This is a genomic window from Desulfomicrobium macestii, from assembly GCF_014873765.1.
Taxonomy (GTDB): Bacteria; Desulfobacterota; Desulfovibrionia; order Desulfovibrionales; family Desulfomicrobiaceae; genus Desulfomicrobium; species Desulfomicrobium macestii.
Window position 1 is genome coordinate 1 of the sequence record NZ_JADBGG010000022.1, and the last position, 57,671, is coordinate 57,671.

Consider the following 57,671-nt stretch of genomic DNA (forward strand, 5'->3'; position numbering starts at 1 on the left):
TCCGAACTCGGAAGTTAAGACCTCCAGCGCCGATGATACTGCAAGTTCACTTGTGGGAAAGTAGGTCGTCGCCAGGACTTTTTTATTCTCTTCTCCACACAATGAGTATCACTCTCGCCATCCTCACCTTTCTTCTGCTTGTCCTCGCTTTCTTCACCCATATTTTTTCTTTTCCGGCAAACTGGTTCATCATCCTGATTTTGGGTGCCTGGTCCTGGATTACTCCTGAATCTCCCCTTACATTGACCACTTTTTTGGTTTTCGTTGCTGTTGCCTTTCTTGGCGAGTGCATCGAGTTTGCCTTGCAAGCCGTCGGCGCTCGCAAATATGGTGCGTCTTCCTCGGGGAACTGGGGTGCCTTTGCCGGTGCCATCTTTGGAGCGATTCTTGGAGCCCCTTTTTTTCTTGGCCTTGGCGCCCTTTTAGGCGCGGTAGGCGGGGCTTATTTGGGTTGTCTTGGAGTTGAGCTGATGAACCATCGCCCGTTTGTCGAGGCCAAGAAAGCGGCTTTGGGCGCCATGATTGGCAAGGTTCTTGGCTTGGCTGTCAAAATAGGGATAGGCATCGCGTTTCTTGTCCACGCATTCGAACTGCTCTTCCGGGTTTGAAAATTTCGGAGTGGTCTCTAAAAAGTTCGTTTTTTTTTAGAGTTTTGCAGTGACGATTAGGGATGGACATGTCATATATTCCCGGAATATCCTTCATCAATTTCGCGATCATAAGCTTTGGCCGCATTCTTGGCCAATTCGTCACAGCGTTCGTTTTCCGGGTTTCCATCGTGAGCTTTCACCCAGTGGAATATCACCTTGTGTTTTTTTAACAAAGCCAGGAGCTGCTCCCAAAGGTCCCTGTTCTTGACAGGTTTTTTGGCCGAGGTCAGCCAGCCGTTCTTTATCCAGGACTGAATCCATTTTTTGGATATGGCGTCGCACACATAGCGCGAATCTGAATGGATATGCACGGTGCACGGCCTTTTTAGGTGCTCCAGGGCATGAATAACTCCCCGGATTTCCATGCGATTGTTCGTGGTTTCAATGTACCCTCGGCTCAGTTCCTTTCTCGAATCGGCCCACAGGAGCACTGCGCCCCAGCCACCCGGACCAGGGTTGCCCAGGCTTGAGCCGTCGGTATAGATAGTAATCAATGTATCGCTCACGTTATCCTCATTTTTATTGTTTGGCAGGTTGATGCGATTATCCAGGCGTTGTCCACGATTCCTTGACCTTGCGGTGGGAGTCTTTTACGAAGGAGCACTATGAATTGGGACTGGGAAAAACTACAAGAAAAACGACAGAGGCAGTCTGGCCCCATGCCTGGGCCGGATCTTGGTGATTTAAACGAAAAAGTCAAACAGTTTAAACAGATGAATTTGCCAGGTTGGCGAATCATCTTGCTTGTGGCCCTTTTGTTCTGGCTCGGGAGCGGTATCTATATCGTTCAGCCGGATGAAGTTGGCGTTGTCAAACGCTTTGGTGCCTATGAACGCACCACTGAACCTGGACCGCATTATCGGCTGCCTTTTCCGTTTGAATCCGTGCTGACTCCTCAAGTCACCAAGATTCAGCGGCTTGAAGTTGGATTTCGTGGGAGCACCGCCTTTACCGTAGGTTCAGGTGTCCAGGTACGGCAGGTCCCAGAGGAATCCCTGATGCTCACCGGCGACGAAAATATCGTCGACGTCCAGTTCATCGTTCAGTTCCTGATCGATAACGCACAGGACTATCTGTTCAACGTCGCCAATCAGGATAAAACTGTCAAGGATGCTGCCGAAGCGGCCATGCGTGAAGTCATCGGCTATAACAAGATCGATGCCGCCCTCACCGATGACAAGCTGACCATCCAGAATGACACGCGTGATCTGCTGCAAAAAATCCTGGACAGCTACAAGATCGGCATCAGGGTTGTCGCCGTTCAGTTGCAGGATGTTCATCCTCCTCGCCAGGTCATTGACGCCTTCAAGGATGTCGCCAGCGCCAAAGAGGACAAGAGCCGTTTCATCAATGAGGCGGAAGCCTACGAGAATGATCTGGTTCCACGCACGCGAGGTGAGGCCGCAGCCATCATGAACCAAGCGCAGGCTTACAAGGAAACCAAGATCCTGCAGTCCAAGGGTGACAGCGATCGTTTTCTTTTTGTCCTTGAAGAATACCGGAAAGCAAAGGACATCACCAAAAAGCGCATTTATCTTGAAACAATGGAAGAGATCCTTTCCAGGCCCGAAGTGGAGAAAATTATTATCTCTAATGATTCCATGCAGCGGGTATTCCCCTATTTGCCTTTGCAGCGCTCCGGAAAGGCTGCCGTGAACGGCCAGGGTAAAGACGGAGGAGTGAACTGATGAGATCAATTCAATTTGCAATAGCCGGAATAGGCATAGCTGTTTTCATTCTGCTGCAATGTGTTTTTGTGGTTGATCAGACTGAGCGAGCTATCGTCTTGCAGCTGGGTAAACCTGTCGGCAATGCTGACTATGAACCTGGCCTGCATTTCAAGCTTCCTTTTGTTCAGAATGTCATATTTTTTGATTCCAGGGTTCTCGAATACGATGCACCTGCTGCAGAAATTCTTACCCAGGATAAGAAAAACATGGTTGTTGACAACTTTTCCAGATGGAGGATTGTCAATCCCCTTTTGTTTTATCAAAAAGTTCGAAGTGTACAAAATGGCTTGTCCCGCATTGATGATATTGTTTACTCACAGTTGCGCGAAGCCTTGGGCCGTTATACGCTCACCGAAATCGTGGCCGTTGAGCGATCCACAATCATGGACGAAGTGACAACAAAATCTAACGTACTGTTGGGTGAATACGGGATTCACATCATTGATGTGCGCATCAAGCGGACGGATTTGCCCCAGGAAAACCAGCTTGCGATCTATGGCCGCATGAAGGCCGAACGTGAACGCCAAGCCAAGCAGTATCGCTCCGAAGGCCGGGAAGAGGCCACCAAGATCACGACCCTGGCGGATCGCCAGCGGGCTGTCATTCTGGCCGATGCTCGCCGTGCCGCCGAGGCTACCCGAGGCGAGGGCGAAGCCGCCGCAACGGCCATCTATGCACAGGCCCTGTCCCAGGACCCTGACTTCTATGAATTCGTGCGAACCATGGATGCTTACAAGAAGACCATGAAGGATCAGACCCAGTTTGTCCTGACACCGCAGAGCGAGTTCTTCAAGTACCTCCAATAAGATAATAAATAAGCACAAAAAAAGGCGGCCCGCAGGTCGCCTTTTTTTGTGCTTTTGATCTTACAGGGTTTTTGCGTCTTCTTCCACCTGCTCGATCATCTTACGCCGTTCCTCAAGTATCCGTTTCGTAAGCTCAGGATCGTGGAGGGCCAGAATCTGGGCTGCAAGCCAGGCCGCGTTGCGTGCTCCGACCTTGTCCAGAGCCAGTGTGCCAACAGGAAATCCGGGGGGCATCTGAACGGTGGCCAGCAGCGCATCCCAGCCTCCCAGCGATGACGCGGAAATTGGTATCCCAAGGACCGGACGCACCGTTTTGGCCGCAACAGCACCTGCCAGATGAGCGGCAAGGCCGGCAGCGCAGATAAAGACCTGAACCCCGTCTTCCTCCAGCTCCTTGATCAGGCGGGAGGTGCGCTCCGGTGTACGATGAGCTGACGTGATGGTGAAGGTGCAGGAAATTCCCAGTTTTTCCAGGACATCCGCGCAAGGGCGTACTGTGCTCTCGTCGGATTTGCTTCCCATGAAGATTGCTACCTGTGGCATCATGACCTCCTTAATCCCTTGTTAGCGATATCTTTGCGATAATAGCTGTTTTCAAAATGGATTTTGTCCACCGCCTGGTAAGCCCGCTCACGCGCTTGACGTAGGTTCGTGCCCAGGGCTGTGACGCCCAGGACCCGGCCGCCGCTGCTGACGGGAATGCCGTCTTGCAACTGTGTGCCGGCCTGGAAGACTTTGACGGATTCGATCTGCTCCGCGGCTTCGATGCCGTTGATGGCCATTCCCTTGGGATAACTTTGCGGGTAGCCCAGAGCGGCCATCACGACACAGCAGCTGGTCTCCTCGTGGAACTCCACCAGCTCTGGAGCAAGGGTGCCGTTCACGCAAGCAAGCATGATTTCTACCAGATCAGATTTGAGCCTGGCCATGAGCGGCTGACATTCGGGATCACCGAAGCGGACATTATACTCCAGCACCATAGTGCCCTGCTCGGTGATCATCAAGCCGGCATAGAGAACGCCTTTGAAGGGCTGGCCAATGGACGCCAGATGTCTGGTAATAGGACGGATGGCCAGATCGGCCATGGCCTGGTAACGCTCCTGCGGCAGAATGGGGGCGGGGCTGTAGGCTCCCATGCCGCCGGTGTTGAGGCCGGTGTCGTCGTCCCCGATGCGCTTGTGGTCCTGCAACGAAGGCATGGGCACGATCGTGGTTCCGTCGCAAAAAGCCATGAAAGAAGCTTCCTCGCCGATCAAGGCCTCTTCGACCACGACTGTTTGTCCGGCCTCTCCGAACACCTGCGTGACCATCATGTCCCTTAGGGCCTCTTCTGCTTCGTCCATGCTTTGGGCGATGACCACGCCTTTTCCGGCAGCCAGGCCGTCAGCCTTGATGACCATGGGCAGGGAGTGCCCGCGCACATATTCCAGAGCCCGCTCATGACTATCGAAGACTTGGAAGTCTGCTGTCGGTACTCCGGTTTCCCGCATCATGTTTTTGGCGAATGCCTTGGAGCCTTCCAATTGAGCGTCAAAAGTGCACGGGCCGAAACAAGGGATATTTACCGCTTTCAGGGCCTCGTTCAGCCCAAGGACAAGGGGTAGTTCCGGTCCGGCGACGACAAGCCCTATTTGGTTGTCGCGGGCAAAAGCGACAATGCCTTCCACGTCGTTATCCTTGAGTGGGACGTTGGTGCCCAGAAGGGCGGTTCCACCATTGCCCGGCGCTATGAACAATTTGTCCAGAAGCGGACTTTGACTGATCTTCCATGCCAGGGCGTGTTCCCGTCCACCGGCTCCAACTATAAGAATATTCAAACAATCCTCCTGTGGTCCAATTCTGATGGAAATGAGCGCTCTAGGAGCGGCGTTTAAACAATTTTTCCAGATCGCTTACACCCCACCGCAGCGCAACCGGGCGGCCATGCGGGCAGTAATTTTTTTCCGGCAGTTTTTGCCATGATTCGACAAGCGCCATCGCCTCGTCCGGCGTGAGGGTGTCTCCGGCCTTGATAGCGGCTTTGCAGGCCATCATCGCCCAGAGATCTTCCATGGAGGTGGCCTTCTCGGTCAGGATGTCCTGCAGAAATTCCTTGGCCTTGGATGGTGTCAGGAGCGTCGGAATGGAATGCAGCATCAGGAGTCCCGGGGCCAGTTCAAGAGAAAACCCCAGCTCGTCGAGTTTTGTCCAGATTTCCTGCGCCAGGATCGCCTGCGCGGGATGAAGAGAAATTTCGAGGGGAAGGAGAAGCGGCCGTCTGTCGCCGCGCGTGCCTTGGGCGCGCAGCATGTTGAAGAGGACACGTTCGTGGGCCGCGTGCTGGTCGATAAGCGTGATTTCGTTGCGTGCGGCAAGGATCAGGTATGTTTGGGAAAATTGTCCCAGATATCGCACTTCCGACGTTACGGGAGCTTTTGGATCGCTCGCCGGGCCTGAAGGTGGCTGGATCGCGGGTGCGAGTCGACTTGGCTGGTCGGCTTCAGGGAAAGCGCCGTCCGGGGTTTCGAAGAGTTTTTGCGCTGCAGCCGAGGATGCGAATTTTGTGGGCCAATCCTGGTCATAGAGGGGGAGATCCGGTCCCGTTTCAACCTGCGCCTGGGCGGATGCGGAAAAACGAGGCTCCATCACGGGCAAAGTCGTATGCACCTGGCTTATGGAAAGCGCCTGGGGGTGATCAACGGTCTGCGTCTGATGGGAATTGCGTTCCAAGGTCAGAAGGACGGCTCTGCGAACGATCCGGAAAATGGAGCCGTCGTCCTGAAAACGAACTTCGGTTTTGGCCGGATGCACGTTCACATCGACCTCCTCCGGGGGGATGCACAGAAAAATGACCGCCTGCGGATACTCCTTGCCAAGAATTCTTCCCCGGTACGCTTCGCGGATGGCGCTCAGGATCGTCTTGTCCTGAACAGGGCGGCCGTTGACGTAGATAAGAATGCGGTCCGGGCGGGCCTGGGCCATGGCGGGGTCGCCGACAAGTCCGTGAATGGACAGCGGCTCATCCTCATGGCTGACTGCATGCATGGATTCGACAACTTCTCTTGGCCAGATGGCCGCAAGTCGCTGCGCGACTTCCTGGCCTGCCAGGAAGCGGTGTACGCTGCGTTCAGCATTCAGGAATTCAAAATCTACATGGGGGTTGGCAAGTGCGATGCGAGCTACAAGTTCGGCGCATTTGCGTGTCTCGGTGCCTGGTTTTTTCAGGAATTTGAGGCGGGCCGGGACGTTGGAGAAAAGATCGCTGACCTCTATTTCCGTCCCTTGGGGCATGGCGGTTTTGTCCTGACGCACAATGCGCCCATGCAAAACTTCCAGGACCCCGCCATCGCCATCCTGGCGGGCGGAGGCAATGCGAAAGCGGGAGACCGAAGCTATGCTTGGCAAGGCTTCTCCGCGAAATCCGAAGCTTTTTATGTCCTGTAGGTCCTGAAGGTTTTCCAATTTGCTGGTGGCGTGGCGCGTCACGGCAAGTTCAAGCTGCTCTTCCGGGATGCCGAATCCGTTGTCACTGACTTTGATGGATGATTGTCCACCGTCCCGGATTTGAATGCGGATTCGGGTCGCGCCCGCATCCAGGGAGTTCTCGACAAGTTCCTTCAGGACGCTGGAGGGCCGTTCGACGACTTCGCCGGCAGCGATCTGGTTCTGTAACTCGGGAGGCAGGAGGCGGATCTGTTTTTTCGGATGCATGTCTTAACGGCCCAATGATCCCAATTGTGCGAGGATGACACGAAATTCGAAGCGGGAGTCCTCGTCGGTTTGGCTCCATGATGTTTCAGCGGAGAAGCACTGGTGGTCATAGCGCAATGTCAGTCTTTTTTCCAGATCGGTGCTGGCTTCCCAATCGACGCGGTACAAAAAAGCGGCGCTCCATTGATTGTTTATGGCAATCCCGCCGCCGAAAGAGGCGATGCGCTGGCGCTCTTGTTCCTGCCGCAGATATTCGTCGATCTCTTCAAGAAAATCCAGGCCGAACGAGGCGTACAAAACATCGTCGTAGTAGGCTGAAAGGGAGTGTTCATGCTCGCTGATCCGGCTTTCGTACGTGGAGAACCAGGTCTTGTTGTTCAGGTAAAGCCAAGGATTGATTCTGGTGGTCAAATCCGTCAACACGTCCGAAAAGGGACGGTTGGGGTACTCGTCCGTGTCGTCGTTCCGTCTTTCTTCCCGGAGGCTGTAGGACTGTTCAAATCGCAGTCTCGCCATTTCAAAGAAGTCCATTTGCAGACCAGGCTGTCCCTGTTCTTCAGGACTTGGCTGCCATTTTCCTGTTTTGCAGGTGAAAATATTCGTAATGGAGTATTTGAGCTCGTTTTTTGCGTCGATCCGATCAGTTTCATCAAAATAGGGATATTTTTCCTGCTCGGAATAGGGGATATAATTGTATTCCAGACGCGGCTGAAGAGCATGTTTCAATTTCAGCCATGTCGGAGTTTGTGCATCTTTATCGATGCTGCTTTCTTCATTAATGGTAAAAATTTTAGAAAATTCGGTGTAGGCCGTTGTGGAAAAATCAGGAAGAAATCTTGTCTGAGTACTCTTGTCCGTGTCGACATTGTCATCATCACCTTCAAATCGCTGTATGAAATAGCTTGTACTGCGCATGCCTGCTTTTGGAATTATGGATCCATATTCAAAGTGCATCGGCATGCCGATTATCGGATGAATATCAAAACGGTTGCCTGTAGTCCCGTATTCTCTCCAAAATGAGGCCAGCTGTGAACTTCCTTCAACGGTCAGTGGCGTGTCAAACAGCTGCGTCTGATATAAATGAAGGTTGAGTTCAGGGAGCCTCTGCAGCGTGGGGTCGGAGGCTCTTTGTTTTTCGGTGAGGTTATTATTGCTGCCGTATTCAAGATTCTGCGTGTATTCCAGAAGTCCTTGGAAGCCTATGTCGCCCCAGTTGCGGCTCAGGAGGGCACGGTTGGTCCGCAGATTGCTGTCGCTGTCTTCGATGTCGCGACCAAAATATTGAAGAAAATCACGACGGCTTTTGTTGAAACCGGAGTATCCGCGCGAAAATTCACGCAGGTAATCCTGATCAGAAACCATATCCAGATCGAATTTGATATTCCAGTCAGGCTCGCCGAGGTAGCCGTCGAATTTGCCGCGAGCCCACCAGCGATTGCGGTTTTCACGCGCCATGTCGGCGTTGTCGCTGTAAAGCGACTCGCTTTCGGTCTGCTGGTCATAGAGATAATCGAGCTTCCAGATTCCCTTGCTGTGGATGTCGGGCACCATGCGGTATTCGGCGCCGAGCATGAGGCCCTTGCTGGTCATGAGGTGCGAATAGAGCGTGACGTCCTGCTCTTCGTCGATGACCTGATAATAGGGCTGGTCGTAGGTGATGCCGAGGCGGTCGCTGGTGCCGATTTCCGGGAGGAGAAAGCCGCTTTGTCTTTTGGTCTTGACGGGTATCACCGCGTAGGGCGCGGCAAGAACGGGCTGATCGAGAATCTGAAAACGGGGCGTCCAGAGGTGTGCATAGCCGTCCACCGTGATGTCGCCTCGTGACGACTTGATCGACCAGGCCGGCCGGTCTCCATCGCAGACCGTGATGGTGGCTTCGCGAAATTCGTACGTGTCTTGGCCTGTTTTTTTGAGAACCGCGCCTTCAAAATACATATGCGGGTCTTGCATGAAGATCCGGCCGTTCTTGAGCCATCCGGTATTCGTGTTGAGATCGAACTCCGCTTCCTCGGCCTTCAGGAAATCGCCTTGAAATCTGGCGTCGACATTGCCCTTGAGAAAGACCCATTTCGTGGACTGATAATAACGCGCATAATCGGCACGGATGTAGTCGCTACCCCTGTCCAGCACGACGTTTCCAAATGCTTCAAGGTACTGGTTGTCGTGGCTTGCGGCCGTCTTGTCGGCCAGCAGGCGCCAGGACTGGGGAGCCTCGTCCTGCGCGGCGGCCGGGGCAAGAACGGACAAGGCCAGCAAGGAGGTGACGCAAAGCAGGGAAATGAAAAGAATTCGCAGCTTCATGGATACGCCGTTGAATGGTCGAAAGTTGGTGTGGATGTGGCGGCACAGGTAGCATAGGCGACGCTGGATGCCTAGTCCGAAGTGTGCATGCACCCCACTGGGGGAGTTGACTAATCGCATCATTTGATGGTTGAGACCCGGCAGCAGCAAGGTCGATTAACGTATTGGATTCATGACCAAGTTTGGGGCGCCTCCTTGTCTCATTTTTCACAAACAGCTTGACCTTGATGGGGAGGTGATTTAAGAACCCCGCAAATCTGTCCTGTTCTTCCAACGCGTTGCGCGGTCAACCGGCAAATAGTATAACACGCTGTGATTTAAGGTATTTATGGAACTACACAAATTTTTGGCCGACAACCATCACGTCATTTGTGCTCTATGGTCAGAGGCTATCATCAAGACCTATCCTGAAGAGGGCGCCAAGTTTTTTTCCGGATCTTCCAACCAGTTCGCCAATCCCGTGGGACATACTTTTCGCAACAACGTCGAGCGCATATATAAGGTACTGCTCAGCGATGCGGACGTTGATGAGTGCTCCACCGATCTCGACGGAATCTTGCGCATCAGAGCTGTGCAAGGCTTCGCTCCGTCTGTTGCGCTGTGTTTTCTTCCTGCCCTCAAGGAGATAGTTCTCCGTCAGCTTGAGAAGACTTGTCCTGCCCTAGAAGCTAGCGCCATGCTGCATGACTGGAACACTCGTGTCGATAGACTGACAATGCTCGGATTTGATCTTTACATGAATTGCAGAGAGCTTCTTTGGAAGCAAAAAGCGAATCAGTTATATAGTAGAACTCATAAATTGCTTGAGAGGGCTAATTTATTGAAAGACGAGGAGGTAGCGGGGTAGTGTCCGTTAAGTATATTTTTTGTGTTAACCCTTTAGCGAGGTAAAAGGTACATGAAAGCTCTTTACTCCCTTTTCCTGGTCTTTGCCCTCGCGGCATTAGCCCTAGTGGGCGCCGGGGCGTTGGGTATGGAAAAAGCCTTTGGGCTGTACATACCCTTCCTGGCAGTCGCGGTTTTTGTGGTGGGATTCTGTATGAGAGTTGTGGATTGGGGGAAATCGGCTGTGCCGTTTTGTATCCCCACTACATGCGGCCAGCAGGAGTCCCTGCCATGGATCAAGCAGAGCACCATCGAAAATCCATCCACCACGGGCGGCGTCGTGATGCGGATGCTTTTGGAAGTGTTGTTGTTCAGGTCGCTGTTTCGCAATACCAAGGTTGATCTGCATGAAGGTACAAGGGTTACCTACAGCTCAAGCAAATGGTTGTGGCTTGGCGCCTTGGCTTTCCACTATTCCTTTTTGACCATTGTCCTGCGGCATATGCGCTTTTTCACAGAGCCGGTGCCAGGCATTATCGCCGGCATTGAAGCCATGGACAGCATGCTGCAGATCGGCGCTCCGACGCTCTATCTTACCGACGTCGTGTTTGTCGCCGCCGTGACCTATCTTTTTGTGCGCCGCGTAGTGGTTCCCCAGATCCGTTACATATCTTTGGTGCAGGATTACTTTCCGCTGTTCCTGATTCTCGGCATCGCCTTTTCGGGAATTTTCATGCGGTATTTCGCCAAGGTCGACATCATTTCCGTCAAGCAGCTGGCCATGGGGCTGGTGACATTTTCCTGGGTCGTTCCGGAAGGGATCGGGGTGATGTTCTACATCCACATGTTCCTGGTTTCCGTCCTGCTGGCCTATTTTCCGCTCAGCAAACTCATGCATATGGGCGGCGTGTTCCTTTCGCCCACGCGCAACATGAACTGTGCTTCCAGAAAGTTCAGGCACATCAACCCCTGGAAGTTCGAGAACGTTCATTATCACACATATGAAGAATACGAGGACGAATTCCGTGAGAAGATGGTCGACAAGGATCTTCCCGTGGACAAGCCTCTAGCAGAAGGAGCCGAGTAATGTCTGATCTGCCACGCCCTGAAGCGCTTTTTGCGAATATCGACTACACTCCGCCCAAGGCGGACTGGATGGACGTGCCGGTGGAGATCAAACCCGGCCGGTACTGTTACGCAGCCAACCCGGACAGCGTGAACTACGTGGGTCTGCCTCATGCCCGCAAGTGGAATCCTCTCGACGACGACTGGAAACTCCCGGAGAACTGGCAGGAAATCATCTTTAACGGTCTGCGCGAGCGTCTGCAGAAGTACCGCTCGTTCAAGATTTTCATGGACATCTGCGTGCGTTGCGGCGCTTGCGCGGACAAATGTCATTTCTTCATCGGGTCCGGTGATCCGAAGAACATGCCTGTGCTGCGCGCAGAGCTGCTGCGTTCCGTCTATCGCGGCGAATTCACGACCTTCGGCAAGATCCTTGGCCGGTTTGCCGGTGGGCGCAAGCTGACTCCCGAGGTCCTCAAGGAATGGTGGTACTATTTCTTCCAGTGTTCCGAGTGCCGCCGCTGTTCCGTCTTCTGTCCTTACGGCATTGATACCGCCGAGGTGACAATCATCGGCCGCGAACTCCTGAACCTGCTGGGCCTCAACATCGACTGGATCGCCACTCCGGTGGCCAATTGCTACCGCACGGGCAACCATCTTGGCATCCAGCCGCACGCTTTCTTCGACATGATCGACTTTTTCTGTGACGACATCGAAGATATCACCGGTATCCGTCCAGAGCCTTCGTTCAACAAGAAGGGCGCCGACATTCTCTTCATCACCCCCTCCGGAGACGTTTTCGCCGATCCGGGTACCTATACCTGCATGGGCTACCTCATGCTGTTCGAGTACCTGAAGCGCGAATACGGCCTGGACGTGACCTGGTCCACCTACGCTTCCGAGGGCGGAAACTTTGGTTTCTTCACCTCCCATGAGACCATGAAACGCCTCAACTCCAAGATGTACATGGAAGCCGACCGCTTGGGCGTGAAATGGATTCTTGGCGGTGAATGCGGTCACATGTGGCGCGTCATCCATCAGTACATGGACACGTTGAACGGGCCCGAATTCCAGCATTCGCGCATGGAAGTGCCCTCCAATCCGATTACCGGAACGGTGTTCAAGAATGCGGCCAGCACCAAGATGGTCCACATCGCCGAATTCACGGCGGACCTGATCAAGCACGGCAAGCTTAATCTGAACAAGAAGCGCAACGCCAACATTCACCTGACTTGGCATGACTCCTGTAACCCCGCTCGCGGCATGGGGCTTCTCGACGAACCCCGTTTCGTCGCCAAGAGCGTTGTCGAGAAGTTCACCGAAATGCCTGAGGGCACCATCCGCGAGCAGACCTTCTGCTGCGGTGGCGGCGCCGGTCTGAATGCCGGTGAGAACGACGAATTGCGCATGATGGGCGGACTGCCCCGCGCCAATGCCGTCAAGTATGTCCATGACAAATACGGCGTGAACATGCTCGGATGCGTCTGCGCCATCGACCGGGCTGTACTGCCCAATTCCATGCAGTACTGGGTACCGGAAGTCGATGTTTGCGGCTTGCATGAACTTGTTGCCAATGCCCTGGTCTTTCCTGGTGAAAAGGAACGCGAAACCGATCTGCGCGGTGAAGACCTGCCCGGGATGGAGGATGAATAATGTACGACAAGAATAAAATTCTGATCGGTCTTGCCGTGTTCGTGGTCTTCATGACCTATCCGTTTTGGAACAACATCGGCAGCGCCGCATATCAAAGACCCGAGTTGGAAAAGCCCAAGAACGCCAAGGACTGTGTGGAAAGCGTGGAATTCATGCGCGCCGAGCACATGGCCATGCTCAACAACTGGCGCGATGAAGTCGTCCGCAGTGGGGAGCATGAATACCACTCCACGGCCAACCATCAGGTTTTCCAGAAGAGTCTGACCAAGACTTGCATGAAGTGCCATGAGAACAAGGATCAGTTCTGCGACAAATGCCATGCGACCGTTTCGGTGAACCCCTACTGCTGGGATTGTCATGTTGATCCGAAGGGGGAGAAGAAATGAAAACACAGCGTAGAAACTTTCTGAAGATCGCCGCCATGGCTGTTCTGGGATGGGGCGTGCGCCCTGCTTCGGAACTCATGGCCGCAGGCGGCGGAACCGCGAGCGAAGGCCTTCTCTTTGCTTCCCGGCACAAGGTTCATGCCGGGCCCAACACGCTTACGGCTTCGCGCTGGGCCATGGTCATCGATACCGCCAAACTCAACGAAAAGGTGATGGAAGACATCGTGCACACGTGTCACTCCATTCACAACGTCCCGACCATTCCGGGAAATCAGAACATCAAGTGGATTTGGGAAACGCACATGGATCATCTTTTCCTTGAAGATCTCCATGAGTATCAGCCCGAAGCGGGAGCCAAATCCGCGTTGGCCCTGTGCAACCATTGCGACAATCCTCCCTGTGTGCGCGTGTGCCCGACAAAGGCCACATTCCAGCGCGAAGACGGCATCGTCATGATGGACTTTCACCGCTGCATCGGATGCCGTTATTGCATGGCCGGCTGTCCCTACGGTTCACGGAGCTTCAACTTCATGGATCCGCGCAAGCATTTGGAAACGACAAATCCCGACTTTCCCACGCGGACCAAGGGCGTTGTTGAAAAATGCGAGTTCTGTGCTGAACGTTTGGCTGAAGGCAAGATGCCCGCCTGTGTCGAGGTTTCCGAAGGCGCGTTGGCCTTCGGCGATTTGGCCGACCCTGAATCCGAAGTGCGCAAGCTTCTTGCAGAGCGTTTTTCCATCAGGCGTAGTCCGACCCTTGGAACCAAACCTTGTGTTTACTATCTCGTGTAAGGGGTGAGCCATGCTTGAAAAAGCCATAAATGGATCAAAAATTTATTGGGGTTGGATCGCCTTTTTGCTCCTGCTTATGAGCATCGGGGCTGCGTGTTACTGGCAACAGCTCTCGCACGGCCTGACAATCACGGGTATGAGCCGTGATGTCACCTGGGGTTTTTACATCGCGCAGTTCACCTTCCTGGTCGGCGTGGCCGCATCGGCCGTCATGCTGGTGATTCCGAAATACCTTCACAACTACCAGAAGTTCGGCAAGATTCTCATCCTTGGTGAGTTCAACGCCGTGGCCATGGTCATTTTGTGCCTGCTATTCATTGTCGCCGACCTCGGTTCTCCGCAGCGCCTGATGAACGTTCTCCTTCATCCCACACCCAACTCCGTGCTGTTTTGGGACATGGTGGTTCTGAACGGCTACCTGCTCATCAACATACTTGTGGGCTGGGTTACCCTTGAGGCCGAACGCAAACAGGTCGCGCCCCCCAAGTGGATCAAGTTCTTCATTTATCTGTCGATTCCGTGGGCTGTTTCCATCCATACGGTCACGGCCTTCCTGTATTGCGGTCTGCCCGGCCGCGGTTACTGGCTGACCGCCGTTCTGGCCGCGCGCTTCCTGGCATCAGCCTTCGCCGCAGGCCCCGCATTCCTGATTCTGGTGACGTATATCGCCAAGATCTTTACCGGCTTTGATCCCGGTAAGGGCGTACTGTCCACGCTTGGAAAGACAGTGGTCTACGCCATGTGCGTGAACCTCTTTCTGCTCCTGTGCGAAGTGTTCACGGTTTTCTACAGCCAGATTCCCTCGCACATGGCTCACCTTCAGTACCTGTTCGTCGGCTATCACGGACACGGAGTGCTGGTGCCCTGGATGTGGTCGGCCATGATCATGGCCGTTGTCGGTATCCTTATCCTGATCGATCCCAAGAACAGGGAGCAGGACAACCTGCTGATCATCGGCTGCCTGCTTATCTTCATCGGCGCCTGGATCGACAAGGGCCTGGGAATGATCGGTGGCGGCTTTGTGCCGAACCCGCTGCATGAGATCACCGAATATGTGCCCAGCCAGCTGGAGCTTGGCGTATCGTTGGGTATCTACGCCACGGGCTTCCTGGTTTTGACCATCCTCTACAAGGTCGCGATCGGCGTTAAGCAGGAAATCGAATAACAAGATAATCGCGGGCGTTATTTTTAGCGTCCGCGTTTCTTATTCCTTGAAATTAAAGGGTTAATTCCCTTTGTTATCAAGGCCGCTATTTAGGTTTACAGCCTTTTTGAAGGTGTGTAAGGGTCCCTTATTCAACCCGCATAAGCGGGAATTAAAAAGAATTTTGGAGGTTGATCATGGGTTATTCGGTTATCGTCGACAGCGACAAGTGCATCGGTTGTGGCGAATGTGTGGATGTTTGCCCTGTTGAAGTGTATGAGCTTCAGAATGGCAAGGCCGTCCCTGTGAACGAAGAGGAATGTCTTGGTTGCGAATCCTGCATCGAAGTTTGCGAGCAGAACGCCATCGTCATCGAAGAAAACTAGGTCTTTTTTTAATGGCAGGCCCTGCCGGGGCCTGCCAGTTACCTCCGGCAATTTCAATTTTGAACTTCACGCTGTGCCCGGTCTGAAGTAATATATCCCAAGTCCCTTTTTTTCCATGTAATCGACATTTCTGCGGGATTGAACGTATCCCAGCGAGGGAATTTCTCCATGAATCTGGATTTATCGCAATTTTTCACGGAATATGAATCGCTTGTGGCTCAAGTCGATGCCGTCTTTCAAAAGGTTTCGGGCAATTTCGCCTCTGAAGTGCGTTGCAAGGAAGGATGCAGCGATTGTTGTCACGCCCTTTTCGATGTGACGCTTATCGAGGCCATGTACCTCAATCACAAATTTTCCGAGCTTGATGAAATCCGCAGGAATGAAATTCTGATCGAGGCCGACAAGGCCGACCGCAAGGCGTATCTTCTCAAGAAAAAGGCTTCGAAAGAGGCCGGTGAAGTCGATCATTCCGAAATTCTGCTCCGGACGGCCAAGGAGCGCCTTCGTTGTCCGCTCCTCGATTCCGCGGACAAGTGCGCTCTTTACGCTTATCGTCCCATCACGTGCCGGATTTACGGCATACCTCTTGATATCGGCGGTAAATCCCATACTTGCGGTTTGTCGGGTTTCGAACCCGGTCGCCCCTACCCAGCCGTCAAGCTTGAGCGTATTCAGGACATGCTTCTGTCTCTCAGCAACCGGGTTCTGGATTCCGTAGGATCCCAGTATGCCGATTTTCGCCTGATGTACGTGCCTGTCTCCACGGCGCTCATGACGGTTTATTCCGATGAATTTTTTGGCACTGGCGGTGTCCAGGCCGAGGCGCCCATTGAGCAGGGGACTTCTGAACCCGGAGGCAAAGATGTATAGACCCATGAACATGACTGACGAGCACGAAGCGCAGAAGAAGGCCATCTATGAAAAGATGGCACCACGCAGACGCAAGTTCGTGGATCGGATAGGTTACGATCGCTGGAATCCTTTTGCCGAGCCAAAGGAGCCGATCGAATGGCGGACCGACGGAACAAAGCGCACGACTCAGCAGCTTGTGCGTGAATATTTGCAGAATCATGCCCCTGAAAAGTATAGCAATGCCTACGGGCAGGGCGTTCTTGAAATGTGTTTGGGCATGGTGAACGGTGATGAGCGATACATTGGAATGTTTGAATTTTCCAGATGGTATGCTGCAGAACTTGAAAAGCATAATATCGATATCAACGACTATATGCCCTAGGTAGGTACTTATGAAACAAAGAGCTGATTATGGTCCTAAAAGTGTCGATGCGTTAAAGGCCGCATTGCAAGATAATCCGGATTCTGCTGCACTTTTGTATAATCTGGGCGTTTCCCTGGTTGCTGACCGGAACCTGACTGAAGCGAAAAAAGCATTTGAAGAAGTGCTGGCGCTGGAGCCGAACATAGCGGAAGCTTATGTGCAGCTTGGTGGATTGGCAATGCACGAGGGTAATCTGGATGAATGTCTCAAGATGAACAAAAAAGCTGCCGAAGTACGGCCGCGCTTTGCTGTTCCGTGGGGAAATATCGGATTTGTGCACATGCAGCAGCAAAATCCGGACAAGGCTGTGAAGGCGCTTAAAAAGGCATTGAGCTTTGATCCGCAATTCATCCAGGCTCATACTACTCTTGGCAGTGCCTATCTTGCTCTAGGAGATCCGGACGGATGCATCATGCAATGCTCAAAAGCGCTCGAAATTGAACCGATGTTTGGCCCTGCATACAATAACATCGGTCTTGCGTATCTTGACAAGGGCGAACCCAAGAAGGCCATCATGTATTTTGACAAGGCTCTAGAAACCGGATTTGAGGTTGAAGCTCAAGTGCTTGAAGAAATCAAGCAGTACCGTTAAGCCAAGCCCAGACTGGGTTGAGCGAAATACAGGTTGACAAAACGGCGGCATTGTACGAAGATTCACGAGCATCAATTTTTCAGAACTAGCTGAAATTGTTAAGAGGTTGAGGGTCGCGCAGTAGTTTAATACCAGCGCGATGACTGTGCACGGTCTAATCTTTTTAAGGAGGATGTGTAATGGCTAAACATGCGACCCCGTTGCTGGATCAGCTTCAGAGCGGTCCGTGGCCGAGTTTTGTGGCGGACATCAAGGAGGAAGCCGAGAGACGTCATAAAAACGTGAATAACGTGGAATACCAGATTCCTGTTGACGTTTGCGATGACCTTCTCGGAATCCTGGAACTGTCCTATAAGGACGGCACCACTCACTGGAAGCACGGCGGAATCGTCGGTGTTTTCGGTTATGGCGGCGGCGTAATCGGTCGTTATTGTGACCAGCCCCAGATGTTCCCCGGCGTTGCTCATTTTCATACCATTCGTGTCGCTCAGCCTGCGGGCATGTACTACACGACTGATTTCCTGAAGCAGCTCTGCGACCTGTGGGACATGCGTGGCTCCGGTTTGACCAATATGCATGGCGCCACCGGCGACATCGTGTTGCTGGGAACGACCACTCCTCAGCTGGAAGAATTCTACTTTGAGCTGACCCACAAGATGAACAACGACTTGGGTGGTTCCGGTTCCAACCTGCGTACCCCCGCTTCCTGTCTTGGTGACTCCCGTTGCGAATGGGCTTGTTACGACGCTCAGGAACTGTGCTACCAGATGACTCAGGAATACCAGGACGAACTGCATCGCCCTGCTTTCCCCTACAAGTTCAAATTCAAGTTTGATGGTTGCCCGAATGGTTGTGTGGCTTCCATCGCTCGTTCCGACATGTCCTTCATCGGCACATGGCGCGACGACATCCGCATCGACCAGGAAGCTGTCGCCGCTTATGTCGGTGGCGAAATTCAGCCCAACGGCGGCGCGCATTCCGGTAAGGACTGGGGAGCCTTTGACATCCAGAAGGAAGTCATCGACCTGTGTCCCACCGAATGCATGTGGATGGAAGATGGCAAGCTGCAGATCAACAACCGCGAATGTACCCGTTGCATGCACTGTCTGAACGTCATGCCCCGCGCACTGCGCATCGGTAATGACCGCGGTCTTTCCATCCTGGTCGGCGCCAAGGCTCCGATTCTCGATGGCGCCCAGATGGGTTCCCTGCTCGTGCCCTTCATCAAGGTCGAAGATCCCTACGACGAGATCAAGGAAATCATCGAAGGTATCTGGGAATGGTGGATGGAAGAAGGCAAGAACCGTGAGCGTCTTGGTGAGCTCATCAAGCGTCAGGGCCTGGCCAAGGCCATCGCCGCTGTCGGCCTGACTCCTGTGCCCCAGCATGTTATGGAACCCCGTCACAACCCGTACATCTTCTGGAAGGAAGAGGACGTTGAAGGCGGCTGGGATCGCGACATCGCGGATTACCGTAAACACCATCAGAGATAAGAAGGGGGTTGAAAATGGCTTTTGTTTCTTCCGGATACAATCCCGAAAAACCAATGGAAAACAGGATTTCGGACATCGGCCCCCGCCATGCTTCCGACTTCTTTCCTCCGGTCATTGCCAAGAACAAAGGGCAGTGGCTGTGGCATGAAATCTGTGAACCCGGCATCCTGATGCACAAGGCCGAGAGCGGCGACGAGGTCTACACTGTTCGTTGCGGCGGCGCTCGCCTGATGTCCATCGGTCACATTCGCGAAATCTGCGAAATCGCCGACAAGTTCTGCGGTGGGCATCTGCGCTTCACCACTCGTAACAACATTGAGTTCATGGTCACCACTCTTGATGAAGCCAAGAAGCTCAAAGAATACTTGAACGCCCAGAAGTTCGACGGTGGCAGCTTCAAGTTCCCCGTTGGCGGCACCGGCGCCGGCATCACCAATATCGTCCACACCCAGGGCTGGGTCCATTGCCACACCCCTGCAACGGACGCTTCCGGTACGGTCAAGGTCGTTCTGGATGAACTCTTCGAAGAGTTCGGTCAGATGCGCATGCCTGCCCAGGTCCGCATCTCCATGGCTTGCTGTCTGAACATGTGCGGCGCCGTACACTGCTCCGACATCGCAATCCTTGGTTATCACCGCAAGCCTCCGGTCATCGACCACGAGTGGCTGGACAACCTGTGCGAAATTCCGTTGGCCGTTGCCGCCTGCCCCGTAGGCGCCATCCGTCCGACCAAGAAGGAAATCGTCACTGAAAAGGGCGAGACCAAGACCGTGAACACCGTTGCCATCAAGAACGAGCGTTGCATGTTCTGCGGTAACTGCTACACCATGTGTCCGTCCCTGCCCCTGTCCGACCAGACTGGTGACGGCCTCGTCATCATGGCTGGCGGCAAGGTTTCCAACCGCATCAGCAATCCCAAGTTCTCCAAGGTCGTCGTGGCCTTCATCCCCAACGAACCGCCTCGCTGGCCCAAGCTGGCCAAGACCATCCGCCAGATCGTCGAAGCTTACGCTGCCGACGCCCGCAAGTATGAGCGTGTTGGTGACTGGGCAGAGCGCATTGGTTGGGAGCGTTTCTTCGAGAAGTGCGGGCTGGATTTCTCCGAGCACATGATTGATGACTTCCGTGATCCTGCATACTACACTTGGCGCCAGACCACGAACTTCAAGTTCTAAACTGGTCGCTGAGAACCGACAACCTATAGGGCCGACGCAAGTCGGCCCTAAACCATAAGAGAGGCGAGCATGGCAGATCCTAAAGAGATCGTGTTGGAGTTCATCCAGTCCAAGTCCAAGCAGAAATCGAAGTTTTACTTCAATGACTTGGCCGCTCTTTTTCCCGATATGAAGATGCGCGAAGCCAAAAAAGTAATCAACCAGCTTGTGTCTGAAGGTGTTCTTGAATACTGGTCCAGCGGCAGCACCACCATGTACGGTGTTCCCGGCGCTGGAAAGCAGGCACACACAGAAGGCGAAGATTAAGATTTCCTGATGCCTGCCTCTTCACTGACGTGTCCCCGGATACTTGTTGCCGGCCTTGGTGGCGGTTCCGGCAAGACTATCGTCAGCTTGGGGCTGGCTCGCGCCTTCACAGAACAAGGCCTGACAGTTCAGGCCTTCAAGAAGGGTCCAGATTATATTGATGCCAAGTGGCTAGGTTTAGCCAGTCGGAGCATCACAAGCAATCTGGATCCTTTTTTATTGTCTTCCGAAGTGCTTCGGAACCTTTTCTGGTCCAGGGCGCGGAGCTTTGATCTGGCTCTGCTGGAAGGCAACCGGGGGCTCTATGACGGCAAGGATGTGCTCGGGTCCTGTTCATCCGCCGAACTTGCCAAATCTCTCAAATGTCCTGTCATCATCGTGGCCGACTGCACCAAGGTGACGAGGACCATGGCCGCCATCATTCTTGGCCTGACCATGTTCGATCCCGAAGTGGATATCCGGGGCGTGATCCTGAACCGGACCGCCGGCGGCAGACATCAAAAGATTCTGCGCCAATCCATCGAGAAGTATACCGATGTGCAGGTTCTTGGTGTTCTGCCCAAGCTTTCGGAAAATCCCATCCCGGAACGGCACATGGGGCTCATCTCCGATGCCGAGTACAGCCGGGACCCCTTTTCAGAGCTTGCCGCATTTTTGCGCACCCATGCCGACCTTGATGCCTGTCTGAATATTGCCCGCCAAGCTCCTGCCGTCGAAATGGATCTGGCTCCGCTTTATCCAACTTCTCGAACAACCTCCCCTGTGCGCATCGGTGTCGCCCGCGATGCCGCGCTATGGTTTTATTATCAGGAAAATTTCGAGGCACTGCGCCATGCCGGAGCCGAATTGGTTGAATTCAGCCTTCTGACAGACCACGAGATTCCCGCAGTCGATGCCGTTTACATGGGTGGTGGGTTTCCCGAGACGTTGGCGGAGGGTTTGACTCAAAACGCCTCCATGCGAAAGTCAGTGAGAGAGCGCGTCCTTGGCGGCATGCCGCTTTATGCCGAATGCGGCGGACTCATGTACTTGAGTCGGGAGCTTCACTACGAAGGCGTTTCCTACCCCATGGCTGATGTTTTCCCGCTGGACACCAAGGTTTTCAAAAAGCCGCAGGGGCACGGGTATACGAGCGCTCTCATAGCCTCTCCAAACCCGTTCTATCCTCTCCAGACCCGTCTGACGGGACATGAATTTCACTATTCCCGCTGCGTCGATACCAGCGGCATAGATTCTTTTGTCTTTCAGATCGAACTCGGGCAGGGCATGGCCAAGGGGCATGATGGCGTCTTGCATCGAAATTGTCTGGCCGGCTATACGCACATGCATGCCTTGGGGAATCCGCTCTGGGCCGGGAATTTCGTTTCAGCCGCCAGGATTTACAGGGATTGCCGTAACGCCGGACGAGTGTGCCCTGATATCAGACTGAAATAGTCCCCTTGACGTTTCTAGTAATTGTTATTAATAATTCATCTCAAGAGAAACGGAGGTGAATTATGGGACAGTTAAGAGCTTTCAAGGACCTGATAATCGATTGGGAAATGACCCCTGAAGATGCGGTCGCCATTTATCTGGAATGGGGAAACAACGGTTATCGCGGTGGCTACCAGTACGCAGTCAAGGGAAAGGAAGATCATTCTCACTACTTTGTCGTGAATACCTGGGATGATAAGCCGATAGTCACGCTTTTGTACCGCAACTCCGATGGAGCCGACGAACTGGCCGTGTTGCCGCTTCCTGAAAAACTGGCCGACAAGTTCATGAAGGGCGTGTACAACCACAAGGGCATTTATCCCGTCAACGCTGATGTGAAGCAGTGGCTTGAGAGTGAACTCTACAACTAGCTACTGAAACCATCTCGCAAATATCCTCGAAAAGCCGGCAAGTCCGGCTTTTCGCTTTTCCGGGGCATTGACTGTTTTGGTCATGGGGCTATCAGAATGAAGCAGGCGACGATGGGAGCTGGACGAGCAGTTTTTCGAGTGTTGACCTGATCTTAAGACCGTGGAGAGAAAATGACGTTGAGTACATGTCGGCGATGCGGAACATGTTGTGAAAAGGGGGGGCCCGCTTTGCACGAGGCGGACAAGGGATTGCTTGAACACATTCCCATGAAGGATGTCGTGTGCCTGCGTCGTGGGGAGTTGGCTTTTGATCCACGGACACAGACCTTGCAGCCTTTGCCTTTGGAATTGATGAAGATTCGCGGCAAAGGCGCGGGCTGGGAATGCGTATATTTCCTGTCCCGGGAAAAGTCGTGCTCGGTGTACGACCATAGGCCTCTTGAATGCAGGTCTCTTTTTTGTGCCGACACCGATGCGATCCACAAGGCCATGGCCGAACCGACTTTGTCCCGAGAAGACATAGTTGAAAACGGATCGGGGCTTTGGTCCTGCATCGAAGAGCATGAAAGCAGTTTTTCCATGACGCAAGCCCTTCACCTGGCCAAGACTGAGCGAGACTCCGCGAACGCGATCTGTTCCGAACTCGACGGCCTGATCAGACGGGAGATCCATTTCAGGCGGGTTCTCGCCGAAAAGGTGGGGGCCGTGGACGAGGATTTATGGGCGTATTTCGGACGTCCTCTTTGGCTTGCACTTTTACCGTTGAACCCCGAATTTTCGAGTTATGATCAAGTCTGAAATTTTGTGTCAAATTGTTGACTTGACTCGGCTGGGTATTATCTATTCGCGTACATTACGAGCATAAGGAGTGGTACTGCTTTGGAATATAAAGATTATTACAATCTGCTCGGAGTGGCCAAGGGTGCAAGCCAGGAAGAGATAAGCAAGGCTTTCAAGAAGCTTGCCCGCAAATATCATCCCGACTTGAACCCGAGCGATCCTGCCGCCGAAGGCAAGTTCAAGGAAATCAACGAAGCCTACGAAGTCTTGAAGGATCCGGAAAAGCGAAAGCTTTACGATTCACTGGGACCAAACTGGAAGGAAGGGCAGAATTTTCAGCCGCCTCCGGGATATGAGAATTTCCAGTTTCGTTCCGGCGGATTCGGCGGAGAGGGTTTCAGCGATTTTTTTGAAACGATTTTTGGTCAGGCCGGAGGTTTTGGCCAGTCCGGAGGCTTCGGGAGTCGCTTTGGCGGTGATCCTTTCGGGCGCTCCATGCGCAGCAAGGGCCGCGACGCTGAGGTGCGCCTGACCCTGAGCATGGAAGAAGCCTATCGCGGCGGTCTCAAGACCATCACCCTGCAGGAGCAGGTCCGCGGCGCCGACGGCATGCCGCACCTGCAGTCCAAGACCCTGGAGGTCAACATCCCGGCGGGTGTGAAGGATGGCGCCAAGATCCGCCTCTCCGGCCAGGGTTCTCCGGGATCAGGCGGCGGCCCGGCAGGCGACCTGTTGTTGCAAGTCTCCATAGCCGAGCATCCCTTGTTTCGCCTCGAAGGCGTGAACGTGATCCATGATCTGCGTCTGGCGCCCTGGGAGGCCGTGCTTGGCTGCTCGGTACGCATCCCAACCCTGGACGGCCCTGTGGACATGAACATTCCGGCGGGCCTGAGCAGCGGTCAGAAGTTACGTTTGGCCGGCAAGGGGCTTGGCAAGGGCGCGAGTCAGGGAGACCAGTTCGTGCGCATAGTCATCCGGTCGCCCAAGTCCTTGACGGATCGGGAGCGTGAACTCTGGGACGAACTGTCCGCAATATCCACATTTCAGGCCAGGTAGGAGCGGGGAATGACACTTGTGCAGATTCACGAACATGGGCTTCCGGCGACTTCCGAACGCATTGGCACCAGGGAGTTTCTGGAACTGACCGGCCTCACCGAAGATACACTTTTGGAACTTGTACGCATGGATTGGATCGTGCCATCCACAACGGCCCAGCAGGAATTCCTGTTTGTGCGCATGGATGTGCTGCGTGGTCGAAAGTACAGGCGGCTATGTGCTGATTTTGAGCTGTGCCCTGTGGCGGGCATCATCATTGTCGATCTGCTGGAACGCATCGATCATTTGGAAGAGCGATTGCGCAATCTGTCAAATCGGATTTGACGACGCTGATAAAGGGAGGAATCTCATGGATCTTGGTAAATTCACGCAAAAATCACAGCAGGCAGTGGCCGAGGCCCAGGCCGTGGCCATTCGTCTGGGGCATCAGCAGGTTGATGCGGATCATCTGTTCCGCGCCCTGGTCGATCAGGAGAACGGACTGGTCCCGCGCCTTCTGGAAAGGGCCGGATACGATGTCCGAGCCCTGACTGCAGCCCTGGACCAGGAGCTGGGCAAGATGCCGCGTGTCAGCGGCCCCGGAGCCCAGCCCGGACAGATATACGTCACCCAGCGCATGAACGAGGTCATGCTCGCGGCCCAGGATTTGGCCAAGAAGATGCAGGACGAATACGTCAGCGTGGAACACGTGTTGCTGGCCATTCTGGAAAAACCCGGAACGGGACCCAGCGCCGTGGTGCTGCGCCAGTTCGGACTGACCAAGGACAAGATTCTGGCCGTGCTGGCAGAGGTGCGCGGCAATCAGCGGGTCACATCGGACAACCCCGAGGAAACCTACGACGCGTTCAAGAAATACGGTCGCGATCTGGTCGATGACGCGCGCAAGGGAAGGCTCGATCCCGTCATCGGCCGTGATTCCGAGATTCGGCGCTGCATTCGCATCCTGTCCCGCCGCACCAAGAACAACCCGGTCATGATCGGCGAGGCCGGTGTCGGCAAGACGGCCATCGTCGAGGGCCTGGCCCAGCGCATCCTGAACAGGGACGTGCCAGAGGGTCTCAAGGACAAGACCGTCTTCGCCCTCGACATGGGCGCGCTCATCGCCGGAGCCAAGTATCGCGGCGAATTCGAGGAGCGCCTCAAGGCCGTTTTGAAGGAGGTGCAGAAGTCCGAAGGGCGCGTCATCCTCTTCATCGACGAGCTGCACACCATCGTCGGCGCGGGCAAGACGGAAGGCGCCATGGATGCGGGCAATCTCTTGAAGCCCATGCTGGCGCGCGGCGAGCTTCACTGCATCGGCGCGACCACTCTCGACGAGTATCGCAAATACATCGAGAAGGACCCGGCCCTGGAGCGCCGCTTCCAGCCAGTGCTGGTGGAAGAGCCCAGCGTCGAGGACGCCATTTCCATTCTGCGCGGCCTTCGGGAGCGCTTTGAAGTCCATCACGGGGTGCGCATCTCCGATTCGGCCCTGGTCACCGCCGTGACTCTGTCCAGCCGCTACATCTCGGACCGGCAGCTCCCCGACAAGGCCATCGATCTCATCGACGAGGCCGCGGCCATGATCCGCACGGAGATCGACTCCCTGCCCACGGAACTCGACGAGATCAACCGAAAAGCCATGCAGCTGGAGATCGAACGCGAAGCCCTGCGCCGCGAAACCGATGCCGCGTCGCGTGAACGGCTGGAGCGTCTGGAAAAGGAACTGGCCGAGCTCAAGGAAAGCCAGACGGGCCTCAAGGCGCAATGGGAACGGGAAAAGAGCGGCATCGACGAAATCAGCCAGCTCAAGAAGGATCTGGAGGCGACCAAGGAGGCCATCGCCAAGGCCGAGCGCGAATACGACCTGAACAGGGCGGCGGAACTCAAATACAGCCGTCTCATCGAGCTTGAGCGCAAGCTTGAGGCGCTCTCGGGCGGAAACGACGGCGAACAGCGGCTTCTGCGCGAAGAGGTCGGTCCTGACGACATCGCGGCCATCATCTCCAAGTGGACCGGCATCCCCGTGGTCAAGCTGGTCGAGGGAGAGCGCGAGAAGCTTTTGAAACTTGGGGACATTCTCCACGAGCGGGTCATCGGCCAGGACGAGGCCGTGCAGGCCGTGGCCGACGCGGTGCTGCGTGCCCGGGCGGGACTCAAGAACCCGCGGCGCCCCATTGGTTCCTTCATGTTCCTTGGGCCCACGGGCGTGGGCAAGACCGAGCTGTGCAAGACCCTGGCGAAAAGCCTCTTCGATACCGAGGAGAACATGGTGCGCCTGGACATGAGCGAATACATGGAAAAGCACACCGTGGCCCGGCTCATCGGAGCCCCTCCCGGTTACATCGGCTATGACGAGGGCGGCCAGCTGACCGAGGCCGTGCGGCGCAAGCCATACAGCGTGGTGCTCTTCGACGAGATCGAGAAGGCGCATCCCGACGTCTTCAACGTGCTTCTGCAGATCCTCGACGATGGTCGCCTGACCGACAGTCACGGCCGGACCGTGGACTTCAAGAACACGATCATCATCATGACCTCGAACATCGGCTCGCCCATGCTTCTGGATGGAATCAGCCAGACCGGAGAGCTGCGCGAGGGCGTGCGTGAAGGAGTGATGGGGGTGCTGCGCGGGCATTTCCGCCCTGAGTTCCTGAACCGGGTGGACGAGATCGTGCTCTTCAAGCCGCTTCTTATCGAACAGATCAAGCGCATCATTGAATTGCTTCTGGATAACCTGCAGACGCGCCTGGATGAGCGCAAGATCACCCTTGAGCTGACCGAAAGGGCCAAGGAATTCATCGCCCGCGAGGCCTATGACCCTGTCTATGGCGCGCGGCCGCTGCTTAGATACCTGCAACACCATCTGGAAACGCCGCTGGCCCGGGAGATCATCGGCGGCCGCCTGCACGACGGGCAGAAAGTGGTGGTGGATGAACTGGACGGAACCCTTGGTTTTGAACTCTAGATACCGCGATCGGATCCGATCGGCCGGCTTCGGCAGACCATGCCGGGGCCGGCTTTTTTTTGTGCTTCTGGCTTGAATTCAGGAACAATCCGGACGCAAGGCGTGGCTTCATTTCTGGACCTTGCGTCCGAAACGGATTAACTCGGCTTGCTTTGGCCCGCGAATGCGTATGACTCTTCCCTGCGCACCGCGCCGTGGACGCGGAAGCATATTTCAAGGAGCAACGGCATGACAGCCAAGACCTGTCTCATTCTCGACATCGGCAGCGGCACCCAGGATGTTCTCTTGTACCAGGAGGGCCTGGAACTGGAAAACTGCCCCAAGTTCATCCTGCCTTCGCCTGCCCGGACCGTGGCGGCCCGCATCCGGGAACTGACCGCGCTCGGACGGGACATCTATCTTCATGGTCAGAACATGGGCGGCGGATTCTGGCGGGCGGTCAAGGCCCATCAGGACGCGGGGCTCAAGGTCTTCGCGCATCCGGACGCGGCGCTGGCTCTGGGGGATGATCTGGATCAGGTGCGCGGGCATGGCATCGACATTACTTCGGTCCCGCCGCTTTCGGCATCCCAGGTGCTTCTGACGGATTTCGATCCCGGTTTCTGGCGCGGTCTGTTGCAGCACGCCGGTCTGCCCCAGCCCGACCTGGTCCTGGCCTGCGTCCAGGATCACGGCTTCCATCCCGGCAAGAGCAACCGCATTTCGCGTTTCGCATACTGGGAGCGCTTCATGAACGAGGACGGCGGCGACCTGTCCCGCCTCCTTTATGCGGACCCGCCGGAAGAGATGACCCGCCTGCAGTGCCTGCGCCGCTCCATCGGCGTGGGACTCGTGGCCGATACGGGTTCCGCCGCCCTGCTCGGGGCCCTCTTCGATCCCGGAGTCGAACGCACGGCGAACACCGAAGGCGTGCTCGTGCTCAATGTCGGCAACAGCCACACCATCGCTTTTCTTGTGCTCGGGCGCCAAGTTCTGGGCGTTTATGAACATCATACCGGACACCTGGACGAGACCAAGCTGCTGGATCATCTGGCGCGGTTTCGGCGTGGGGAGCTTGATAACCAGGAAGTCTTCGATGACGGAGGCCATGGCTGCGTGACTGTCGCGGATCTGCCCGATGGCTTTCGGCGCATCGTGGTTCTCGGCCCCCGGCGCGCCTTGCTGGCCGACGCCAAAGTGGAATTCCTGGCTCCGGGCGGCGACATGATGCTGGCGGGGTGCTTCGGGCTCTTGAAAGGATGGCGGGAGGCGGGCTGGTAATCCGGCCGTTCTGGCCCGCAAGCTCGGCCCATTGACGAGCGCGGGCCCTCAGCTCAGCAGCGCGTCGGCCAGCTCCGACCCGAGCCGTTCGGCCCGGATGAGCGCCTCGCCGTCTTCCTTGACCTTGCCTTTCTCGAACACCCTGAACACGGGCATCACCCCGATGACTTCGTACCCGAGGGCTTCCAGGGGCAGGCGCATGGCGTCGACGGTGAAGCCCATGTCCCTTTCGTCCACCTGTTCGCAGATGGCCCCGATGACGGCCTTGCGGCCCTGGCCGGACAGACGGCTGGACCAGCCCCGGGGACATTCCCGGTTGAAGTTGTAGAAGCAGTACATGCGGTCGATGAAGGCTTTCATCCAGGCCGTGATGTTGTAGTTATGGGTGGGCGAGACCAGGATGAGACCGCGTGATTCGAGGATGTCCGGGTACAGAAAGGACATGCCGTCCGTGAGGCCGGTGCAGATCTTGTCTTTCCGGCACTTTTCGCAGCCGACGCAACCCTGAAAACTCACGTCGCGCAGGTGTATGCCATGGGTCTCGACCTTGTGCTTGCGGGCCCCGTCGATCATGGATCTGAGCAGGGTGTCGGAGTTCCCGCCTTTTCTGGGGCTCCCGCCGATGCCCAGTATCCTGGCTTGCGGTGGGGTGAGGTCGGTGCCTTTGCTGATGAGGTGTTCCCGTGCGTTCATGGTCAGGCCTCCTGGTAAAGGGTTTCGGGTGCCGGATGTCCGCGCCGTCGCTTGGTTTGGGGGTACACCGGGAAGTTTTTTCTGTCGATGAAGGAGGCGCCTGGCCTTCGCCGCCATGAAGGCGCATTTTTCGTCACCAACCCAAAGGGAGAAACACATGTCGGGAACGGATATATATCAACGCATAAGCGCCACATGCGCCATTCCAAAGGGGCAGGTCGAGAGCGTGGTCGCGCTTCTGGACGAGGGCGGGACGGTGCCTTTCATCGCCCGCTATCGCAAAGAGCGCACCGGCGGACTTGATGAGGTCGCCATCCAGAACGTGCGTGACGCGCTCGAAAGCGGCCGCGAGCTGGACAAGCGCCGTGAGGCCATCCTTGGGAGCCTGACCGAACGGGGGCTTTTGACCGACGCCCTGGGGCAGGCCGTCCGGAAGTCTGTCACGCTGGCCGAACTCGAAGATATCTACCTGCCGTACCGACCCAAGAAGCGCACCCGGGCGACCATGGCCAAAGAGAGGGGCCTTGAGCCTCTGGCGCAGGCTATTCTGGCCGGAAAAGTGGTGCCGGAAGCCGCTGCGTCCGGGTTCATCAACCCGGAACTGGACGTGCCGGACGTGCAGAGCGCACTGGCCGGCGCACAGGATATCATCGCCGAAATCATGAGCGAGGATCGGCGCTGCCGCGAGGGCATGCGCAGGCTTTTTGCGGCGGGGGGCGTCATTGCCTCCTCCGTGCGCAAGGGCAAGGACGAGGCGGGCGAGAAGTATCGAGATTATTTCGACTGGCGCGAAACCGCCCGCACGGCGGCTGGGCATCGCATTCTGGCCATGCTGCGCGGCGAGCGCGAAAAGATTCTCTCCCTGTCCCTGCGTCCCGATCAGGATAAGGCCCTGACCGGTCTGGCCAATCTCTTTGCCTTCCCGAAGGGGCCTTGTCACGCGGTGGTACAGGAGGCCGTGGCCGACGGGTATTCCCGCTTGCTGGCCCCGTCGCTGGAAACCGAGCTTTGGGGCGAGCTTCGGGCCAAGGCCGACGCTGAGGCCATCGGCGTTTTCGCGGCCAATCTGCGAGAACTGCTTTTGGCTCCGCCGTTGGGCCCGCGCCGGATTCTGGCCCTGGACCCCGGCCTGCGCACCGGCGCCAAGCTCGTCTGCCTGGATGAGCAGGGCAATCTGCTGCACTGGCAGACGATTTTTCCCGTCGGAAGCAAGGGGCAGGCCGAAGAGGCGGGGCGGGTCATCACGGCGCTGGTCAAGAGCCACCGCGTGCAGGCCATTGCCGTTGGCAACGGCACGGGCGGGCGCGAGACCGAGACCTTCGTGCGCGGCCTGGGCCTGCCTGCCGAGGTGGATGTGATTCTGGTCAACGAAGCCGGGGCCTCGGTCTATTCCGCATCCGAGATAGCGCGCCGGGAGTTTCCGGATCTGGATCTGACCTATCGCGGCGCGGTGTCCATCGGCCGCAGGCTCATGGACCCCCTGGCCGAGCTGGTCAAGATCGACCCCAAGTCCATAGGCGTTGGCCAGTACCAGCACGACGTCGATCAGACGGCCTTGAAGAAGAGCCTGGGCGACGTGGTCGTGTCCTGCGTCAATCAGGTCGGCGTGGATGTGAACACGGCCAGTCCCGAGCTGTTGGCCCATGTCTCGGGCCTTGGGCCCGTACTGGCGACGAACATCGTCGAGCATCGCCGCGAGAACGGCCCTTTCACGGACCGCAAGGGCATCCTCAAGGTCAAGCGTCTGGGACCCAAGGCTTTTGAGCAGTGCGCGGGTTTCCTGCGCATCGTGGGCGGCAAAAACCCGTTGGACGGAAGCGCCATCCACCCGGAGCGGTACACACTGGTGGGGCGCATGGCCAAGGATGCTGGCTGTAGCGTTGAGGATTTGCTGAGGGATGAAAGCGCCCGCAAGGGCATCGAGCTCGGCAGGTATGTGGACGGTGAGGTGGGCCTTCCAACCCTGAGGGACATCATGGCGGAGCTTGAAAAGCCTGGCCGCGATCCCCGTCCGGCGTTCCAGGTTTTTCGCTTCGCCGACGTGCACGACATATCGGACCTGCACCCGGGCATGACCGTGCCGGGCATCGTCACCAATGTGACGCGCTTTGGAGCCTTCGTGGATGTGGGGGTGCACCAGGACGGGCTGGTACACATCAGTAATCTGGCCGACCGCTACGTCAGTGATCCGGGCGAAGTGGTCCGTGCAGGACAGCAGGTGCGGGTCACGGTGCTGGAGGTGGATGCCAAGCGCAGGCGCATAGGGCTGTCCATGCGTTCGGGGCCGGCTGGCTGAGACGCCTGCGGGCGGCCGGCTTGTGGACTTTGCAAGGATCTTGCTGCCTGGGTGGACTTTTTGGCTTTTTTGCGGGAACCGCAAAGGAAAAATCAGGATCTGCAACCATGTCTCGCGGAGGTGCCCATGCGACAACGATTTTTCCTTGTGGCCGTCACGACGTTTGTCTTGAGCTTTGTGACCCTGTCAAATCAGGGCCTGGCGCAGGAGAGCCCGGACGCCTGTCTGTTGTTCACCGAGACCGATGCCGGCGCCCTGTTCCAGGAAAGCGTCTCTCCCGGTGTCGCCAGGGCCGCGACCACACCGGCGGGGAGCAGTTGTCGCTACACCTACGCCAAAGATGGCGGGGTCTTTGGCATGAGTCTCACCTACTGCACGGATGCCTCCATCGCCGAGGAGGGCATTTTCGATTCCGCGGCCGATGTCATGATGAAACAGCTGCGGGCGCGGAAAAACAGCGCCCATGCCTCCAAGCTCCTGAAAATCATCCCGGGACTGGGGGACGAGGCCTTCTGGGACGGGACGGCCTTGTGGATGCGCAAGGGCGGCAGTCTTGTGCTCATCAAGCCCAATCCGCACCTGGCGGGCTCGTTTGCGAACATGGAAGCCGCCGATGCCGCGAAGGAAGAGCGCAGCCGGGAACTGGCCGTTCAGGCTGCGGAGAGTATCCTGCCCCGGCTTCCGTGAGCGCGTGGCGGGAATGAGAAAAGGGTCATGACAGGGAGTTGGTTCCCTTCATGCCCCTTTCGCGTTGCGTCGAACCTACTTTCAGTTGATGTCCTTGACGAGTTCCACCCGCCTGTTCATGGCCCGGCCTTCCTCTTCCTCGTTGGAGCCCACCGGGGCCAGAAAGCCTACTCCGGCGCTTTTCAGCCTGCCCCCAGCTATCCCGTATTTTCCGGTCATTTCCTGCACCACGGCCTGCGCGCGCCTTCTGGACAGGTTCATGTTGTAGTCGAAACCGCCCACCCCGTCCGTATGCCCGACCACGTAGAGCCTCAGCCCCGCGTCGCCCTGCAGCAGCTTGGCGATTTCTTCCAGGGTCGGCCCGGATTCGGGCTTCAGGTCGGCCTTGTCCGTGTCGAAATAGATGCCGTACAGGGCGATGGTGCCCTGGGCCGCGATGCTCTTGGCCATGGCGCTGGCGTCCACGGTGACCATCTTCTGTTCCATGGGTGCGGTCTCGACAATGTCGAGCAGTACGAGGGTGCGCTGGGAGGTTTCCTTGAAATGCTTGAAGGTCTCCTTGGCCACGAACAGGGAGACATGCACATCCCCTTCGGGCCTGCGCAGCGTCGCGGCCAGAAACTGCGGCTCCACCGGCGAGCTGAAGGCGTACTCCGACATCTGCCCCTTGTTGCTGAGCTTTCTGTCGTTGCTGTACAAGGTTCTGGGCATGGCGTTGGCCTTGCCGCATTCCGCCTCGGAACATGTGAACACGGTCTCGTAGCCGTCCTGCTCAAGTTCCTTGGCATAATTGTGAAAGACCTCCAGCGGCGAACGCTCCGGCGGGGCGACATACAGGATGCGCGTATGCTTGCCCGTGACCTTGGTCGATGGGCCCGGCGGAAGATCGTAGCTTTTGAGTGGCCCGGTGATCAGATGAAGCTGGTCGAACCCCCGGTAGTCATACCCGATGATTTCCGAGCCTTCGTAGCGCTTGAGCAACGGGCTGTCCTTGGAACCGGGAACGTCGGCGGCGAGGGTCGCGCCGCCAGACAGGAGCATGGCGGACACCACCAGCATTGAAAAGATGGCCATGATGCGGTTCGTTGAAGAGTGATACGAGTTCGTTTCCCTGTGCATGCGGGCTCCTTGTTCTTGGGTCATTATTCAACGCGTCACGGTGATGGCCGGGGAGGGTTCGCCCTCCATTCCGGTGGCCGTATGATGGATGATGCGGTAGCTTGCCGGGCCTGCGGAGGGGTTGGTGTCCATGGCCTGGTCCGTGTCCGACACGCCTTTTGCGATGGTTCGCCAGGGGCCGTCCCCGCTGTCCCGCCGCTGTACGGTCAGCAGAAAGGACGCTGGCGGGGGCGTGAAGCGGATGAGGACATGGGCGAAGGGGTCCTGCACGAATTCCGCCGAGGGCGCGGCAGGCACGGGAATGGCCGGGACGCCGACCGTGACCAGACGCTTACCGCTCAATTCGCTCTCGCGCCCCGCGTTGTCCCGGGCCAGAACCGCGTACCAGTAGCTCTGGCCGGGTTCCACCGCGACGTCCACGAAACTGTGTTGGTCCGCGGAGAGGCTCTCCGCCAGCACGTCGCCTTGCCGCAGCCCTTCCTTGCCGCGCAGGATGGACAGGGTTGCAGTTTTCTTCTCCGGAACGCCCGGCGCAAAGGACAGCACAACCTTGCCGTCAGCGCCGTCGATGGCGGTGATGAGCGGCGTGGGGGGCTTGCTGGTGTCCTCGATGGCGGCCCTGACCTCCGCGCTGGGCGGGCTGATTTTGTTGTCGAAGGACACGGCCCTGATCCTGTAATGGTAGACCCCGAAAGTGCCCGTGATGTATTGATCCCGGTAATGCCGGTCCGAGGTGATGGACGGGTTCAGCCTGGCCCATTGCGCGGAGCCCTCGGCGCGGCGTTCCACGATGTATCCGGCAATGGGAAATTTTGCCCGGTCCCAGGTCAGCTGCGTCTCTATCGGGCTTGTCCTGGCCTGCACTTTTTGCGGCGCAGGCGGGGCCGTGGCCGTGGGCGGCATGGCCGTGGCCACGCCGGAGGGCGGCCCCATCTCGCCCGTCGGGGAGACCGACCGCACGCGGTAATGGTAGATGATGCTGTCCACGACGTCCGTATCGGTCCAAGTTGTCGTTTTTGGGTCCAGGGCCTGGGGGGTGAGCAGGGTGTACAAACCGTTTTGCGAAGTGGCCCGCTCCACGGCGAGGCCGACGATATTGGGGTTGTCTCCCGCCTTCCAGGCCAGGGTCACCTTGCCAGGCCGGGCCGTGGCCGTGAACTGTGGCGGCGGAAGCAGCGCCTGAATGTCATCCATGAACAGACCGGCCGTGACCGGGGGGCTCGTCCGCCCGAAGGCGTCCAGGCAACGCACGGTGTAGGTCAGGTTCAGGCCGACCTGGGCCAGTTCGTCGATGAAGGCCGGTTCCCCGCTGTTCCAGTTCTGGCCGAGAATGATCGCTTCCGGGCTTGCGGGCGCAGGCGGCCCATCGTTTTCCGCCCGTTCAACCGAATAGGCGATGACCGGGATTTCCGGCGATACGGGTGGCGCGTTCCAGAACAGGGCCGCGCCCTGCGGATGGGCCTCGGCGCGCAGTCCTCCGGGCGGCGGAAGGGGCGCGGTGGCCGCTCCGGCATCGACCGGGGCGCAGTCCAGCCTGGTTTTCGACGGTGCGCCCGAGGCGGAAAGGCCCACGACGGAATAGGTCCGCTTTCCCTTGGGCAGCCCCGGAAGAGCGTGAGCCACGCCCAGGGCCCTGGCCCTGGCCCAGGAGCTCATGGCCTGCATTCCCAGGACCGGCCGCAGGTTTGCGAACTCCTCCTGGCTCCCGGCCGTGGTCAGTCCCTGGACAATGGCCCGGACCAGCTGGGCTTCCTGCGCGTCCAGGGCCGACATGTGTTCGGGGCTTAGCGGGGCAATGTCCGCCAGTGTTTTGCCGTTCTGGTCCAGGAGTCGCCACCCGCCTGCGGGCCAGTATCCGGCCGGGGGCGCCCACAGGAATCGGATCTCGCCCTTGCCGTCGGAGGCGGCCAGGAGCACTCCCGCGCCCGATTTGGCTGCCGCGCCGGCCGGGGGTGCGAGGGTCAGGACCAGCATGGCCGCAAGAACCCACAGGGTCAGAGAGAATCGGAATGCGTGTCGTGTTGTGCTCATGGTGCTGGCCTTCAGATCAGGGTGACATTGAGGGAGTAATCGCCGAACCATCCGCAATCGATGTCGAATCCGGCCCGCAGATGCAGCGGCATGGCCTCGACATGGAAGTTTATGGACTTGTTGGCCGAGAACTTGGCACCGCCGCAGGACGGCACCCAGGCCGAAACTCCAGCCCCGGCCCGGAAGTCCGCGGAGAGGTGCGCCGAGGGCGACACGCCCACGCCGACCATGGCGTTGAGGTATGCCTCGACAGCGGCGAACCCCAGACAGATTTTGCCTGAACCGACCTTGAGTCCGCCTCCGAGGCGAAGCCCCATTTTCTGTCCGAGCTGCATGTAGCCGTCCACATCGGCGATGAGAAAATGCACCAGAATGGGGCTTGCCGTCCTGCCGCAGTATATTTCCCAGTCGTCCGCACCGAAATAGAGCCCCACCGTGCCCCGGTCGTCTTCGGCGCCCTTGGGCGCGGTCAGGGACACGGCCCCGCCGAACATGGACATGCTGCCCCATATCTTGCCGCTGAAGGCGCTGCCGGCGTATTCGAAGAAGGCGCCGCCATTGACCTTGTACGTCAGGAGCTTCACGCCGCTGAATTCCATGCGATAGACCGCGTCTTCCGGCAGCACTGTGATCTGTCCGGCCATCTCGAAAACCTGCGGTTCGGTGGACGAGACGCTGATCCCGGCCGAATAGACCATCACGCCGGGATTGTTCGGTGCGGCCGAAAGGGGATTGCCGGATGGGGAGAACACGTCCTTGCTGAACCCGTACGCAAGCCCTCCGTTCACGGCCTGCAGGGCCACACCCGGGAAGATGGGCGCGTTCAGGCCGCTGACATTGGCATGGGTCAGCCAGTAGCCGTCACCGGCGGCCGTGCCGTAGCGGAAGGTCGCCTTGACCGGGGTGTCCATGCCAAACATCCTGGTCTCGACCGTGCCGCCAAAGGTGTCCTGCACCGCTCCTCCGCCCGAGGCATCGGCCAGGAATATGGGGTCAAGGGATGCGTAGAGGGAGCCGCCCTGCGCGGCGAAGCCTCCCCCGCCCGTCTTGATTTCCGGAGCGATGGCGGTTTCGGCCATGGGGCGGCCGACGGGGAAGCTTATGCCCGTCGTGAACTTCGAGTGTTTGGGACCGGTGGCCACGTAGGCCTGGCCCATGGGCTTTTTCACCGTATAGACGATGTCCACCGGGGCCTCGCTCAGGCCCGGGAAATCGATATTTCCTTTGAGCGTGAAGTCCAGCCGTTCGGGCTTGAGGTCATCCACGTGGGACGTGGCCGCAATGGCCTGCAGCTGGACCTGCACGTCGCCGAGCTTGGTCTGGGCGTTCAGGCCGGCACTGTGGTCCGTCCCGTCGCCATTGAAGTACGCTACGCCGTAGATGTTGAAGAACAGGTCGCTTACAGTGGTGGAGACTTCCGTCCCGCCCTCGTCCCTGAAGGTGAAAGTCGTGTCCGTGCTGATGCCCCAGCCCGTGGTCTTGCGCTCGAACTTTCTGACCTGTGTGTGCATGCGCACGTTGCCGTAATTCTCTGTCGCCTCCTGGCCCGCGAAGTTGAATTCCAGGTCGGAATTGGCGTCCTTCTGGGTGTAGTCGAGGGTCATGGATCCGCCCTGCAGGGTCATGGCCGGCCAGGGCATTTCGATGCGCATGTTGATGTATTCGGCGACCAGCCCGTTGTTTCCGGCGTTGATGTCGATGGCGTCGAACTTGATGCTCCCGGCCCCGAATACGTAGTCGAAATTGTTGAAGCGGCTGTGTCCGGTGATGCCCGTGTCCGCGAGATACCAGTTCCTGGCGGTCACGCCCGCCTGGGTCAGCATGAAGAGGTAGGGGTAGAGCACGGCCTTTTCCCCCAGATGCACCCCGACCCAGTCGGCTCCGCTCGCCAGCACCCCGAGCTGCGGCGCGTCCGTCGCGTCCTGCATCTGAAGCTGGGCGATTTTGAGGCCTGAGTGTCCGGCAGGGTTCGAGCCCTGGGTGCGGCTCAGGTCAAGACGCACGTCGTCGGACTCGATCTGGAAATAGCTGTGGCCGATCTGGGTCTTGGGCAATTTCTGGCTTGCGGCGTACCACCCCTATTCCGGGATCAGGGGCGCCTCGACCCCTTGCCAGTCCGGCGGGAGAGTGCCCCCGGTCTCCACCACGCGGATGGTGTTGTCCTTGACCTTGATGTCGAAAACGGCCTTCAGGTCATCCTTCGCGTTGCCTTTGAGGCTTTTCAGGGTGGCGCTCACGCCGGGCAACTCGCCATAGGTCTGGCCCAGATTCCCGGCGTCGATGGTTCCGCTGGTGACCAGACCGTCATCCTCGACCTCAAACTCCTTGAACCCGATGTCCACGTAGCGCACGCCCTGGCCGCTCGTACCGTCGGGCAGGTCGAAAAGCAGGGTGCCCGTGCCGCTCCAGCGGCCGTTGACCTCGGTGGCCCGGCCCTGCAGCCCGGTGATGAGGAACTCCTTGCCCCCGGCCACGGGGAAGCGGAAAATGCAGGGTTCTCCGGGCTTTGGCGCGCTGACCAGATAGGCTTTGGGCTCGGACACCACCTGGTCCGCCTGGGTCGAATAGAACTCGGGGACGGGCATGCCGCCGGGCCCTTCCTTGGCGCGGACGGCGTATTTCTTTTCGCCCTCCTCCAGCACCGCTTCGACGGTGACCTTGTGGTAGGCCGGCTTGTCCAGGGGCAGGCTGGGCGAGGTGAAGACAACGGTATCGCGCAGGATGTCCTGGGCGTAGGTGTTGTCCTCCTTGAGCCCGGCCCTCTCGGGAGACGGGCCGATCTTGATCCCGCTCTGCTCGTGGATAACGGTGCCGTCCACCTTCCAGACCAGTCTGATCTTTCCGCTGCCGTAGTATGTAAGCTCCGCCGTGGCGAAAAAGGCGGCGTCGCAGGTCGAGGCCTTGGCCGCGTCCAGGAGCGCGCCGGCAATCTGCCCGGCGATGGGTGTTTCTGTCATCTGTCCGGTAACGGGCAGCCCCCCCTGGACTGCGATATCGGAGCCGAGCTTAGTCTGGCCGGTTTGCATGGGCTTCGCGGAGGCTTGTGAACCCTGTCCGGCGGCCTGTATCGGGCCGGACGGCTGGGTCGGGGATTGGATGGCGCCGCCCGGTTTTTGTGCCGCTGATGACTCGGCGGTTTTCTGGCCTGAGAACACGATGATGGCCAGGTTTTCGAGGTGCAAGGGGCCGATGGCGGCCGGGTCGGCCTTGATGTCGATGATCGTGGGTTCGCAGTAGAGCAGGAAGGCCCGCCCGCCGGGAATCTTGAACTGGCCCAGCGCGCCCCTGTCAGCGGCCGATATCGACAGGTTTGAAGCGGCCGCCCCTCCCGAGGCGCTCAAGGCCGCTGGGTTGACGGCGTCGGACAGAACAGCCCCCGAGTCGGCCAGAAGGGTTTGCCCAGGCATGTGCGGGGCAAGGTGGGCCTGGCTTGGCAGCGGTTCCGGGGCCTTGCTCATGCTTACTATGCTGTGGATGGTGCCGACATCCTCGGCGGGGAGCACAAACAGGCGGATCTGGAATTCATTCGAGTAGCGGTAGGTGTGCTGCAGCTTGACGTTGAGGTTCGCGATGGGCCGGAGCTGCTCGCCGCTGACGGATTGGCCGGTCTTTTCGACGGCGTTGCCTGGAATGGCCGTGACGATGTCGTACGAGCCGTCGCCCCAGTCGACGAACATGTTGCTGATGGTCCAGCTGTTGACCGGGGTGGTTCCGGTATACCCCGCACCCCCTGCGTATTGTCCCCAGTGCGTGTCATAGACCAGGGCCCACGGGCATTCCTCGATGTTGATCAGGCCCGAGATCTGGATCTTGTCCCCGACATAGAAGATGTCTCCGGCGGAGTCGACGGCGTCGGGAGTGAGCTGGGTGTTGGCCATGGAGCAGGCCAGGCCCGTGGGGCTGAAGGCGGGCAGCTTGATGGGCCAGCGCTCCGAGATCGCGATCTGCACATCAGTGGTCGTGGTGACGACCTGCTGCATGGCCGCGCCGGGGAATTGAAAGCCCCCGGTGGACTGCAGGCCGCCTGCCTGGCTGCTTCCGGCGGTTTCGCCTTCATCTGCAGCGGGCGCGCTCTGGGTAGTCACTTTCTTGTACCCGGCCACCTCCCAGAACAGGGCGTTCCGGGCAAAACCATCCGCCAGTTGTTGCGCGATGCCGCCGGGGCCCTGCGGCGCGGCGACTTCACTGATGGCGGAGCTGCCGGACGTGACGAAGTTGGCCGATCCCCCCGATGCGGACAGCCCGGACTGCAACGAGCCGGTCTTTGATCCTTCCGCTTTCGCTTCCTGCGTTTCGGGCGAGGCTTGCGCTGCGGGCTGCGGATTGCGGGCCAGGTCGAAAATTTCGGTGATGAAGTCAGCGTCAGGGGCGTAAAAGCGGTCCGGCATGGGCAACCCGCCGATTTTGCGGGTCATCAGCACCGTGCCTGCGCCGTTGAGGATGCGCAGTTCGAACCATTGCGAGGCCACGTCTTTTTCCATCCACTCAAAGCGTGTGGAGTCCGTGACCTTGGGGGTTCCGTGGTCGCCCTGGGAGTTTTCCATGATCCAGTAGGTGCCGTGCTCCGGTTTTTCCAGGAAGATGGAGCCCATGGCAAATTCGACGTCTTTCAGCGGCGGCTGGATCACCATGGGCGGCCTGACGCCGGTGTACACGGCCTTGACCAGCCCGGACGTCCCGGTCTGGCGCCATCCGTCCTCGCCGGGCAGCCGGAATTTGAGGCCGCGCGGCCCGGGAGCGGCCTTGCCGCCCACTGTCACGGTCATGGTCGCCCTGGTGGGGTTTGCAACCTGAAGGTTCGAGACAGTCACATCCGCGCCAAGGCCCACGTTCATGCCGGCGGCGAACAGATCGCCGAGCACCGTCACTTCGTAGCTTTTGCCCGGATACCAGCGGTTTGGAGTGAGCATGGAGATGGAAGGCTGCAGCACGAGCCGGGGCAGTTCGGGCTTGGCCGCGAGTTCCGGTTTCTTTTCGATGACCACGGCCTGCAGGCGCGTCCGTTCCCAGGACGCATCCTTGCCGGTCCTGGCCTCCATGGGACGCGGTCCGGGGGCGGCCGATCCGGCGACCTCCACCGTGAAGGAGGCCGTGGCGGCGGAGCCGACCTTCATGTCGCGGACCACGACATCCTTGCCGAATGCGGCTTCCAGGTTTTTTGGCAGGTGCGCGCCCTGCAGGGTGATCGCATACGTCTCGCCCGGTTCCCACTGGTTCGGGGAGATGGCCATGAGTTCGGGCCGCAATGTCTTGACGGCCGGGACGCTGATCGCTGCCGCCGGCTTGGCCTGCACCTCGGCCAGGGCCTGGGAACGGGCCCATTTTGAGTCCGGGCCGGGGCGGATTTCCAGCCACTGCCGACCCGTCGGGGCCTGATCCGCGACGCGGACCGTCATGCGGGCCATGGCGGGGGACGCCACGGTCAGCTTTTTGATCTCGACGCCCTTGGCGAAACGCGTCTCCAGCCCCTGGACCAGGTTGGTTCCACGGACCGTGACCTCGTATTCCCCGCCCTGAGTCCACGTGTTGGGGGTCATAGTCGTGACCATGGGCGCGGCCTGCGGCTTGACCTGGATCGGCCGCGCCGCCTTGCCCGGGGGTTCGGGTTGGGGGTTGATGGTGACCATGAACGGCAGTCGCGAAGTGTGCATGCCCGTCCTGTCGGAATAGGACACGGCCCGCTGGCCGGGCGCGGCGTCCTTGGCGGCCGTGGCCGTGACGCGCAGGGTGGCACCGCTCGGTTTGGGCAGATGGGCCGAAACTCCGGGCCCGAAGTTCATCTGGCGCACGGATTCCAGCCCCGTTCCGGAAATGGTCAGTTCCCTGCTTTCCCCCTGGGCGATGGAATTCGGCGTGATGGCCGTGATGGTCGTCGCGGCCGGGACCGCCGACACGGTCAGCCGGGCCGGGCTCGGCCTTGTCGTGCCTTTGTACTGGACGCTGATGGTGCGCACGCCCGGCGCGGCCGTGCCTTTCACGGAAACGGGGGCGAGCAATATCTTGTCGCCGACCTGCTGGATGGGGCCCACGGTCACGCCCGGACCCATGTTCAGGACCATGTCCTTGCTCAGGTTCCGGCCGGTCAGGTTCAGGGTCGCGCTTTGCCCCTGCTGCAGGGTGGCGGGGGCAACGGAAGTCAGTTCGGGAAAGGACGCCTGGGGTTGAATGACGGTCATGCCCGGGGCGGGAGCGGTTGGCGCGGTCTTTGGTGTGGTCGTGATCTGTGGTTGTGTGGGCTTAAGCGTGGGAAAGGTTTTTTTCAGGGAGTCAGCTCCCAAGCCATGGACATCGAACAGGACGATCATTGCGATCGCAACAATCAAAGAACTGGTCCGAATTTTCATTGCTTGCCTCGTATACTCTGTTGGTGACCATCCTGCTGCGACTGTTCTGAATCACGAGCCTATCTGGTAGGGGCCGGTTGTCGGCCAGTCGATGACGGCACTATTCACAGTCATCTCCATAAAATAAGCAGCATTATCGTCTAAGGTTTCGTCACGGAACGTTGCGAGTAGACTATTTCTACAGTGATTTGAATGAAGTTATGTGATAAATCATAATAAATTGTACTATATATAGTTTATTTTATTCTGGAGCGCTCGTAATTGGATTTTCTTTATTAGCTTGTTCCATATTTGGATCGACATATATTATCAATTGATCGTCTGATACGTTGTTCCAATTTCTTTTTGAGCTCATGCTTATTCTTCTTCCTAATCCAAATTTATATGCATGAACGTGAGATTCATATATTAAAATATGCTCTGATATTATTTTTTCTAAATTTTTTCTTGCCTCCTTTTCATTTTCAAGCTCCCTCTTAAGAATATTTATCTGGGTTTGCATTATGTCGATTTGATCCATGTTTATTCCTGAAGAGTCATCTTTTTCCATTTTGACATCCTTCGAAATGGAAACGTCGTTCTGCATAAGATGCTGTGCTGCGACAGGGCGTGTTGGCGGGTTTTGATTGTTCTGCAGTGGTAGTCCGCTTTCGGTTCTGTCCGCATTGGATTTTGCAAAGCTGAACGCTCCGGAATATCCCTGACTTTTTTTGTCTCTTGTTTCGATCCGCACGACCCAGGACTTGCCAGGCACAACGAACTGAGCAGAAGGGAGCCATGACATAAAACTGCCGGTATTTGCGGCCCCGGTTTTGATGGCCGCCTGGACCGTGCCGCCGGGTCTGTCCATCAGGAGTATGTTCACCGTGGCGGTGGTGGCGATGGCGCTTCTGTCCCAGACGATGGCCAGGGGCTTGTCGGCCGGGTGCCGAGTGCCCTGGGCCGGGTTTTTGACGGCGATGGTGGCTTTCTGTCCCAGGGGGGCGGTGAAGCCCTGCTTCGTCGGGACGGGCGCTGTCACGCCGGGAGCGGTTTTGACGCTCGGAGCCTGCGGTGTCGGCGTGCCGGTGATCTGGTTTGGCGCCGGCGCGGTCTTCATGATCCCGGTCTTGAGTTGATCGGCCTGGGACAACGGGGCCGAACAGGTCATGCAGATCATGATGGCGGTGAACAGTACGAGCCTACGCATGTGGGCACTCCTTGTGATATTGGGAGATCGTTTCATTGTTTACCCGGGCATTCCCATTCCTGACGGCCGCTTCGCGGCCCCATGACTCGCGCATGTTGTCCTTCACCCGTTTTCCGGGGCCGCTCCATCTTCCCGCTCTCAACCCCCGTCCCAAGGCGCAACGCGAGTCACTGCGCCGGCTGGGGAGTTCGTATCGGCAGCTGCGGCTTGGGTGCGGATCCGGACGGAGGCGTGGGCTGCTTCAGTATCTGCGTCGGTCGTACACACACCAGCTCCGCCGGTTTTGTCGGCTGCGACGAACTCCAGTTCCTGATTTCATAGGTATGCGTTGATTTACGCTGTTTGAGCTCATTCGCAATTTTCACGGCGACGTCGTATCCGACTTTTGCGACATTGACGTCGCATTCCTGCTGATTCTGCACATATCCCATGGATCTGTAGCAGACGTCGAAATTGACGAGAGACGGGCACGTGATCTTGTTGTTCTGCACAGGACAGTACTTGTCTTGGACGTTTTTCCGTATTCGGCTCGCGAAATTCTCGGCATGTTCGACGATGTAGTCCTCGTTGCACCATGCCCTGTGCGATTTCGCTTTCAGCGTTGCCGCATCATCGGGGTACTTCGACACCCAGCGCTCGACGTGGGCCAGTCCGGACTGTGCGAGGTGTTGGCTGCATTCCGAGCCGACGTTGTGTTTGATGTCGACAATCGTTGGGGAATTTGAGCCAAGGGTTTTTTCTATTTCACTGAAAAATCCCGGCAACTGTTTATCGATGAGCGTGTCGATGCTGACCTTTTGTTGGAAAGCCTTTCTTTGCTCGTCCATGGCTGGGAGGGTTTTTTCCGCCACTTCCAGCCTCCATTGTACTTCGACAGCTTTTATATAGTAATCCAAAGCCTTATTCACGTGTTCACTCTCGAACGACAGATTGCAAAAGAGGTCTGTCATATCTGTTTTTTGCGAACATCGGGATATCATTTGCGGGTCATGCCACTTTGGAGGAGCGCTGTTCGCATCAGCTTTCAGGGACTCGACCAGCTGCCCCATCTTGCCCTGATCGTCGTGCGTGATGGCCTGCAGCCCTTCGGGAAGAACCATCGGTTTGAACACCCAATTATAGGCAAACAGTTCCCGCGGCGTCCCATCACCGCAGTCGATGATGTTCAGTTCGCAGGCGACCATTTCCGCGGCGTCATAGAATCCTTCGCCGATATCCTTGAAAAATTCCGCCACAGCCGCGAAGGAACCGAGCACTGCCTTGCCGATTTCGATCAGTTCTTCGATCAGGGCGCAGACATCCAGCCCGGCGGCCATGACGCTTGCGATGATACAGATGGCGGTTCGGCCGAGCTTTTTCACGATCTCCCAGAAATCCACCTGTACAAAGGCCAGGTAAAGTTCCAGGAGTTCCTCGACCTGGGGCGGAAGGCTGATGTTCGGGGGCGTCGCGAGCTGGTCGAGGCCGGATTTTTCGTATTCCTCGGAAGCCGTCGAGGTGATTTCCTGTGCGAGCGGGGAGTCGCTGATCTGAATGCAGTCGATGACGCCGTCTGGGCCGTCGGCTTCGACCAGGCATTGGATCAGCTCCCTGGAGGCCTGAACTTCCGTGGCGCTCATGGGCAGAAAGGGAATCGGGCCGAATTCGTTTTCAACATCGACCAGGAGGCCAAGAAAGTCGTCCAGCACGTCGGCCCGGACGACGGTCGGTGAGAAAAATGTCATGGCTGCGGCAAGAAGCGACGCGAGGAGCAGCCGGAGGAAGAGTTTTGTAACGCTCATGATGCATCCCCTCCCTTACGGCTTGGGCCGGGTTGAGTTCGGGGACGTTTTTCTTCTCTCGGCCAGGGCTTTCTTCAGTTCGCCTACAGTGATCCGCGTCCCCTGGGGGGACTCGAGCACGGTGCTGTCGGGGCGCTGCGGAATTTGGTCGACCCTGCGGCCCAGCCCCTTCTCCACGTCCTCCCGGACCTTCTTGACCAGTCCCGCGGTGTAGGTGCGGCCCGAAGGCAGCTGCACGGTTTTCTGGTCCGGCAGCGTGAAGGCCGAAGCCAGGTCGGAGGGGTTCTTCAGGGGCCTGCCAGTGGCGGCGGGCTTGGCCCGCAACTCCGGAGGCCGCCGGCTGCCCGGCTGCGCGGTCTTGAACTTCTGGGCGATGGCGGCCAGGCGGCGCGCGTCGCCCATTTTGAGGTATCGCCCCGGCGCGAGCTCGATGATGTCCCTGTCGGCAAGTGCCGCCAGCGAGCCAGGGGACATTCCCTTCGAGTATTTGATTTTCTTGGGCAGGGCTGCATTTCCCTGGGGCTGTGCATTCTGCGCTGCCGAGGTTTCCGGCGTGCCCGCGCCCTGCACGGCTTGAACGCTCGGATTTTTCGTGAAGAGGGAATCGGCGCTCAAGTTCCGGGCCATGAGCAGCCCGGTCGAAACGGCCGCCATCAGGAAGAAAGCAGTCCATGGTTTCATGGCAACCCTCGCATGGTTTGGTACCGGTCAGGGACCGGTTCCATGGCAAAAGGCGTTATTTTCCGGAAACCCCCTGGTCGCGCAGGGGGACCACCAGCTCCAGTTCCGAGGCCGCGCCGGAGAAGACGACGATGCGGTAGTCGCTGGAAGCCACCGGCCGGCCGTCCACCAGGGCCTGGACCTGCCACGCGTGGGGCGAGTTGGTGACCAGCCTGGCCAGGTCGAAGACCGAGAGCATGTAGTAGTTGCGCCCGGTCCGCGCCGCGAGCACGGGAGAGGACGTGTCGAAGCCCGTCAGCGGGCGGGTCATGGCCTCGGGTTCGAGGGTGTAGAGGCGGAAGAGGTAGGTCGCCCCCTCATGCGCCGGGGACCAGGAGAAGACCGGCGGCGATTCGGACGACAGGGCCACATGCTCCCTGTCCAGGGGCGCCTGCAGGGCGACGGTCGGGAGATTGGGGATCCTCTCCTCCGCCGTGACGAAGTACTGCAGGCTCGGCAGGTCGAAGGCCGGGACGGGTTCGATGATTTCAAAGCGTACCGTGTGCAGGCCCGTGGCGTAGGTCGGGAAGGCCGGCACCGCGGGGCTGGCGATGATGGCCTCGCGCATGCCGGGCAGGAGCTGCTTGGTCACGAAACCCAGGATCTGCCCGTCCGCGACCCAACGGCCGCGCAGGAGGCCCTGGCCGTTGTAGGTGACAATGGCCGCGGCCCGCAGGCCCTTGGTGTTGCGCGGTACGGTGATGCGTTCACCGGAATCGGGGCGCGGGGCGTCTCCCGGCGCGGGCTGGTTGAATTCGAGCTGCAGGCCGATGAGCGCGAATTGCCCGGCCGGGGCGGGCACGATCTGCAGGGTTGTTTCCAGGGTCCCCTCGGGGATGTCCAGCGCGCTGGGGTCGAAGGTGCGGGTGAAAATGATCTGTCCTGCGCCGGCCTTCATGGCTGCGGCGATGACCCGGGCCGGGACTACGAGGAGTTCCGTGCCTGTGCCCCTGGAATTGAGCACGTTGATGCTGACCGTGCGCTGCAAGGTTCCGAGGGAGTCGCCGCTGGGGGTGGAAAACTGCCCCTGGGTGGAGGTGGCGACGTAGGAGGCGTTCGGTATGGTATCCAGGACCGTGTACATCAGTTGCACCGGGCTCTGCGTGCCGGGCGAGACGTTGGCGATGCGCGGTGTGGCGGTGATGTTGGGGTCGGCCGGGGCCGGGACCGGTGCCATGAGGAGCAGGGCGATGCAGGCCAGACAGATGAGCGGCAGGGGCTGCCGCGGTGGATGCCGGAGGGTGGTGATCATACGGTGCTCCTCACTCATGGCCATGTGACCGGAATGCTGAAGTTCAGGGAAAGAAAGGCCACGTATTCCTCATTGTCGTCGTTGCTGATGTGGTCCCGGGTTTTGGAGTACTGCCCGCGCAGCCCCAGGGTCCTGGTCACGCTTTCCAGGAAGGTTCCGCCCAGAATCCAGTTGTATTGGGCCTGTCCGGTGAAGGCGGTCGTGTGCATGGAGTCGTCATCGGCCCGGGAGTCGAGGCCCGACACGGTCAGGTTCAGGTTCTGGGAGTCCGTGATCAGCCATGTGGCGGTCAGGGTCCCCAGCCAGTCCTCAACGACCAGGCTGCCAGGGTCGCTCTCGGTCCGGGCGTAGGTCAGGGCCGGGTTGAGGGACAGGACGGGCAGGGGTTGCCAGCCAAGCGACAGCAGCATCTGATGGGAGAAACTGTCCATGTCGGCCCCGGATTTGTCGTCGAAGGAGGTGAAGACATAGCTGGGCACGATGCTCCAGGTCTCCCTGGCCAGGGAAAGGCCGAAGGAGAGGATGCGGGACTGGTTGTCGATGGCGTCGAAATTGTCGGGTTCGTGACCGCTCTTTTGCCAGCTCAGGTTGGCGTTGGCGAAGAGGAAGGGCCAGTCCGCCTTGTTCAGCGTGTAGCCCAGGTCGAGGGCCGTGCTGCGCACCGTCGGGATGTTGTCCAGTTTTTCGGCGTTGTCGTAGCTGTGCGCGCCGTTGAAGGACAGGCTCGATTCCTCGAAGGATTTCGAGGCATGAAGCATGTACTCCTTGCGATTGTTGATGGCCCCTGGATTGATGACGCTCTGGAAGTGTCTGTCCCGGGAGGAGTAGCCGCCGCCGTAGTCCAGGGTGTCATAGCGGCCGGAAAGCCTGCTCCGCCAGGCCTCGCCCCGCTTCGATCCGTAGGGGCCACGCGTGTCCTGGTCGTAGTTGCTCCGGGCGTATTCGACTTCGCCCAGCAGAAGCTCGTCCACGATGGTGCCGGACAACCCCAGACTGTAGATCTGGCCCTTGGTCTCGGGGATGAGATCACTGCCCGAGACGTTGTCGGCCGAGCCGCTTTGCCCGGTGACCGCCGTGGCCTTGAGCAGGACGTTTTTCTGCGGGTACAGCCCTTGGGTCAGGGTGACTCCGGTGAAGCGCTGGTTCGATTCGTCCACCGGGAGCAGATGGTCGAAGTCGGCCACGGTGTTGCTGCGCAGGATGAAGCCCTGCACGGCCGTTTCTCCCGCGTTGAGCTCCAAGAGTCCGCCGCGCCGGGCCAGCTGGCCGCCGGCGAGTTCCGTGGTTTCGACGCTGACGTCGCCCAGGGAGAGGCTCTGCCCGTCGTATTCCAGTTTGAGCAGGTAGGCGTTGAGGCTGAACTTGTCCTGGCCGCCATAGTTGTCGCTGTCGTCCACGAACCAGCCGTTGGCGTCCAGCGTTGCCCGGAATTTTCCTCTTTCCAGCACGGTGGACAGGGTGCCCGCGGTCTGGGCCTGCCAATCCGGCCCGGTGTTGCCGGGGTACTCGGTCAGCTTTGCGTTCAGCTCCGTGTCGAGCTGGAACGAGGCGCTGGCCCGATCCCAGGTCTCCGATTGCGGGACAAAGAAGCTCCAGTGCTCCTGGGGCAGAGGCTGGCCGTCCTGGCCCAGGACCTCCACGATGACGCTGTGCGCGCCGAAGTCAAGGTCGGCTTCCGGAGTGTAGCTGACCGTTGTCTCGGTGATGACGGCCAGAGCGGTGATGTCCACGTCGTCGAGGGCCATGCGCACGGTCTCCGGACCGGGGTTCAGGGTCCCCGGCGGCAGGGGTGCGGTGATGGTCGGCCTGCGGTCCTCGACGCGCGCGCCGTTCATGTCCGGAAACACGAGAGCCTCGGCGGCCGTGGCCGTCACAAAAAGGCACGTCAGGCAGTACAGTGTCACTGGGAAAAAAACGCGCATCGCCGGCACCCTCCTCTAAAGAGTATTGACTGCAGGGGCCGGGCGCGCATGAAGAGTGAAGAGAATGAGATTCAGAGCCTGCAGGTTTTTGTATTCCGTACAGGCTATGACGCATGTTTGCAATAATATTGTGAATATTATTCGGTCATGTGCGTTTTGTCTAAAATTAAGAATGTGTCGGCATTCTAGTGGACCTGTTTTGTAGGTTTTATTTTTTTTCAGTTAAAAAAGAATGATACAGCAGTGTCGATGTGTATCGCCACAACGTTTCGGCTATGCCTCGGAAGGATGAACAGGTGTGCATTGGCACATGGTGGAGGGAGCAGTCCGTACGGTGCCGATCAGGGTTTTGTCGCTGTTGCCGGCCTGTTCGCCAGATACACCCCGGAGATGACCATGGCACCGCCGCTCAGCAGCGAGGAGGTCACGGGTTCATCCAGGATGACGTAGCCCATGGTGATGGCGAAGACCGGGACCAGGTTGATGAAGATTCCGGCCCTGGCCGGGCCGATGGCCTTGATTCCGGCGTAGTACCAGGTGAAGGCCACGCCCGTTGCGATGACGCCCAGGAAGAGGATGTTGGCCCAGTCCACCAGCCCTGCCCGGGCGATGTCGGCCGTCAGGCCGTGGGTCAGGGCCGGACCGATGAGCATGAGGGTGCCCAGCAGGCAGGACCAGGTCACTGTCAGGAGCGGGTCGAGCCTGCGCATGACCCTGCTGCCGGCCAGGGAATAGGCGGTCCAGGCGCCCACGCAGCCGAGAATCATGAGATCCCCGCGCGAGAGTCCGCCGTGAAAAAGGACCAGGGGATTTCCGCCGGAGAGGACGATGGCTGCCCCGCTCAAGGATAGCAGGGTGCCCAGGATTTTCGCGGTGGTGAGCTTGTCTCCCAGGAACAGGGCCGACATGACTCCGATGACCACGGGCACGGAGGCGATGATCAGCGCCGCTCGACCGGCCGGCACGGTCTGCAGGCCGGTGAAGAAGAAGGCGTTGTAGAGGAAGATGCCGGTCAGGCCGAGAAAGGCCACGGGCAGGATTTCCTTTCTGGGTAAACGCGGGAAGCCGTGGCCTGCGTGCCAGGACCACAGGAAAAGAAAAATCGAGGCGGTCACGAAGCGGAGCAGGGCGGCGGAGAACGGGCCCATGTCCTGGGCCAGGACGCGCCCGGAGATCCAGGTGGCGCCCCAGAAGAAGACGGACCCGACGAGTTTTGCGTAGACGAGCATGCAGATTCCTGATTGTCGCAAGATGTAAAAAAAAGCTGCTTACGCTCGAAGCGACGGGGCTTCAAGAGGCTAAAGCTTGAAATCGGTTTTGAAATGACTTGCCCCGCGCCCCCGGTCTTTGCTAGGGTCATCGCATCTTTTGTTGAATCAATGAACCATGAATATTCCAGGAGAAAAACATGACCGCAAGACTTCCCAGAGAAGAGCGCAGGGCGAACGTCATCGACGCCTTGAACCAGGCTCGCGCCATGGAGCTTTTTGCCATCACCCAGTACATGAACCAGCATTACGGTCTGGACAGCATGGATTATGGCGAACTGGCCGCCAAGATGAAGCTCATCGCCATCGATGAAATGCGCCATGCCGAGATGTTCGCCGAGCGCATCAAGGAACTGGGCGGCGAGCCGACCACATCGTATGAAGGCGAACTGAAAAAGGCCCAGGACGTGCGGAGCATCTACCCCTACGACGCGGTTCTCGAAGACGACACCATCGATATCTACAGCCAGTTCCTGCTGGTTTGCCGTGACAACGGCGACGCCATCAGCGCCAAGCTTTTCGAGACCATCATCGAAGAGGAGCAGGCCCACATGAACTATTTCGAGAATGTGGGCACGCATATCGATACCCTCGGAGATACCTATCTCTCCAAGATTGCGGGCACCTCCGCTTCCACCGGCCCCTCCACCAAGGGTTTCGTGATCAGCGGCGGCAACTGATTCTCCCCGGCCCGAAAGCCGCAAGGCGTACGAGCGTGATGCCCGTGCGCCTTTTTGTTTTCAAGGCCCAGGGAGAGCCTTCAAACCCTGGTGTCGGGCCGTGCTTGTCCCCTGCGGCATGCGAAGCCGGTGCTTGACCGGGGATGGTTTACAGGCCAATTTATCGGGCGATCTTGCATGCGCGGAGCCTGCTTTCCGCTGGCATGAAACCCATTGTCCCTTATACAGACGGGAGTGTTGATGTCCAAATTGCCGGATTTTACTTCGGTCCGTGAACTGCGCTACGGCCTGGACCCCTATCTGGACGCCTGGCTGCTGCATTTCATGACCGAAAACAATATCGAGCCCACGGTCAACCCGGCTGAAAATGCCCAGCAGGAGCAGCTGCGTTTCATGGTCGACGTCGATGACGACCAGGTCTTCGTGCCCTGTTCTGACGAAATGTTCGAGAATCTTCTGCACACCCGCCTTTCTTCGGCCCTGCGCCAGGAGTACCGGGAGAAATGGCGCATGCTGGTGCATCTGGCGCGCATCAACATCAAGGATCGTTACACCCGTCGCAAGATTTTCGCCCTGTCCCGGCACAAGGTCCGGCAGGTGCTTCATGCTCCGTTTCTCATCCCTTCCCGATTTTTGAAGCAGCTCATGACCATCTTCATGGCCATGAGCGGGGTTCACGATCCGCAGCGTAGGGAAAAGCGCCAGGCCAACAAGCGCGCCCTGGATTTCATGAACAGCCCGGACATGACCCGAAGCCTTTATGCCTGTCCCGAATCCAACCTGGGCTGCTCCAGCATCAAACACTTGCGCTGGGAACTCGAATTGCTTGAGATGGCCCGCCTCTGCAGGCTGTCGCTACGTTCGCAGATCTGGGAACAGCCGGACACGGTCCGCGACGACCCTGCCTTTTTCGATAAGATATGCGCTCCGTGGCCGGAGTTCGCCGAGATCATGACCAGGATCATGGGCCCATCGAGCGAACAGAGAAAGCTCAAGATTCTGTATCTGCCCGGCAGCAGTGGCGGGATCATCTTCGATCTGCGCCTCATCCGTGTGCTGATCCGTCTGGGGCACAAGGTCATCCTGGCTCTGAAGGAAGGCTTTTGTCTGGACAGCACCGTGATCTGGGACGCAGAGCACGACAAGGCCCTGCAGGACGCCCTGGGCGAGGCTCTCTTTGTGGAAAACAGCCGCATGAGCAAGAACGAACTCCTGCGCGCCCAGCGCGAGAGCCCGCTTCTGGTCATCTCCGACGGCACCCGCGAGCGGCTCAATCTGTGGCGCACCAGTGTGACTTTCGCCCGCTCCTGGAAAGAGGCGGACCTGATCATTGCCAAGGATTTCCCCCATCATCGCAGGCTGATCAAGAATTCCCACCTCTTCACGCGCGACATTCTCTGCCTGTACCGGGACCGGGACGGGTTGGACCAGGTCCGCTTCAAGGAAAAATCATCGCGCGTGACCAAGATCACCGAATCCCAGATCGTGGCCCAGTCCGACGCCATCATCGCGCAGATGCGCACGGCCAGGGGAATGGGCCGTCAGGTCATGTTCTACAGCGCCATCATCGGCAGCATACCGGGGCAGACCAAGGTCGCCCTTGGCGTCGTGAACACTTTTGTCTCCCATTTGCGGTCCAGGCACGCCAACCTCCTGATCATCAACCCCGCCGAACACTTCGTGGAAGGGATGGACGGGGATGATCTCATGTACATGTGGGAGCGGGTCCAGCGCAGCGGGTTCATCGATGTCTGGCGTTTCCAGACCGTGGCCGACATCGAGACCAGCTTCGAACTGATGGGCGAGGCGGTCCCCGCGGAATGGCACGGCAAGGATTCGACCTTCTCCACCGGCTGCACCAAGGAGATGAACATCGCCCTTGAAATGCAGCAGAAGCATCCTGAAATGCAGATCATCGGCCCTGATCCCAAGCGTTTCTTCAGGCGCATGGAGTACGGGGTTGGCAAGTATTTCGATGCGCGCATCACGGACAAGGGGCGCAGCCTGTGAGGAGACTGCTTGCGGCGTGTCTGTGTCTGGCGCTGCTGTGCGCCTGCGCCGTGGCGCCCAGGCAGCCCCTGCTTGTGGAGCAGAGGCCCGGGGGGGATCTTGCGGCGCGTGTCGCGGCCACTGCGGCTGATGATCCGGCCGCGCTGACCCGGGCCATCGAGCACTCCCTGGCCTACGTGCGTACCCGTCCCGCGGACAGCAAGCCTTTCGGTACGGACGGCCCGGCGTGCACATGGGGGGAGCTTGGAGACTCGCTGGAGCACATGCGGCTGCTCGTCCCCAGGCTCGCGGAAGATCCGGAACTTTTGACCCGGGAGTTCCGCTGGCTCGAAGTCCGGCCAAAGCCGCTCATGACCGGCTACTACGAGCCATGGATGGATGGCAGCCTTGAGCCGGACCCGCGATTTCCGGTGCCCATATACGGACTCCCGGCCGATTTGCGCAGCGCCGATCTGGGCCGGTTTCATCCGCGCTGGAAAGGGCAGCGGCTGACCTATCGCCTGGATGAAAAGGGCATCGCGCCGTATCATTCGAGGGAGGAGATCGACGTCCAGGGCGCTCTGGCCCAGACGGAGACGCCCATCGCCTGGACCCGCGATTTCGTCGACGTCTTCTTTTTGCAGGTGCAGGGCTCGGGCCGGTTGAACCTGCCGGACGGCTCGGTGCGCCATGTCCTTTACGCAGGCAAGAACGGTCACGAATACGTTTCCCTGGGCAAGGTCATGATCGAACGCGGGCTTGTCCCGGCGGAGGAGATGTCCATGCAGCGCATCCGGGCCTATCTGCGCGAGCATCCGCACGAAGTCCGGGAACTTCTGAACACCAACCCGAGCTACGTCTTTTTCCGGCTGGCGCAGGATGGACCGCTTGGGGCCATGGGGCGAACATTGACGCCGATGGTCAGCATGGCTACTGATTCAGCCTTTCTGCCCCTTGGCACGATCCTGGCCGTGGATGCCGCGCTGCCGGATGCGGGCGGCACGGAAACACGGACGGCGTTTCTGGGATTGGCCCAGGACCGTGGCGGCGCCATCAAGGGCAGCCGCCTGGATCTTTTTTGCGGCGCGGGGCAGAGGGCCGAATTTCTGGCCGGGCATCTGCAAGCCGAAAGCCGCGTCTATCTTCTGCTCAAGAAATAAGGAATGATCATGCAGCCCATGGACCCCCTGACTCTGAAGGATCTTTTGCGTCAGGCCTGGACGGCGCAGCTCGAGAGCGTCGCCCTGTGGCATGAAGAGGAGGCCCCGGCGGACCTCCCGGCGCGTCCCGGCGACGGGCTGGTGGGACTTGTCCTGCGCCAGCATCTGAAGAATTTTCTGCTCTGGCACGTCGAGGACAGGGCCAGGCGCAAGGATGTGGACGACAGCGTCATCACCGGCTGCAAGCGTGAGATCGACGGTCTCAACCAGCAGCGAAACGATCTCATGGAGCAGGTCGATGCCTGGCTGGTGCGTGCCGTGGCCGCTTTTGCCGCCCAGAAGGCTCTGCCCGAGGAGTCGCGCCGCTTCAATACCGAGACGCTGGGCGCGGCTCTGGATCGCCTCTCCATTCTGAGCCTCAAGATTTTTCACATGCGCGAGCAAACGGGTCGCGTGGACGTGGACGCCGGGCACCTTGAGAGCTGCCGGGACAGGCTCGCCCTGCTTGAAGCCCAGCACCGGGACCTCTCCCGGTCCATTCTGGAGCTGATCGACGACTACGCCCAGGGCGTAAAAAGCCCGAAGGTCTATTTTCAGTGCAAAATGTATAACGATCCGGCCCTCAATCCGGAATTGTATGCCGCAAAGCCTGTCGCGGGCTGACGCGGGAAGGAGCCAGTATGCGCGATTACGAAGTGGTCATCGGCCTTGAAGTCCATGCCCAGCTGAGGACCAGGAGCAAGATCTTCTGCTCCTGTTCGACCCAGTTCGGGGCCGGGCCCAATGAGAATACCTGTCCGGTCTGCACCGGGATGCCGGGCCAACTGCCCGTCCTGAACGCCCGGGCCGTGGAATACGCGGTCAAGATGGCCATGGCCGTGGATTGCACCGTCAATCGTCGCTCCCTTTTCGCGCGCAAGAACTACTTTTATCCCGACCTGCCCATGGGCTACCAGATATCGCAGTTCGAGCTGCCCGTGGCCGAGCACGGACACATCGTCATCCACACGGAAAAGGGGGAGAAGCGCATCGGCATCACCCGCATCCACATGGAGAACGACGCGGGCAAGAACATTCATTCATCTACAGACAACGCGTCCTACGTGGACCTGAACCGGGCCGGAGTGCCGCTCATCGAAATCGTCAGCGAGCCGGACATGCGTTCCGCCGAGGAGGCCGTGGCCTACCTGAAGAGCCTGCGCGCCATTCTGGTTTATCTGGGCATCTGTGACGGCAATCTGGAGGAAGGGAGCTTTCGCTGCGACGCCAACGTATCCATTCGCCCTCGTGGGCAGGAGGAATTCGGCACCCGCGCGGAACTCAAGAACATGAACTCTTTCCGCAACATCCAGCGCGCCATCGAGTACGAGGTGGAGCGGCAGATCGATCTGGTCGAGGACGGGGAGCAGGTCATACAGGAGACCCGGCTTTTCGATACGGTCAAGGGCGTGACCCGCTCCATGCGCGGCAAGGAGGAGGCTCACGACTATCGCTATTTTCCCGATCCGGATCTTTTGCCCCTGATCATCGAGGAAGAGTGGATGGACAAGTGGCGGGCCGAGCTGCCGGAGTTGCCCGAGGCCCGCTGTCTTCGTTTCCAGGATGTTTTGGGGCTGCCCGTTTACGACGCCCAGGTGCTGACGGCGGAAAAAGAGGTGGCCGACTATTTTGAGACCGCGCTTGCGACCCACAACGAGCCCAAGAAGATCTCGAACTGGGTCATGGGCGAGGTTTTGCGCGAGCTGAACGACCGCGGCGTGACGCTGGACGGATGCAAGCTTCGGCCGGAGGATCTGGCCGGGCTGGTCAAGCTTGTCGATGACGGCGTGATAAGCGGCAGCATGGCCAAGGGCGTGTTCAAGGAACTTTTCGAGACCGGCGGCGATCCCGAGGCCTACGTCAAGGCCAAGGGCCTGGTGCAGATTTCGGACACTTCGGCCATCGAAGGCCTGGTCGACGAGGTTCTGGCCGAGAATCCGTCGGAAGTTGAGCGGTACAAGGGCGGTGACAAGAAGCTGACCGGCTTCTTTGTCGGCCAGGTCATGAAGAAATCCAAGGGCAAGGCCAACCCGGGGCTGGTCAATCAGCTCCTGGCCAAGAAGATGGGCTAGGCGGAATCGAAAGGCTTCACAAAAAAACGAAACGGGCGGCTCAAGGGTCGCCCGTTTGCGTTTGAGCGCAAGGGCGCTGCAATTCTCCCTTCGTCATCATGCTATTGCCGCAAAGTGTCCCCAGATAGGTAGGCGGGATGGACCAAACCATTTTCCTGCACCTGTCCGCAAGAATGACATCCCCCGCCAGCACCTCAAGACCCGCTGTCGGCATGGCCCTCGGCCTCGTCGGCTGTCTGACTGAGCCAGGCATCGTTTGCTGAATCGCAGCCTGGTGCGTCGCCCTGATTGCCCGCCCTGCAGGCTGCGATTCAACTCTACGAGGCCGGTGAAGGAGTTCCGGCGGGGCCGAGGGCCGTGCCGACAGTGGGTCGCGGGCCGCACATCGCGGAATCTCCCGGCCTCCTATCTCTGCATGAGCGCCGCGGTCAGTTGCACGGCTTTTACCATGTCGTCGATCCGGATGAACTCGTCCGTGGTGTGCACCCGGTTCATGCCGATACCAAGGTTGATGCAGGACAGGCCCTGGCCGGAGAAGATGTTGGCGTCGCTGCCGCCACCCGTGCCCTTGACCGCGGCGATGAGGTTCAGATCGTTGCAGGCATGCAGGGCGCGATGCAGGAGTTTGCTGTCGGCGGGGACGTCCATGGCAGGGTAGGAGATTTCATGGCTGAAATCGAAGTTTCCGCCCGCTTCCTGGGCCGCTTCGACGCAACACAGGCGCATGTGTTCGATCTGGGCCATGAGCCTTGCGTTGCTCTGTGCCCGGGCCTCTCCGGTCAGGGTCACGCTGTCCGGGACGATGTTCGTCTGTCCGCCGCCCTCGATGCGTCCGAGATTGGCTACGGTCTCCTCGTCGATGCGCAGAAGCTTCATGCGGCTGATCGCATTGGCTGCCATCTGGATGGCGCTGATCCCTTTTTCAGGCTCGATGCCGGCATGGGCCGAGCGCCCATGGAAGGTTATGGTCATGCCGGCCTTGGATGGCGCGCGGACAATGATGGTGCCGACGTCCCCGCTCGAATCGAGGACCACGACCTCCCGGGCCTTGACCCGTGAAAAGTCCATGTGCTTGGCCCCAAACATCCCGGACTCTTCACAGACCGTGAACAGCAGGAAAAGTTCGGGGTGGGGGATGCCGTCCTCCTCAAGATGGAAGAGGGCTTCAAGAATGGCGCTGATGCCGGCCTTGTCGTCGCCGCCGAGGACCGTGTTCGAGGCGGAGCGGATGATTCCGTCGGTCAGGACGGGTTCAACGCCCAGGCAGGGATCCACGCAGTCCATGTGTGCCGAGAACGCCATGGCGTCGCCGGGGCCGGTGGCGGGCACGCGGACAATGACGTTGCCTGAGTTGCCGCCGAAAAAAGTGCCCGCGTTGTCGACGTGGACGTCATAGCCCCGGGCACGGAGCAGGGCGCACAGATGGTCGGTCACGGGTTTCTCCTGTCCGGAGGGACTGTCGAGGCGGACCAGGTCGAAAAATGTGTTTATCAGTCGATCTTTATTTATCATGGGGATGCGGTTCCTTGTGGATGGGAGTTGCCGGGATCATTGCTTTTTGAGTAGAAAAGGTCAACAATTCAGAAACGACGCGGCACTGGCCTGGCAATGTCCGCCCTCAATTTCGCTTCGCGAAACCATATGGACTGTCGGCGGAAAATTCAATGAAACAGGGAGCATTCATGCAAAGAGAGAATATGGTTGAAACACACAGTACATTCATGGGCTATCTGCTCTGGGTTTTCGGATTCACCGGCGCGCACCGTTTTTATTATGGACGCCCCATTTCCGGGACGATCTATTTTTTCACCCTGGGCCTTCTTTTCATCGGCTGGATCGTGGACCTTTTTCTGATCCCGTCCATGGAACGCTCGGCCGCGCTGCGTTTTCGGCCCGGACGCATCGATTATTCCCTGGCCTGGATTCTGCTCACCTTTCTTGGTGTTCTGGGCGTGCACCGCATGTACATGGGCAAGTGGGTTACGGGTGTCCTGTACATGCTGACCGGAGGATTCTTTCTGATTGGGTACATCTATGATTTCTGGACATTGAACGATCAGATCACGGTCCTGAACGCCTCCAACGGCTAGCAGCCTGTCCCGAAACGACGATCTGAGCCATCACTGCTAAAAGGGTCCAGGCCCGAAGCGTAGGTAATGATACGTTTCAGGCCTGGATTTTCTTTGTTCCTCGACTTCTCCATTGTTTGCCGGCCGGGCAGTTGCAACTTTCAATAGCCGGTGGGGAAGTGCGGGCGTTTCTAGTTCCGTCTTGTC

Annotated in this window: 49 protein-coding genes and 1 rRNA gene (1 of these 50 running past the window's edge); 32 read left to right on the top strand and 18 right to left on the bottom strand. The window is 58.4% G+C overall.

All coding sequences use genetic code 11. The annotated features are described in order from the left end of the window. Both rrf and H4684_RS13800 read left to right on the top strand, forming a co-directional pair. Window positions 1-77: ribosomal RNA gene (rrf, locus tag H4684_RS21355) — 5S ribosomal RNA — on the top strand; the annotation flags it as partial. 24 nt (window positions 78-101) lie between these two features. Next, a complete protein-coding gene (locus tag H4684_RS13800) occupies window positions 102-608 on the top strand; it encodes a DUF456 domain-containing protein (protein ID WP_192624172.1) in 507 nt (168 codons plus the stop codon). A 71-nt stretch (window positions 609-679) separates the two neighbouring features. Here H4684_RS13800 and rnhA read toward each other — a convergent pair whose 3' ends face one another. Then, window positions 680-1,156 carry a ribonuclease HI gene (rnhA, locus tag H4684_RS13805; protein ID WP_192624173.1) on the bottom strand — a complete coding sequence of 159 codons (477 nt, stop codon included), beginning with the start codon at window positions 1,154-1,156 and terminating at the stop codon, window positions 680-682. Between the two features lie 99 nt (window positions 1,157-1,255). On the opposite strand from rnhA, the gene hflK reads away from it, so the two are divergent. After that, the gene (hflK, locus tag H4684_RS13810) at window positions 1,256-2,338 is read left to right on the top strand and encodes an FtsH protease activity modulator HflK (protein ID WP_192624174.1); all 1,083 of its coding nucleotides are present in this window, start codon (window positions 1,256-1,258) and stop codon (window positions 2,336-2,338) included. Continuing rightward, on the top strand, window positions 2,338-3,186 hold the full coding sequence (gene hflC, locus H4684_RS13815) for a protease modulator HflC (protein ID WP_092194103.1): 849 nt from the start codon (window positions 2,338-2,340) through the stop codon (window positions 3,184-3,186). The genes hflK and hflC overlap by 1 nt, the downstream gene beginning before the upstream one ends. Window positions 3,187-3,246: 60 nt before the next feature. Here hflC and purE read toward each other — a convergent pair whose 3' ends face one another. Genes purE through H4684_RS13835 form a run of 4 tightly spaced genes read right to left on the bottom strand, consistent with a single transcriptional unit; the run spans window position 3,247 to window position 9,177 of the window. Next, window positions 3,247-3,729 carry a 5-(carboxyamino)imidazole ribonucleotide mutase gene (gene purE, locus H4684_RS13820; RefSeq protein ID WP_092194105.1) on the bottom strand — a complete coding sequence of 161 codons (483 nt, stop codon included), beginning with the start codon at window positions 3,727-3,729 and terminating at the stop codon, window positions 3,247-3,249. Further along, window positions 3,729-5,003 (bottom strand): phosphoribosylamine--glycine ligase, encoded by a 1,275-nt coding sequence (gene purD, locus H4684_RS13825; protein WP_192624175.1) that lies wholly within the window; start codon window positions 5,001-5,003, stop codon window positions 3,729-3,731. The genes purE and purD overlap by 1 nt, the downstream gene beginning before the upstream one ends. A gap of 40 nt (window positions 5,004-5,043) precedes the next feature. Beyond that, entirely contained in the window at window positions 5,044-6,876 is a 1,833-nt protein-coding gene (gene mutL / locus H4684_RS13830; RefSeq protein ID WP_192624176.1) for a DNA mismatch repair endonuclease MutL, read from the bottom strand. Window positions 6,877-6,879: 3 nt separating this feature from the next. Then, window positions 6,880-9,177 carry an LPS-assembly protein LptD gene (locus H4684_RS13835; protein WP_192624177.1) on the bottom strand — a complete coding sequence of 766 codons (2,298 nt, stop codon included), beginning with the start codon at window positions 9,175-9,177 and terminating at the stop codon, window positions 6,880-6,882. Window positions 9,178-9,505: 328 nt separating this feature from the next. Between H4684_RS13835 and H4684_RS13840 the strand changes: the two genes are divergently transcribed. From H4684_RS13840 to H4684_RS13935, 20 genes are all read left to right on the top strand, one after another. Beyond that, window positions 9,506-10,024: an RsbRD N-terminal domain-containing protein gene (locus H4684_RS13840; RefSeq protein ID WP_192624178.1), complete on the top strand. Its 519-nt coding sequence runs from the start codon at window positions 9,506-9,508 to the stop codon at window positions 10,022-10,024. A 51-nt stretch (window positions 10,025-10,075) separates the two neighbouring features. After that, on the top strand, window positions 10,076-11,089 hold the full coding sequence (dsrM, locus tag H4684_RS13845) for a sulfate reduction electron transfer complex DsrMKJOP subunit DsrM (RefSeq protein WP_192624179.1): 1,014 nt from the start codon (window positions 10,076-10,078) through the stop codon (window positions 11,087-11,089). Then, window positions 11,089-12,720 carry a sulfate reduction electron transfer complex DsrMKJOP subunit DsrK gene (gene dsrK, locus H4684_RS13850; protein WP_092194117.1) on the top strand — a complete coding sequence of 544 codons (1,632 nt, stop codon included), beginning with the start codon at window positions 11,089-11,091 and terminating at the stop codon, window positions 12,718-12,720. Before dsrM ends, dsrK begins: the two co-directional genes overlap by 1 nt. Further along, on the top strand, window positions 12,720-13,106 hold the full coding sequence (gene dsrJ, locus H4684_RS13855; RefSeq protein ID WP_192624180.1) for a sulfate reduction electron transfer complex DsrMKJOP subunit DsrJ: 387 nt from the start codon (window positions 12,720-12,722) through the stop codon (window positions 13,104-13,106). The genes dsrK and dsrJ overlap by 1 nt, the downstream gene beginning before the upstream one ends. Continuing rightward, window positions 13,103-13,897 carry a sulfate reduction electron transfer complex DsrMKJOP subunit DsrO gene (gene dsrO, locus H4684_RS13860; protein WP_192624181.1) on the top strand — a complete coding sequence of 265 codons (795 nt, stop codon included), beginning with the start codon at window positions 13,103-13,105 and terminating at the stop codon, window positions 13,895-13,897. The genes dsrJ and dsrO overlap by 4 nt, the downstream gene beginning before the upstream one ends. Before the next feature lie 10 nt (window positions 13,898-13,907). Continuing rightward, entirely contained in the window at window positions 13,908-15,062 is a 1,155-nt protein-coding gene (gene dsrP, locus H4684_RS13865; protein ID WP_192624182.1) for a sulfate reduction electron transfer complex DsrMKJOP subunit DsrP, read from the top strand. 176 nt (window positions 15,063-15,238) lie between these two features. After that, window positions 15,239-15,427 (top strand): ferredoxin, encoded by a 189-nt coding sequence (locus H4684_RS13870; RefSeq protein WP_092194124.1) that lies wholly within the window; start codon window positions 15,239-15,241, stop codon window positions 15,425-15,427. 168 nt (window positions 15,428-15,595) lie between these two features. Then, complete coding sequence (locus H4684_RS13875) at window positions 15,596-16,297, top strand: YkgJ family cysteine cluster protein (protein WP_192624183.1); 702 nt, start codon at window positions 15,596-15,598, stop codon at window positions 16,295-16,297. Continuing rightward, window positions 16,290-16,661, top strand: a complete 372-nt coding sequence (locus tag H4684_RS13880; RefSeq protein ID WP_192624184.1) for a hypothetical protein — start codon at window positions 16,290-16,292, stop codon at window positions 16,659-16,661. The genes H4684_RS13875 and H4684_RS13880 overlap by 8 nt, the downstream gene beginning before the upstream one ends. A gap of 10 nt (window positions 16,662-16,671) precedes the next feature. Beyond that, a complete protein-coding gene (locus tag H4684_RS13885; RefSeq protein WP_192624185.1) occupies window positions 16,672-17,295 on the top strand; it encodes a tetratricopeptide repeat protein in 624 nt (207 codons plus the stop codon). Window positions 17,296-17,474: 179 nt separating this feature from the next. Continuing rightward, on the top strand, window positions 17,475-18,788 hold the full coding sequence (dsrA, locus tag H4684_RS13890) for a dissimilatory-type sulfite reductase subunit alpha (protein ID WP_192624186.1): 1,314 nt from the start codon (window positions 17,475-17,477) through the stop codon (window positions 18,786-18,788). A gap of 14 nt (window positions 18,789-18,802) precedes the next feature. Beyond that, complete coding sequence (gene dsrB, locus H4684_RS13895) at window positions 18,803-19,963, top strand: dissimilatory-type sulfite reductase subunit beta (protein WP_192624187.1); 1,161 nt, start codon at window positions 18,803-18,805, stop codon at window positions 19,961-19,963. Window positions 19,964-20,032: 69 nt separating this feature from the next. Continuing rightward, entirely contained in the window at window positions 20,033-20,269 is a 237-nt protein-coding gene (locus H4684_RS13900; protein WP_092194131.1) for a dissimilatory sulfite reductase D family protein, read from the top strand. A gap of 9 nt (window positions 20,270-20,278) precedes the next feature. Continuing rightward, on the top strand, window positions 20,279-21,703 hold the full coding sequence (locus tag H4684_RS13905) for a cobyrinate a,c-diamide synthase (protein WP_192624188.1): 1,425 nt from the start codon (window positions 20,279-20,281) through the stop codon (window positions 21,701-21,703). A gap of 62 nt (window positions 21,704-21,765) precedes the next feature. Further along, entirely contained in the window at window positions 21,766-22,113 is a 348-nt protein-coding gene (locus tag H4684_RS13910) for a DVU0772 family protein (protein ID WP_092194135.1), read from the top strand. A gap of 171 nt (window positions 22,114-22,284) precedes the next feature. Beyond that, entirely contained in the window at window positions 22,285-22,911 is a 627-nt protein-coding gene (locus tag H4684_RS13915; protein WP_192624189.1) for a YkgJ family cysteine cluster protein, read from the top strand. 81 nt (window positions 22,912-22,992) lie between these two features. Beyond that, window positions 22,993-23,949 carry a DnaJ C-terminal domain-containing protein gene (locus H4684_RS13920; RefSeq protein WP_192624190.1) on the top strand — a complete coding sequence of 319 codons (957 nt, stop codon included), beginning with the start codon at window positions 22,993-22,995 and terminating at the stop codon, window positions 23,947-23,949. A 9-nt stretch (window positions 23,950-23,958) separates the two neighbouring features. Beyond that, entirely contained in the window at window positions 23,959-24,273 is a 315-nt protein-coding gene (locus tag H4684_RS13925) for a chaperone modulator CbpM (RefSeq protein WP_192624191.1), read from the top strand. A 25-nt stretch (window positions 24,274-24,298) separates the two neighbouring features. Beyond that, window positions 24,299-26,893, top strand: coding sequence for an ATP-dependent chaperone ClpB (clpB, locus tag H4684_RS13930; RefSeq protein WP_192624192.1), 2,595 nt, complete (start codon window positions 24,299-24,301; stop codon window positions 26,891-26,893). Window positions 26,894-27,121: 228 nt separating this feature from the next. Beyond that, window positions 27,122-28,153 (top strand): DUF1786 domain-containing protein, encoded by a 1,032-nt coding sequence (locus H4684_RS13935; protein WP_192624193.1) that lies wholly within the window; start codon window positions 27,122-27,124, stop codon window positions 28,151-28,153. Between the two features lie 48 nt (window positions 28,154-28,201). Here H4684_RS13935 and H4684_RS13940 read toward each other — a convergent pair whose 3' ends face one another. Next, window positions 28,202-28,846, bottom strand: coding sequence for a flavodoxin family protein (locus H4684_RS13940; protein WP_192624194.1), 645 nt, complete (start codon window positions 28,844-28,846; stop codon window positions 28,202-28,204). 157 nt (window positions 28,847-29,003) lie between these two features. Between H4684_RS13940 and H4684_RS13945 the strand changes: the two genes are divergently transcribed. Together H4684_RS13945 and H4684_RS13950 are read left to right on the top strand one after the other, a co-directional pair. Beyond that, window positions 29,004-31,142, top strand: a complete 2,139-nt coding sequence (locus tag H4684_RS13945) for a Tex family protein (protein ID WP_192624195.1) — start codon at window positions 29,004-29,006, stop codon at window positions 31,140-31,142. 126 nt (window positions 31,143-31,268) lie between these two features. Next, window positions 31,269-31,829, top strand: coding sequence for a hypothetical protein (locus H4684_RS13950; RefSeq protein ID WP_192624196.1), 561 nt, complete (start codon window positions 31,269-31,271; stop codon window positions 31,827-31,829). Between the two features lie 81 nt (window positions 31,830-31,910). On the opposite strand, the gene H4684_RS13955 is transcribed toward H4684_RS13950, so the two are convergent. The 10 genes from H4684_RS13955 to H4684_RS14000 form a co-directional block, all read right to left on the bottom strand. Next, window positions 31,911-32,948, bottom strand: a complete 1,038-nt coding sequence (locus tag H4684_RS13955) for an OmpA family protein (protein WP_192624197.1) — start codon at window positions 32,946-32,948, stop codon at window positions 31,911-31,913. Window positions 32,949-32,975: 27 nt separating this feature from the next. After that, window positions 32,976-34,979: a fibronectin type III domain-containing protein gene (locus H4684_RS13960; RefSeq protein WP_192624198.1), complete on the bottom strand. Its 2,004-nt coding sequence runs from the start codon at window positions 34,977-34,979 to the stop codon at window positions 32,976-32,978. A gap of 11 nt (window positions 34,980-34,990) precedes the next feature. Beyond that, window positions 34,991-37,033, bottom strand: coding sequence for a hypothetical protein (locus tag H4684_RS13965; RefSeq protein ID WP_192624199.1), 2,043 nt, complete (start codon window positions 37,031-37,033; stop codon window positions 34,991-34,993). A 24-nt stretch (window positions 37,034-37,057) separates the two neighbouring features. Next, window positions 37,058-41,323: a hypothetical protein gene (locus H4684_RS13970; RefSeq protein ID WP_192624200.1), complete on the bottom strand. Its 4,266-nt coding sequence runs from the start codon at window positions 41,321-41,323 to the stop codon at window positions 37,058-37,060. Window positions 41,324-41,564: 241 nt separating this feature from the next. After that, on the bottom strand, window positions 41,565-42,512 hold the full coding sequence (locus H4684_RS13975; protein WP_192624201.1) for a hypothetical protein: 948 nt from the start codon (window positions 42,510-42,512) through the stop codon (window positions 41,565-41,567). 167 nt (window positions 42,513-42,679) lie between these two features. Continuing rightward, window positions 42,680-44,131 (bottom strand): hypothetical protein, encoded by a 1,452-nt coding sequence (locus H4684_RS13980; protein ID WP_192624202.1) that lies wholly within the window; start codon window positions 44,129-44,131, stop codon window positions 42,680-42,682. Between the two features lie 177 nt (window positions 44,132-44,308). Further along, the gene (locus H4684_RS13985; protein ID WP_192624203.1) at window positions 44,309-44,974 is read right to left on the bottom strand and encodes a hypothetical protein; all 666 of its coding nucleotides are present in this window, start codon (window positions 44,972-44,974) and stop codon (window positions 44,309-44,311) included. A gap of 55 nt (window positions 44,975-45,029) precedes the next feature. Continuing rightward, complete coding sequence (locus H4684_RS13990; protein ID WP_192624204.1) at window positions 45,030-46,265, bottom strand: hypothetical protein; 1,236 nt, start codon at window positions 46,263-46,265, stop codon at window positions 45,030-45,032. A gap of 14 nt (window positions 46,266-46,279) precedes the next feature. Next, window positions 46,280-48,187 carry a hypothetical protein gene (locus tag H4684_RS13995; RefSeq protein WP_192624205.1) on the bottom strand — a complete coding sequence of 636 codons (1,908 nt, stop codon included), beginning with the start codon at window positions 48,185-48,187 and terminating at the stop codon, window positions 46,280-46,282. A gap of 341 nt (window positions 48,188-48,528) precedes the next feature. Beyond that, window positions 48,529-49,416, bottom strand: a complete 888-nt coding sequence (locus H4684_RS14000; protein WP_192624206.1) for a DMT family transporter — start codon at window positions 49,414-49,416, stop codon at window positions 48,529-48,531. A 179-nt stretch (window positions 49,417-49,595) separates the two neighbouring features. On the opposite strand from H4684_RS14000, the gene H4684_RS14005 reads away from it, so the two are divergent. From H4684_RS14005 to gatB, 5 genes are all read left to right on the top strand, one after another. Next, window positions 49,596-50,135 (top strand): bacterioferritin, encoded by a 540-nt coding sequence (locus H4684_RS14005; protein ID WP_192624207.1) that lies wholly within the window; start codon window positions 49,596-49,598, stop codon window positions 50,133-50,135. Between the two features lie 240 nt (window positions 50,136-50,375). Further along, window positions 50,376-52,145, top strand: coding sequence for an ARMT1-like domain-containing protein (locus H4684_RS14010; protein WP_192624208.1), 1,770 nt, complete (start codon window positions 50,376-50,378; stop codon window positions 52,143-52,145). Beyond that, entirely contained in the window at window positions 52,142-53,284 is a 1,143-nt protein-coding gene (mltA, locus tag H4684_RS14015; RefSeq protein WP_192624209.1) for a murein transglycosylase A, read from the top strand. Before H4684_RS14010 ends, mltA begins: the two co-directional genes overlap by 4 nt. 9 nt (window positions 53,285-53,293) lie before the next feature. Then, window positions 53,294-53,947 (top strand): DUF4254 domain-containing protein, encoded by a 654-nt coding sequence (locus tag H4684_RS14020; RefSeq protein ID WP_192624210.1) that lies wholly within the window; start codon window positions 53,294-53,296, stop codon window positions 53,945-53,947. 17 nt (window positions 53,948-53,964) lie between these two features. After that, on the top strand, window positions 53,965-55,395 hold the full coding sequence (gene gatB, locus H4684_RS14025; RefSeq protein WP_192624211.1) for an Asp-tRNA(Asn)/Glu-tRNA(Gln) amidotransferase subunit GatB: 1,431 nt from the start codon (window positions 53,965-53,967) through the stop codon (window positions 55,393-55,395). A 405-nt stretch (window positions 55,396-55,800) separates the two neighbouring features. Here gatB and H4684_RS14030 read toward each other — a convergent pair whose 3' ends face one another. Then, on the bottom strand, window positions 55,801-56,907 hold the full coding sequence (locus tag H4684_RS14030; RefSeq protein WP_092194162.1) for a M20/M25/M40 family metallo-hydrolase: 1,107 nt from the start codon (window positions 56,905-56,907) through the stop codon (window positions 55,801-55,803). A 170-nt stretch (window positions 56,908-57,077) separates the two neighbouring features. On the opposite strand from H4684_RS14030, the gene H4684_RS14035 reads away from it, so the two are divergent. Continuing rightward, a complete protein-coding gene (locus H4684_RS14035) occupies window positions 57,078-57,485 on the top strand; it encodes an NINE protein (protein WP_092194203.1) in 408 nt (135 codons plus the stop codon). A 170-nt stretch (window positions 57,486-57,655) separates the two neighbouring features. On the opposite strand, the gene H4684_RS14040 is transcribed toward H4684_RS14035, so the two are convergent. Continuing rightward, window positions 57,656-57,671, bottom strand: partial view of a transporter substrate-binding domain-containing protein gene (locus H4684_RS14040; RefSeq protein WP_192624212.1) — the 3' portion only. Its footprint extends 734 nt past the window's final position; the window shows 16 of its 750 coding nt (coding positions 735-750); its start codon lies beyond the right edge, outside the window — the gene reads right to left on this strand; the stop codon is at window positions 57,656-57,658.

Excerpts from the sequence above, each read along its gene's own strand:
- H4684_RS13800 (WP_192624172.1), top strand. The coding sequence starts at position 102 with ATGAGTATCACTCTCGCCATCCTCACCTTTCTTCTGCTTGTCCTCGCT.
- hflK (WP_192624174.1), top strand. The coding sequence starts at position 1,256 with ATGAATTGGGACTGGGAAAAACTACAAGAAAAACGACAGAGGCAGTCT.
- hflC (WP_092194103.1), top strand. The coding sequence starts at position 2,338 with ATGAGATCAATTCAATTTGCAATAGCCGGAATAGGCATAGCTGTTTTC.
- purE (WP_092194105.1), bottom strand. The coding sequence starts at position 3,729 with ATGCCACAGGTAGCAATCTTCATGGGAAGCAAATCCGACGAGAGCACA.
- mutL (WP_192624176.1), bottom strand. The coding sequence starts at position 6,876 with ATGCATCCGAAAAAACAGATCCGCCTCCTGCCTCCCGAGTTACAGAAC.
- H4684_RS13835 (WP_192624177.1), bottom strand. The coding sequence starts at position 9,177 with ATGAAGCTGCGAATTCTTTTCATTTCCCTGCTTTGCGTCACCTCCTTG.
- H4684_RS13840 (WP_192624178.1), top strand. The coding sequence starts at position 9,506 with ATGGAACTACACAAATTTTTGGCCGACAACCATCACGTCATTTGTGCT.
- dsrM (WP_192624179.1), top strand. The coding sequence starts at position 10,076 with ATGAAAGCTCTTTACTCCCTTTTCCTGGTCTTTGCCCTCGCGGCATTA.
- dsrK (WP_092194117.1), top strand. The coding sequence starts at position 11,089 with ATGTCTGATCTGCCACGCCCTGAAGCGCTTTTTGCGAATATCGACTAC.
- dsrJ (WP_192624180.1), top strand. The coding sequence starts at position 12,720 with ATGTACGACAAGAATAAAATTCTGATCGGTCTTGCCGTGTTCGTGGTC.
- dsrO (WP_192624181.1), top strand. The coding sequence starts at position 13,103 with ATGAAAACACAGCGTAGAAACTTTCTGAAGATCGCCGCCATGGCTGTT.
- dsrP (WP_192624182.1), top strand. The coding sequence starts at position 13,908 with ATGCTTGAAAAAGCCATAAATGGATCAAAAATTTATTGGGGTTGGATC.
- H4684_RS13870 (WP_092194124.1), top strand. The coding sequence starts at position 15,239 with ATGGGTTATTCGGTTATCGTCGACAGCGACAAGTGCATCGGTTGTGGC.
- H4684_RS13875 (WP_192624183.1), top strand. The coding sequence starts at position 15,596 with ATGAATCTGGATTTATCGCAATTTTTCACGGAATATGAATCGCTTGTG.
- H4684_RS13880 (WP_192624184.1), top strand. The coding sequence starts at position 16,290 with ATGTATAGACCCATGAACATGACTGACGAGCACGAAGCGCAGAAGAAG.
- H4684_RS13885 (WP_192624185.1), top strand. The coding sequence starts at position 16,672 with ATGAAACAAAGAGCTGATTATGGTCCTAAAAGTGTCGATGCGTTAAAG.
- dsrA (WP_192624186.1), top strand. The coding sequence starts at position 17,475 with ATGGCTAAACATGCGACCCCGTTGCTGGATCAGCTTCAGAGCGGTCCG.
- dsrB (WP_192624187.1), top strand. The coding sequence starts at position 18,803 with ATGGCTTTTGTTTCTTCCGGATACAATCCCGAAAAACCAATGGAAAAC.
- H4684_RS13900 (WP_092194131.1), top strand. The coding sequence starts at position 20,033 with ATGGCAGATCCTAAAGAGATCGTGTTGGAGTTCATCCAGTCCAAGTCC.
- H4684_RS13905 (WP_192624188.1), top strand. The coding sequence starts at position 20,279 with ATGCCTGCCTCTTCACTGACGTGTCCCCGGATACTTGTTGCCGGCCTT.
- H4684_RS13910 (WP_092194135.1), top strand. The coding sequence starts at position 21,766 with ATGGGACAGTTAAGAGCTTTCAAGGACCTGATAATCGATTGGGAAATG.
- H4684_RS13915 (WP_192624189.1), top strand. The coding sequence starts at position 22,285 with ATGACGTTGAGTACATGTCGGCGATGCGGAACATGTTGTGAAAAGGGG.
- H4684_RS13925 (WP_192624191.1), top strand. The coding sequence starts at position 23,959 with ATGACACTTGTGCAGATTCACGAACATGGGCTTCCGGCGACTTCCGAA.
- clpB (WP_192624192.1), top strand. The coding sequence starts at position 24,299 with ATGGATCTTGGTAAATTCACGCAAAAATCACAGCAGGCAGTGGCCGAG.
- H4684_RS13935 (WP_192624193.1), top strand. The coding sequence starts at position 27,122 with ATGACAGCCAAGACCTGTCTCATTCTCGACATCGGCAGCGGCACCCAG.
- H4684_RS13940 (WP_192624194.1), bottom strand. The coding sequence starts at position 28,846 with ATGAACGCACGGGAACACCTCATCAGCAAAGGCACCGACCTCACCCCA.
- H4684_RS13945 (WP_192624195.1), top strand. The coding sequence starts at position 29,004 with ATGTCGGGAACGGATATATATCAACGCATAAGCGCCACATGCGCCATT.
- H4684_RS13950 (WP_192624196.1), top strand. The coding sequence starts at position 31,269 with ATGCGACAACGATTTTTCCTTGTGGCCGTCACGACGTTTGTCTTGAGC.
- H4684_RS13955 (WP_192624197.1), bottom strand. The coding sequence starts at position 32,948 with ATGCACAGGGAAACGAACTCGTATCACTCTTCAACGAACCGCATCATG.
- H4684_RS13960 (WP_192624198.1), bottom strand. The coding sequence starts at position 34,979 with ATGAGCACAACACGACACGCATTCCGATTCTCTCTGACCCTGTGGGTT.
- H4684_RS13970 (WP_192624200.1), bottom strand. The coding sequence starts at position 41,323 with ATGAAAATTCGGACCAGTTCTTTGATTGTTGCGATCGCAATGATCGTC.
- H4684_RS13975 (WP_192624201.1), bottom strand. The coding sequence starts at position 42,512 with ATGCGTAGGCTCGTACTGTTCACCGCCATCATGATCTGCATGACCTGT.
- H4684_RS13980 (WP_192624202.1), bottom strand. The coding sequence starts at position 44,131 with ATGAGCGCCACGGAAGTTCAGGCCTCCAGGGAGCTGATCCAATGCCTG.
- H4684_RS13985 (WP_192624203.1), bottom strand. The coding sequence starts at position 44,974 with ATGAAACCATGGACTGCTTTCTTCCTGATGGCGGCCGTTTCGACCGGG.
- H4684_RS13990 (WP_192624204.1), bottom strand. The coding sequence starts at position 46,265 with ATGATCACCACCCTCCGGCATCCACCGCGGCAGCCCCTGCCGCTCATC.
- H4684_RS13995 (WP_192624205.1), bottom strand. The coding sequence starts at position 48,187 with ATGCGCGTTTTTTTCCCAGTGACACTGTACTGCCTGACGTGCCTTTTT.
- H4684_RS14000 (WP_192624206.1), bottom strand. The coding sequence starts at position 49,416 with ATGCTCGTCTACGCAAAACTCGTCGGGTCCGTCTTCTTCTGGGGCGCC.
- H4684_RS14005 (WP_192624207.1), top strand. The coding sequence starts at position 49,596 with ATGACCGCAAGACTTCCCAGAGAAGAGCGCAGGGCGAACGTCATCGAC.
- H4684_RS14010 (WP_192624208.1), top strand. The coding sequence starts at position 50,376 with ATGTCCAAATTGCCGGATTTTACTTCGGTCCGTGAACTGCGCTACGGC.
- H4684_RS14020 (WP_192624210.1), top strand. The coding sequence starts at position 53,294 with ATGCAGCCCATGGACCCCCTGACTCTGAAGGATCTTTTGCGTCAGGCC.
- gatB (WP_192624211.1), top strand. The coding sequence starts at position 53,965 with ATGCGCGATTACGAAGTGGTCATCGGCCTTGAAGTCCATGCCCAGCTG.
- H4684_RS14030 (WP_092194162.1), bottom strand. The coding sequence starts at position 56,907 with ATGATAAATAAAGATCGACTGATAAACACATTTTTCGACCTGGTCCGC.
- H4684_RS14035 (WP_092194203.1), top strand. The coding sequence starts at position 57,078 with ATGCAAAGAGAGAATATGGTTGAAACACACAGTACATTCATGGGCTAT.